Origin of the sequence: Galbibacter marinus (assembly GCF_000300875.1) — a bacterium.
Lineage (GTDB): Bacteria > Bacteroidota > Bacteroidia > Flavobacteriales > Flavobacteriaceae > Galbibacter > Galbibacter marinus.
Map to the genome: position 1 here is coordinate 1 of NZ_AMSG01000003.1, position 57,671 is coordinate 57,671.

At 36.5% G+C, this 57,671-nt stretch carries 47 protein-coding genes and 1 pseudogene (1 of these 48 running past the window's edge); 19 read left to right on the plus strand and 29 right to left on the minus strand.

What is annotated here, in order from left to right; all coding sequences use genetic code 11:
• The 5 genes and pseudogenes from I215_RS03475 to I215_RS03495 all read right to left on the minus strand — a co-directional run.
• Nucleotides 1–229, minus strand: a pseudogene (locus tag I215_RS03475) (RHS repeat domain-containing protein); the annotation flags it as partial.
• 676 nt (nt 230–905) lie between these two features.
• Nucleotides 906–1,433 carry an RES family NAD+ phosphorylase gene (locus tag I215_RS03480; protein WP_162131552.1) on the minus strand — a complete coding sequence of 176 codons (528 nt, stop codon included), beginning with the start codon at nt 1,431–1,433 and terminating at the stop codon, nt 906–908.
• Complete coding sequence (locus I215_RS03485; protein ID WP_008990570.1) at nt 1,381–1,863, minus strand: antitoxin Xre/MbcA/ParS toxin-binding domain-containing protein; 483 nt, start codon at nt 1,861–1,863, stop codon at nt 1,381–1,383. The genes I215_RS03480 and I215_RS03485 overlap by 53 nt, the downstream gene beginning before the upstream one ends.
• A gap of 200 nt (nt 1,864–2,063) precedes the next feature.
• Nucleotides 2,064–3,803, minus strand: coding sequence for a leucine-rich repeat domain-containing protein (locus tag I215_RS03490; protein ID WP_008990571.1), 1,740 nt, complete (start codon nt 3,801–3,803; stop codon nt 2,064–2,066).
• 121 nt (nt 3,804–3,924) lie between these two features.
• A complete protein-coding gene (locus tag I215_RS03495; protein WP_008990572.1) occupies nt 3,925–4,581 on the minus strand; it encodes a hypothetical protein in 657 nt (218 codons plus the stop codon).
• 235 nt (nt 4,582–4,816) lie between these two features.
• Between I215_RS03495 and I215_RS03500 the strand changes: the two genes are divergently transcribed.
• The gene (locus I215_RS03500; protein ID WP_008990573.1) at nt 4,817–6,337 is read left to right on the plus strand and encodes a family 43 glycosylhydrolase; all 1,521 of its coding nucleotides are present in this window, start codon (nt 4,817–4,819) and stop codon (nt 6,335–6,337) included.
• Between the two features lie 132 nt (nt 6,338–6,469).
• Here the strand turns inward: I215_RS03500 and I215_RS03505 are convergent, their stop codons facing one another.
• The 5 genes from I215_RS03505 to I215_RS03525 all read right to left on the minus strand — a co-directional run bounded on the left by I215_RS03505 (nt 6,470) and on the right by I215_RS03525 (nt 13,543).
• A complete protein-coding gene (locus tag I215_RS03505; protein ID WP_008990574.1) occupies nt 6,470–7,813 on the minus strand; it encodes a Gfo/Idh/MocA family protein in 1,344 nt (447 codons plus the stop codon).
• 96 nt (nt 7,814–7,909) lie between these two features.
• Nucleotides 7,910–8,899: a formylglycine-generating enzyme family protein gene (locus I215_RS03510; RefSeq protein WP_008990575.1), complete on the minus strand. Its 990-nt coding sequence runs from the start codon at nt 8,897–8,899 to the stop codon at nt 7,910–7,912.
• A 279-nt stretch (nt 8,900–9,178) separates the two neighbouring features.
• Nucleotides 9,179–11,437, minus strand: coding sequence for a xanthine dehydrogenase family protein molybdopterin-binding subunit (locus I215_RS03515; protein ID WP_040459803.1), 2,259 nt, complete (start codon nt 11,435–11,437; stop codon nt 9,179–9,181).
• A gap of 36 nt (nt 11,438–11,473) precedes the next feature.
• On the minus strand, nt 11,474–11,932 hold the full coding sequence (locus I215_RS03520) for a (2Fe-2S)-binding protein (RefSeq protein ID WP_008990577.1): 459 nt from the start codon (nt 11,930–11,932) through the stop codon (nt 11,474–11,476).
• A 333-nt stretch (nt 11,933–12,265) separates the two neighbouring features.
• Complete coding sequence (locus I215_RS03525; RefSeq protein ID WP_008990578.1) at nt 12,266–13,543, minus strand: serine hydrolase domain-containing protein; 1,278 nt, start codon at nt 13,541–13,543, stop codon at nt 12,266–12,268.
• Between the two features lie 117 nt (nt 13,544–13,660).
• Between I215_RS03525 and I215_RS03530 the strand changes: the two genes are divergently transcribed.
• Nucleotides 13,661–14,266 (plus strand): pseudouridine synthase, encoded by a 606-nt coding sequence (locus I215_RS03530; RefSeq protein ID WP_051009163.1) that lies wholly within the window; start codon nt 13,661–13,663, stop codon nt 14,264–14,266.
• Here I215_RS03530 and I215_RS03535 read toward each other — a convergent pair.
• Nucleotides 14,223–16,178: a heavy metal translocating P-type ATPase gene (locus I215_RS03535; RefSeq protein WP_008990580.1), complete on the minus strand. Its 1,956-nt coding sequence runs from the start codon at nt 16,176–16,178 to the stop codon at nt 14,223–14,225. The genes I215_RS03530 and I215_RS03535 overlap by 44 nt on opposite strands.
• Before the next feature lie 338 nt (nt 16,179–16,516).
• Here I215_RS03535 and I215_RS03540 point away from each other — a divergent pair, with 338 nt between their 5' ends.
• The 3 genes from I215_RS03540 to trxA all read left to right on the plus strand — a co-directional run bounded on the left by I215_RS03540 (nt 16,517) and on the right by trxA (nt 18,198).
• Nucleotides 16,517–17,350, plus strand: coding sequence for an OmpA/MotB family protein (locus I215_RS03540; RefSeq protein WP_008990581.1), 834 nt, complete (start codon nt 16,517–16,519; stop codon nt 17,348–17,350).
• Nucleotides 17,351–17,490: 140 nt separating this feature from the next.
• A complete protein-coding gene (locus I215_RS03545; RefSeq protein WP_008990582.1) occupies nt 17,491–17,772 on the plus strand; it encodes a DUF3817 domain-containing protein in 282 nt (93 codons plus the stop codon).
• 126 nt (nt 17,773–17,898) lie between these two features.
• Nucleotides 17,899–18,198, plus strand: coding sequence for a thioredoxin (trxA, locus tag I215_RS03550; RefSeq protein WP_008990583.1), 300 nt, complete (start codon nt 17,899–17,901; stop codon nt 18,196–18,198).
• A gap of 162 nt (nt 18,199–18,360) precedes the next feature.
• On the opposite strand, the gene I215_RS03555 is transcribed toward trxA, so the two are convergent.
• The 6 genes from I215_RS03555 to ilvD form a co-directional block, all read right to left on the minus strand.
• Nucleotides 18,361–19,962 carry an NADP-dependent glyceraldehyde-3-phosphate dehydrogenase gene (locus I215_RS03555; protein WP_008990584.1) on the minus strand — a complete coding sequence of 534 codons (1,602 nt, stop codon included), beginning with the start codon at nt 19,960–19,962 and terminating at the stop codon, nt 18,361–18,363.
• 128 nt (nt 19,963–20,090) lie between these two features.
• On the minus strand, nt 20,091–21,353 hold the full coding sequence (gene ilvA, locus I215_RS03560) for a threonine ammonia-lyase IlvA (RefSeq protein ID WP_040459823.1): 1,263 nt from the start codon (nt 21,351–21,353) through the stop codon (nt 20,091–20,093).
• Between the two features lie 69 nt (nt 21,354–21,422).
• A complete protein-coding gene (ilvC, locus tag I215_RS03565) occupies nt 21,423–22,892 on the minus strand; it encodes a ketol-acid reductoisomerase (RefSeq protein ID WP_008990586.1) in 1,470 nt (489 codons plus the stop codon).
• Between the two features lie 37 nt (nt 22,893–22,929).
• Nucleotides 22,930–23,457 carry an acetolactate synthase small subunit gene (gene ilvN, locus I215_RS03570; protein WP_008990587.1) on the minus strand — a complete coding sequence of 176 codons (528 nt, stop codon included), beginning with the start codon at nt 23,455–23,457 and terminating at the stop codon, nt 22,930–22,932.
• 13 nt (nt 23,458–23,470) lie between these two features.
• Complete coding sequence (gene ilvB, locus I215_RS03575; RefSeq protein ID WP_008990588.1) at nt 23,471–25,204, minus strand: biosynthetic-type acetolactate synthase large subunit; 1,734 nt, start codon at nt 25,202–25,204, stop codon at nt 23,471–23,473.
• A 54-nt stretch (nt 25,205–25,258) separates the two neighbouring features.
• Complete coding sequence (ilvD, locus tag I215_RS03580; RefSeq protein ID WP_008990589.1) at nt 25,259–26,941, minus strand: dihydroxy-acid dehydratase; 1,683 nt, start codon at nt 26,939–26,941, stop codon at nt 25,259–25,261.
• Between the two features lie 527 nt (nt 26,942–27,468).
• On the opposite strand from ilvD, the gene I215_RS03585 reads away from it, so the two are divergent.
• Nucleotides 27,469–28,836, plus strand: a complete 1,368-nt coding sequence (locus I215_RS03585) for an aldehyde dehydrogenase (protein ID WP_008990590.1) — start codon at nt 27,469–27,471, stop codon at nt 28,834–28,836.
• Nucleotides 28,837–28,899: 63 nt separating this feature from the next.
• Here the strand turns inward: I215_RS03585 and I215_RS03590 are convergent, their stop codons facing one another.
• The gene (locus tag I215_RS03590; RefSeq protein WP_008990591.1) at nt 28,900–29,859 is read right to left on the minus strand and encodes a bifunctional helix-turn-helix transcriptional regulator/GNAT family N-acetyltransferase; all 960 of its coding nucleotides are present in this window, start codon (nt 29,857–29,859) and stop codon (nt 28,900–28,902) included.
• 318 nt (nt 29,860–30,177) lie between these two features.
• On the opposite strand from I215_RS03590, the gene uvrA reads away from it, so the two are divergent.
• Both uvrA and I215_RS03600 read left to right on the plus strand, forming a co-directional pair.
• The gene (gene uvrA, locus I215_RS03595) at nt 30,178–33,018 is read left to right on the plus strand and encodes an excinuclease ABC subunit UvrA (protein ID WP_008990592.1); all 2,841 of its coding nucleotides are present in this window, start codon (nt 30,178–30,180) and stop codon (nt 33,016–33,018) included.
• Between the two features lie 55 nt (nt 33,019–33,073).
• A complete protein-coding gene (locus I215_RS03600) occupies nt 33,074–33,763 on the plus strand; it encodes an LOG family protein (protein ID WP_008990593.1) in 690 nt (229 codons plus the stop codon).
• Between the two features lie 75 nt (nt 33,764–33,838).
• Here I215_RS03600 and I215_RS03605 read toward each other — a convergent pair whose 3' ends face one another.
• The 4 genes from I215_RS03605 to I215_RS03620 all read right to left on the minus strand — a co-directional run bounded on the left by I215_RS03605 (nt 33,839) and on the right by I215_RS03620 (nt 38,812).
• Nucleotides 33,839–34,228 (minus strand): hypothetical protein, encoded by a 390-nt coding sequence (locus tag I215_RS03605; protein ID WP_008990594.1) that lies wholly within the window; start codon nt 34,226–34,228, stop codon nt 33,839–33,841.
• A gap of 191 nt (nt 34,229–34,419) precedes the next feature.
• Entirely contained in the window at nt 34,420–37,008 is a 2,589-nt protein-coding gene (locus I215_RS03610) for a phosphoenolpyruvate carboxylase (RefSeq protein WP_008990595.1), read from the minus strand.
• Nucleotides 37,009–37,096: 88 nt separating this feature from the next.
• Nucleotides 37,097–37,576: an Lrp/AsnC family transcriptional regulator gene (locus I215_RS03615; protein WP_008990596.1), complete on the minus strand. Its 480-nt coding sequence runs from the start codon at nt 37,574–37,576 to the stop codon at nt 37,097–37,099.
• Between the two features lie 102 nt (nt 37,577–37,678).
• The gene (locus I215_RS03620; protein WP_008990597.1) at nt 37,679–38,812 is read right to left on the minus strand and encodes a M14 family metallopeptidase; all 1,134 of its coding nucleotides are present in this window, start codon (nt 38,810–38,812) and stop codon (nt 37,679–37,681) included.
• Between the two features lie 300 nt (nt 38,813–39,112).
• Between I215_RS03620 and I215_RS03625 the strand changes: the two genes are divergently transcribed.
• Genes I215_RS03625 through I215_RS03635 form a run of 3 tightly spaced genes read left to right on the plus strand, consistent with a single transcriptional unit; the run spans nt 39,113 to nt 40,411 of the window.
• The gene (locus tag I215_RS03625) at nt 39,113–39,526 is read left to right on the plus strand and encodes a helix-turn-helix transcriptional regulator (RefSeq protein ID WP_008990598.1); all 414 of its coding nucleotides are present in this window, start codon (nt 39,113–39,115) and stop codon (nt 39,524–39,526) included.
• Nucleotides 39,523–39,909, plus strand: a complete 387-nt coding sequence (locus tag I215_RS03630) for a hypothetical protein (protein ID WP_008990599.1) — start codon at nt 39,523–39,525, stop codon at nt 39,907–39,909. Before I215_RS03625 ends, I215_RS03630 begins: the two co-directional genes overlap by 4 nt.
• Before the next feature lie 58 nt (nt 39,910–39,967).
• Nucleotides 39,968–40,411, plus strand: a complete 444-nt coding sequence (locus I215_RS03635) for an MgtC/SapB family protein (RefSeq protein ID WP_008990600.1) — start codon at nt 39,968–39,970, stop codon at nt 40,409–40,411.
• A gap of 79 nt (nt 40,412–40,490) precedes the next feature.
• Here I215_RS03635 and I215_RS03640 read toward each other — a convergent pair whose 3' ends face one another.
• The 3 genes from I215_RS03640 to ychF form a co-directional block, all read right to left on the minus strand.
• The gene (locus I215_RS03640; RefSeq protein WP_008990601.1) at nt 40,491–43,088 is read right to left on the minus strand and encodes a DNA gyrase/topoisomerase IV subunit A; all 2,598 of its coding nucleotides are present in this window, start codon (nt 43,086–43,088) and stop codon (nt 40,491–40,493) included.
• A gap of 92 nt (nt 43,089–43,180) precedes the next feature.
• Nucleotides 43,181–45,034 (minus strand): DNA topoisomerase IV subunit B, encoded by a 1,854-nt coding sequence (locus I215_RS03645; protein ID WP_008990602.1) that lies wholly within the window; start codon nt 45,032–45,034, stop codon nt 43,181–43,183.
• Between the two features lie 248 nt (nt 45,035–45,282).
• A complete protein-coding gene (gene ychF, locus I215_RS03650) occupies nt 45,283–46,374 on the minus strand; it encodes a redox-regulated ATPase YchF (protein WP_008990603.1) in 1,092 nt (363 codons plus the stop codon).
• A gap of 191 nt (nt 46,375–46,565) precedes the next feature.
• Here ychF and I215_RS03655 point away from each other — a divergent pair, with 191 nt between their 5' ends.
• Nucleotides 46,566–47,096 carry a hypothetical protein gene (locus I215_RS03655; RefSeq protein ID WP_040459827.1) on the plus strand — a complete coding sequence of 177 codons (531 nt, stop codon included), beginning with the start codon at nt 46,566–46,568 and terminating at the stop codon, nt 47,094–47,096.
• 130 nt (nt 47,097–47,226) lie between these two features.
• On the opposite strand, the gene I215_RS03660 is transcribed toward I215_RS03655, so the two are convergent.
• Nucleotides 47,227–47,577: a 4Fe-4S binding protein gene (locus tag I215_RS03660; RefSeq protein WP_008990605.1), complete on the minus strand. Its 351-nt coding sequence runs from the start codon at nt 47,575–47,577 to the stop codon at nt 47,227–47,229.
• A 190-nt stretch (nt 47,578–47,767) separates the two neighbouring features.
• Between I215_RS03660 and I215_RS03665 the strand changes: the two genes are divergently transcribed.
• From I215_RS03665 to I215_RS03695, 7 genes are all read left to right on the plus strand, one after another.
• Nucleotides 47,768–48,820: an acyl-CoA reductase gene (locus I215_RS03665; RefSeq protein ID WP_008990606.1), complete on the plus strand. Its 1,053-nt coding sequence runs from the start codon at nt 47,768–47,770 to the stop codon at nt 48,818–48,820.
• 154 nt (nt 48,821–48,974) lie between these two features.
• On the plus strand, nt 48,975–50,039 hold the full coding sequence (gene serC, locus I215_RS03670; RefSeq protein ID WP_008990607.1) for a 3-phosphoserine/phosphohydroxythreonine transaminase: 1,065 nt from the start codon (nt 48,975–48,977) through the stop codon (nt 50,037–50,039).
• Between the two features lie 43 nt (nt 50,040–50,082).
• Nucleotides 50,083–51,033 carry a D-2-hydroxyacid dehydrogenase gene (locus I215_RS03675; RefSeq protein ID WP_008990608.1) on the plus strand — a complete coding sequence of 317 codons (951 nt, stop codon included), beginning with the start codon at nt 50,083–50,085 and terminating at the stop codon, nt 51,031–51,033.
• 89 nt (nt 51,034–51,122) lie between these two features.
• The gene (locus I215_RS03680; protein ID WP_008990609.1) at nt 51,123–51,752 is read left to right on the plus strand and encodes a DUF937 domain-containing protein; all 630 of its coding nucleotides are present in this window, start codon (nt 51,123–51,125) and stop codon (nt 51,750–51,752) included.
• Nucleotides 51,753–51,863: 111 nt separating this feature from the next.
• Complete coding sequence (locus I215_RS03685) at nt 51,864–52,349, plus strand: DUF6146 family protein (protein ID WP_193362582.1); 486 nt, start codon at nt 51,864–51,866, stop codon at nt 52,347–52,349.
• A 167-nt stretch (nt 52,350–52,516) separates the two neighbouring features.
• On the plus strand, nt 52,517–53,281 hold the full coding sequence (locus I215_RS03690; RefSeq protein WP_008990611.1) for a membrane protein: 765 nt from the start codon (nt 52,517–52,519) through the stop codon (nt 53,279–53,281).
• A gap of 256 nt (nt 53,282–53,537) precedes the next feature.
• A complete protein-coding gene (locus I215_RS03695; RefSeq protein ID WP_008990612.1) occupies nt 53,538–54,107 on the plus strand; it encodes a hypothetical protein in 570 nt (189 codons plus the stop codon).
• 5 nt (nt 54,108–54,112) lie between these two features.
• On the opposite strand, the gene I215_RS03700 is transcribed toward I215_RS03695, so the two are convergent.
• The 3 genes from I215_RS03700 to fabG form a co-directional block, all read right to left on the minus strand.
• Nucleotides 54,113–54,928: a prohibitin family protein gene (locus I215_RS03700; protein WP_008990613.1), complete on the minus strand. Its 816-nt coding sequence runs from the start codon at nt 54,926–54,928 to the stop codon at nt 54,113–54,115.
• Nucleotides 54,929–54,949: 21 nt separating this feature from the next.
• Nucleotides 54,950–56,986 carry a vWA domain-containing protein gene (locus tag I215_RS03705; protein WP_008990614.1) on the minus strand — a complete coding sequence of 679 codons (2,037 nt, stop codon included), beginning with the start codon at nt 56,984–56,986 and terminating at the stop codon, nt 54,950–54,952.
• Between the two features lie 109 nt (nt 56,987–57,095).
• A protein-coding gene (fabG, locus tag I215_RS03710; protein ID WP_008990615.1) for a 3-oxoacyl-[acyl-carrier-protein] reductase crosses the window boundary here: on the minus strand, nt 57,096–57,671 show its 3' portion. 171 nt of this gene lie beyond the right edge of the window; the window shows 576 of its 747 coding nt (coding positions 172–747); the start codon falls outside the window, past its right edge — the gene reads right to left on this strand; the stop codon is at nt 57,096–57,098.

The window sequence follows — 57,671 nt, forward strand, 5'->3', positions numbered from 1 at the left end:
AATTCCTAGCACCAAAATCATAGGTGTTGATGTCTAAACTTTCATCATGCTCCTTGCCATTGTACTTCCAACGTTGGGCTACACTGTTCCCTAATGATGAAGTTCCATGATTATATCCTTTGTGCTTCAAACCAAAAGGATAGTAGTTTTTCTCGTCCAAGATTTCAGTACCGGGGTCGATTGCTCCATTATCATCGGTGTCAGAGCAGTACAACCGAACGTTCCCCAAGTGGTCTCTATTTAAGCCAAAAATAAATTTTGCGGTCGCCTTTTTTCAGTGGACGACCTCCAAAAATGAAAAATTTTGATATGTGATTTTCTTGCAACCCATTCGGACGATAAAGATAACATTATAATTTAATCAGGTAATTCCCACGCAGGTAAAATCCAGTTTTCTCGCTTACTCAAAAGCCTCTGTATTTTCCCTGCTTCCTTTCCACGCTTGGGCTACAACCCTCAAAATGCCCTGCAACACTTTTTTGATGTTTACCATTGATTTTAAGCGGTAAAAAAGCGTTGACAAAAAGGGCGAGGGCAGTAGCCCTTTCCAAAGCTATCTTTACATAATTGGGCATTGTGGTGCAAATATATGAAATACTTATGATGTCTAATTGAGTTAACATAACTTAGGATAAAGACCTTTCTATGAACATCATTGTTCTTTACTTTTTACAGACTTTCTAAGATTGTCTTCTCACTGTAAAGATGAAAATATATGCGGTAGATTTTTTTCAAAGTGTTATTTAATATTCTTTTCTTGCGCAGCGTTCACGGATCATGTTAATAGTTTGTTGCTTATCTAAATAAAATATTTGGTATGTGTGTTTTTCGTATTACAATAAAAACAACATATGAATAGTAAACATCTAAAAACCAATTTACGCTAGGTATACCATTTAATTAATCTAGTCAAATTGATTTAAATTAAATTTAAACCTATATTCTTTAATGGGTTTTACTTTTATATGGAAATTCGGATGAAAAGGATTTATAAGTACGTTGTATTCAATATTATAAACTTCCATTGGTAATCTAGCAGATGGAACTTTTAAAAATAATGATTCCAGATTGTTTAACCATTGGTTCCCGATACTTTGTGTTGTGTACTGTGATGGTATGGCATTCCAATTTGTTGGTAGTGTATTTGACTCTATATAAGGAAGATTTGGTTCATCTATTTGGATATTTAACATGGCAATAACAAAGTTCTTAGTTCCAATTCTTGGTCCATGAATTGAATAAAGCTCCATCATGCAAAGTGATGGTACTGACGAGGTATAAATTACAGGATAAATAGAGTCATTCCACCTCCCCTGAGCTCTTCCATAACTTTTAGCTGTTCTATTAGGTAAATCTTCGTAAATTCTATAAACTATCATCCTATAAATAATTCCCCCATGAAAGGCTATGTAATGCTTTAACCACGCTATCAACTCTATTATTTTTTATTAGTGTGATTGGTTTCTGGTTCCCTAATGCCACATTATCTGTAGATAACCAGTGTTTTAGATCTTCTAGATTACCAAAAATTCTTTTTCCAATTGAAAGTAAATTATCAATTTTATATATGTATTCAGATCTATATCTATCAAGCTTAGAATCTTTTTTTTTCCACCTTGTCACTGTAGAGTTGTCAATATCTAACAGATCTGCGACTTCAGATTGATTATATCCTAGATAAACCATCATTTTATCAATTTCACTGAAATCCAAATGGGAACTCTCATTATATCCGCCACGAGGATCCTTTAGAAATAGATTGCCTAGTTCTGGATCCAATATGTACTCCTTAGATAAGTTATCTTCTGGAATAGTAATGGATATGGCATTTTTATTGTGCTTTTGATCTTTTGTATGTACCATAATATTCTATATTAATTTGCATTTGCAATAATACAAATATGCAAATGCAATATACAAAACATATTCCATGTAAATCATTAATTTTTAGCTTATTGGATAAAATATATTGACTTGGACACATATAAGCCCAAGTTCTTAGCATAAGAAAAATATATTGAAAGAGCGGCAAATTATTCCGTAGAACTAATTGGCGTTTTCATTTAATTATTATTGTTAAAAAACCAATTATAATTAACAACTAGATCATTAATCTTCTGAAGTGTTGTATCATCTAATTCTTCGGTCCCAGGGTTATTTTTGAAATTTATGTAACCATCAAAAATCGAATTTGAAACTGTACGATCGTAAACAAGTGATATGATTTCATCTAGTTGTTTACCTGAAAATTGGTTGCCCCCTATTTCGAGATCGAAAATTTTTGGATTGTTTGCAATATCTAATGTGGTAAGATTATTTCCCTCGACAATTAATCTGTCAATTTCAACATTGTTAGATATATCAATTATTTCCAACAGGTTATTATTAATATAGAGATTCTTTAATTTGGTATTAAAAGATAGGTCAATATCAACTATCTTATTTCCGTATAAATCAATACGTTCAAGGTTGACATTCTTTGAGAAATCAATACCGGTAAGTAAATTTCTGCCTACGTTTATTTCTCCTAAACTTATATTATTCGAAGTTGATAGTTCACTCAATTTGTTATCAGATATGTCAATACGAACTAGGCTTATATTTTTTGAAAGATCCAGTTCCCTAAGCTGATTTTCTCGAAAGGATACCACTTTAAGTGCGGTATTATTTTGAATGTCTATTGATGAAATTTGATTTGTTGCCAACCATAAAAATTCTAGTTCTTTATTTTTTGAAATATCTAAATTCGCTAGCTGATTATCGTGTAGTGATAGATTTTTCAATTCAAGGTTATTTTTAAGATCTAACGTTTCAATTTCATTATATCCAAGTTCTAAACTTTCTAAAAGGGTGTTTTCCGAAGTGTTAAGAGTCGTTAGTTTGCCATAATATAGCTCTAAATTATTGAGTAACTTTAATTTACTCAAGTCAGCTGAAATTAAATTAGTTGAATATGCACCTCCCTCATATGTGCTGTAAAAACGTAATCCTTGAATAGTTTCTAATGGACCACTAATTTCTATAGTATAAAGCCCTGGTAGTTCATAGGTATGTTTAAGTTCATTTACTTCAAATACGTTACCTAGATCAGGATAATATTTCTCAATAGTCCCATCTCCCCAGTCCACTTGATAAACGGAATTTGTCATTGATTCAATAACGATAGATTTAGGTTTACCCCCAATTGTTTCGTCAACCACCAAGCTAAAGAAATCTGTTGAATTTGGAAAGTCTAGATCCAAGTTGTCATATCCGAAATCTTCCTTTGTATAGCCGTCTGTTCCAATATTTTCTGCTTTGGTGACTGTTAACTCCTCATCCTTAACAGTAAAAGATATTGGTAATGAATTTTCTGTTAACTTACCTAGAGAAGCTTTCGCCTGAGGAACCATTGCGATGGCAATTTCATTGACATCTATCAGAATAAACTCAGTCAGACTATATGTTCCTGCTTCGAGCTCCAATTCGCTCGTTACATAATTTTTATCAGTTAGAAGGACGTCGACTTTTTCCCTGTTAAAAACGAGTTCGCCAACGGAGTCTTTAATACTGATTAAAGCGAACCCAGATTTTGAATTATTTGGTCCTTCGTAAACGATTTCATATATTCTTTTAATTGATAAATCTTTTGAAGAGGTAGTTGAAAAATCAAGAGTGAAAGCCTGTCTCCCCTGCCCTTTCTCTTTTTGGATAATTTCAGGTTCAGCCTCTTCAACTGGTGTGGTAATTTCTTCGACGTCTTTATCTTTACTACAAGAAAGAATAATAATAAAAGCTAATAGTAGGTAATGTAATTTATTCATGGTTGGGTAGTATATATGGTTTAGAGGTTGTGAATATAATTGAATTATTCGAGAAATAAAATATCATTCGATGAGATAAGTCCAATATTCTGATAATAATAAATTTGGAATTCACGCTATTTTACTTCTTCTGTGTATCTATTTTGTAGTACCCATTTGCCCAATCGATACTTGGCTTAATCCATTGGTTCAGCGCTTTAAAAATAAAACCGTGTCCCTTTCCAGTGTTGAGTTGTAGTTCTTTGAAATTTACAATTGTACAACTGGAGATATTTTTCCGCTCTATTGCTGAAACCCCATATGGATCCGTTTTTTCATAAATCGTTAAGATGTTTCCACAAAAATTGATTTCTGGGATGTTTCGAATGTCAGATTCTCTAAAAGACGCAATGAAAACAAAATTCAAATCTTGATTTTTTGCCAAAGTGGAAACATATTGTGCAATATAACCACCTTTTGATGTTCCGATTACAGTAATATTATTGGGGTGAACACCTTGATTAATGAGGCTATCAATTTGTCCATTTATTTTAACAGCATAAGTCCTGGCATTTACATTTCCATTCCTTTTCTCACTTAAAACTATAAATCCAGCGTTTTCAAATTTATGGATAATTTCCCTGTACTCAGTTCGTCCAAATTCAAAATGACGATCATTTAAATGATGTGTTTCTAAAAATCGATTATGCAGGAAAAAAATATAACGGTCTTCCCTTGTATTAATACATGCAATAAATGTTGGAAATAATAGAATGCAAACAAGTAGAAATAGTTTCATTAATTTTTTGACTTTCTTCTTCTAAAGATATCAAAATGTTTTTAAAAAATAATATTCATTCACAATAGTTTAAAAGGTATATCATCGCTTCATTTATTTGGTATTTTTCCTCCTTTCAAGACGCAGGATTATTATAATATTTAACCCATGATAAATCTAACCACCTAAGCTTATATCTAAAATGACTATAAGTTGTCATTAATATGTATATTTGGATAAACTAACAAACTCAAAGATGAAAAAAAGCACATTGTTTTTTATTTTAGTCGTGTGTTTCTTGTGGTCAAATGCCCAGAAACAACGCCCCAACCTTAACATTCCGGCAACTCATTATCAAAATCCAATATTTTCTGGAGATTTTCCTGATCCTAGTATTTTAGTGGATGGTGAGGATTATTACATGATACATTCTTCATTTGATTATCATCCTGGACTCACTGTATGGCATTCAAAAGATCTAATTAATTGGTCTATACTCACCAATGCTTTAAAGAAACCTGTGGGTTCAGTATGGGCTCCTGATTTAATTAAACACAAGGATAAATATTATATCTACTTTCCTTCTAACAACACCAATTACGTGATATTTTCTGATAAAATGGAGGGGCCGTGGAGTGACCCTATAGATCTTAAAATTGGAAATATTGACCCTGGTCATGTAGCAGATGAAGATGGTAATCGCTATTTATATTTTCCAAACGGCGGTTATATCCGTTTAACGGATGATGGATTAGCTGTAAAAGGTGAAGAAATACACTCTTATGACGGTTGGCCTATTCCATCGGATTGGATTATTGAATGTTTCTGTATGGAAGGCCCAAAACTTTTTAAACATGGACAGTATTATTACCTTACCGTAGCTCAAGGTGGTACCGCAGGCCCTCCTACTGGGCATATGGTAATCTCTGCACGTTCCAAATCACCATTAGGCCCCTGGGAAAACTCACCTTACAACCCAATTATTAGAACTGAAAATCCAGAAGATCAGTGGGCATCAGTGGGACATGCCACGGTGTTTGAAACTGCCTCGGGCGAACCTTGGATGGTGTTTCACGGGTATGAAAAGGAGCATTATAATTTAGGAAGACAAACCCTACTTTCGCCACTAGAGTGGACCTCAGATGGTTGGTTTAAAATGCCCGAATCCATTTCTATTTCCAAACCAATTAAAAGGCCCACCTCTAAAATCTCTAAAAGCACCTATCAGCTCAGTGATGCATTTGACTCTTCCCAACTTAATCCTAAATGGCATTTTTACGGGGATTTTGACAAGGATCGTTATAAGATACAAAACAGCACCTTAGAATTAAAAGCTAAAGGAAATGGAATAGCCGACAGTTCCCCCCTATTAATCTCGCCAGCGGATCATTCCTATAGTGTTTCAGTAGAATTAGAAATAAAAGGAAATGCCATAGGTGGTTTAGTTTTATTTTATAATGAAAAGTCGGCATCGGGAATATTGGCTGATAAAGCGAATATTCTTGCCAATTTGAGAGGTTGGCAGTTTGAAACGGAAAAAGGTATTATAGATAAAAAAGTACATTTAAAACTGGTGAATAACAATAATATTGTAAATCAATTTTACAGTTTAGATGGAGAAAATTGGAATAAAATTGAAAGTTCCTTGGAGGTCTCAGCCATTCATCATAATGTTCTAAGTGGGTTTTTAAGCTTGCGGATAGGACTAGTATCCATAGGTGAAGGTGAAGTTCATTTTAAAAATTTCAAATATGAAGCATTACCAATGTTAGAGTAATTCTATATTAAAAATTAAGAATTAAAAAAGAGCTTCAAATTGTATATTAATTGAAGCTCTTTTTTAATTTGAATACTTAAAGAAGTAGTCGTGGTGGTTTATGCCACCTTATTTTTCGATAAGTGTTATTTTTTACATAACTTTCGTTTTTCCTGGCATTGGAATTGGGTAATTACCATCCTCTTTTGGTAATGTTGGAGGTGTTGTATCCCAGGTTACTTCTGCAGGCATAATTTGTAATTCAGATTTCAGTGCTTCATCCCAGTTTATAACCTGACCAGAATAAGTTGCCATTCGTCCCATTATAGCGGTCATTGTACTATATGCACCATTTTCTGTATCGCTAATAACGCCTTTGTTACGAATAGATTTGAAAAGATCATCATGTTCCTGTTGATAAGGGTTTGGATCGTTCCTACCTCTATAAGAGAAGATGTCTTCATTGTCATAACCTACAATTCTTGCAGCACCAGCATCATTGGTATCTACTATACCTTTTGTACCTTGAAAATCTTCACCAACTTTTGACCAAGTACCAGGTTGATGCCTACACTGACTAGAGATAATAGCACCGCTAGGATATTTGAATTCTACAAAATGATGATCAAAGATCTCTCCATGCTCAGGACCAGTTCTTACCAATCGTCCTCCCATTCCTTGGGCTGATACTGGATATTCACCGATGAACCAGTTTGCTACATCTATGTTGTGAATGTGTTGTTCTAAGATATGATCTCCACATAACCAGTTAAAGTAATACCAGTTTCTCATTTGGTAATCAAGTTCAGATTGGCCAGGTTTTCTAGGATTTACCCAAACCCCACTACTGTTCCAATATACTTGACCAGAGGTGATTCGTCCAACAGCTCCTTCACGGATTTGTTTTTCAATTTCAATGTAATTCTTTTGGTATCGACGTTGCAAACCAACAACCACATTTAATTTTTTAGCTTTAGCAACTTTAGCCATTTCCAGAACTTTACGTATTCCAGGAATATCTACCGCAACTGGCTTTTCCATGAAAACATGCTTTCCAGCATTTACAGCGTATTCAAAGTGATATGGTCTAAAACCTGGAGGCGTTGTAAGTATAACTACATCCGCTAAATCAATAGCTTTTTTGTAAGCATCAAATCCAACGAATTTATTTTTTTCTTTTACTTTAACCTTTTTAGTTCCTTCAAACTCCTTTTCAAGATGTTTTAAACTTCCATTAAGCCTGTCTTCAAAAGCATCAGCCATGGCGACAAGTTGAACGTTCTCATCTGCTTTAAGCGCTTGATTTGCTGCACCTGTACCTCTTCCGCCACAACCTACTAAGGCTATTTTTAAAGTTTTATCATTTAAAACATTAAACATAGCGTTCATTTCTGTTGCAGGAAGCATCATCCCGGCGGAAAAAAGCGCTGTGCTTTTGACGAAACTCCTTCTAGAACCACTAATGTTTAGTAGTGGTTTTTTATCCGATTTTCTCATAATAAAATAATTAGTATAGTTTTTTTGTAATCGCTAAAACGATATTAGCAATTTAAGGTTAATAATTTATTTTGCTATATAATAGTATCTTAAGTACTATTTGGTAGGGTTACTTTCTCCCCAATATTTTTCATAGTCATCTTTTGAAGGTGGTGTGGGATCCCTAACAATTCTAAATCCAACAAATGGCGCATCTGTATTCCACCATAAACTTTTTGGAAATTGTGGATCTCTCATCCTCCAATTTTCTGTTGATCCATAACGAGAAGCACTTCTCAAATATTCTGCCTGATCGTAGTAAGACCCACCTCTTAATGACCAAGGATATGGATCAGTTGCAACTTCATGTGGATTTTCAGTAACTTTCTTACGCTTACTATAAGCATTTGGAAGGTATTGATCTAAGGTCCATTCTGCAACATTACCATACATATCATATAGTCCCCAAGGATTTGGTTTCTTTTGTCCTATTTTGTGGTAGTGATCATCACTATTATCCATAAACCATGCATACTCTCCTAGTTCAGACGGATCATCTCCAAAATGATAAGCTGTTTGCGATCCTGCTCTAGCGGCATATTCCCATTCTGCTTCGGTTGGAAGTCTGTAGAAATGTCCAGTTTTAGCAGATAACCATTCACAAAATTTAGAAGCGGCTAAAGGTGTTACATTTCCAATAGGAAGACTGTCCCCTTTTCCCATCCCAAGACTCATGTCTACATAAGGTATAGTTGCACCAGCAACAGCGTCAATGTCATGATCAACATCACTGGGTTTATTTGGATTATCCACATTATCTAAAGAGCGTTGCAAGTATAAGTCGTAAAGCTTCCAGGTAATCTCATGAGATGACATCCAAAAAGCATCGAGTTTAACCTTGTGTTGTGGTCCTTCGTCTTCTAATCTTTTGTCTTCTGTCTCTGGGCTCCCCATTAGAAATTCTCCTGCTGGAATTCCTACCATATCTATTGTTAATTCACTTCCGGCAATATTCTGAGTGTAATTTTCTGGTTTTTGTTCTTGTGAGTAGCTATTTAAAGAGTATAGCGCAAGCGATGATAATAATAATCTGAAGGTAATTTTCATTCGTTGAAATGTATGTTATTTACGTTTTGTTAGTTTTTAGAGTTTTTCATGGCTTACTTTTCCATTTGATCTAAAAAATAACAAGGTAACAAAAATTTGATTCTACCCATATTAAAAACAGGAAGTTTCTATGTTAACTTTTTACAAAAAACAATTTAGAACCATTTTGTTATAGTTACAATGTAAGTCCATAAAAAAAGTGTCAAAAGGTTTTATGTTTTGACACTCTTTTTATCGTGTTTATTTTTAAATATCAAAAAATAGAATGACACCATTATTTTACCCAATCACCTTTTTGTTAGTAATAAAAGGTTGATCGTAATGGCGCTGGCCTGTGGCTTTATACAAAGCATTGGCTAGTGCTCCCATTACAGGTGGAAAAGGGGGTTCACCCAGTCCCGTAGGGTGTTCGCTATTGTCAACAAAATGGACTTCTATTTCTTTAGGACTTTCCTTATGTCTAATTAATCGATAACGATCAAAATTGTTTTGAATTGGTGCTCCATCTTTAAAGACTAATCCGCCATACATAGCATTTCCGATTCCATCAACGGTCCCTCCTTCAACCATATTAATTGCTGCAATTGGGTTTACAACAATTCCACAATCGACTATAGCATATACCTTTTTAACTACAGGTTGATCGTTCTCAATGACCATGTCCAAAATATTAGCTACATAGGAATTATGACAATAATATGCGGAAACCCCTCTATAGACTCCTTCGGTAGATTCTCTACCCCAACCTGATTTCTCCCGGGCGAGCTCTAAAACTCCAGCATAACGATTGGGATCGTAATCATTGCTCTCTCCTACAGGGTTATTTTTTGCTCTTTCAAATAGTTCCAATCTAAAATCAATTGGATCTTTTCCAGCTTCTTCAGCAACTTCATCTAAAAATGCTTGTTCCACCCCTGCGATAAAGTTTGAACGTGGGGCTCTAAAGGCACCCACTGTAATATTAGAAGGAACATCCCAAGTTTCAGCTAAGTAATTATCAACTGCCCCTGCTGGAAATCTATTGGCAAATAGTGGACTTTCTGGTATTCCGCCTGCCCTTACGTGAAACCCAACTAAGTTATTGTCTTTATCAAGCGCTGCTCTATATCTTGCGTGATATGCAGGACGATAAGTTCCAAAGGTCATATCATCTTCACGGGTATAAATAAGCTTAATAGGTGATTTTGTCTTTTGAGAAATCACACCTGCCTCGACTACAAAATGGCCATAGAGACGTCGTCCGAAGCCTCCACCTTGCCTTGTCATGTTTAGTTCCACTTTATGCAATGGAAGCCCTAATCTTTCTGCAGCGGATTTCTCCATGAATTCTGGAGTTTGTACGGGTCCACTTAGAATCGCTTTATCAGAAGTTACATCGGCAAAGAAATTCATAGGTTCCATGGTGCTGTGGGATAAGAACGGCGCTGTATAACTACGTTCTATAATCTTTGCTGCATCTTTAAACGCAGTTTCTGGATCACCGTCTTTTCGCGCAATTTTTGAAGCCTTTAGAGACATCGCCTCCATTATTTTATAATGATCTTCACTATTTTCTCTTCCAGCCGGAACATTTTGGGATATGATGTTTTGGCCTGAAAATCCAGTAAAGTTTTCTTGGTAATCTTCAAAAGGCTCCCACTGAGCTTCTATTGCTTTTTTGGCTTGCATTACCTCCCAAGTTGTATTCCCTACAACAACTATTAGTTCTGGAAAAGCATCAACATCAAACATGCTTTTGCCTTTTACACTTTCATAGGTGTTGATAGTGAAAATATCTTTAACCCCAGGCATTGATCGCGCCTTAGCGTCGTCATATGATTTAAGTTTTAATCCAAAGGCTGGTGGAGCGACGATCATCGCAATTAGCATTCCTTCTTGATATTGATCAATTCCAAATAAAGGCTTACCAGTTACTAATTTTAAACCATCAACATTTCTTGTGGAGTTTCCAATTATTTTAAATTCATCGTAGCTTTTGAGTTCTACTTCTTTTGGTACAGGTAGACTTGCAGCTAAAGAAGCCACTTCTCCGTACCCCATAGTTCTGTTTGTTGCCTTATGACTAATAATTCCTCTATCAGTAGTTACTTCGCTAATAGGGACTTCCCACTGTTGGGCTGCTGCTTGCTTTAGCATTTCTCTGGCAGTAGCTCCAGCCATTCGAAGTCCATCCCACCCGTGCATAATTGATTCGCTTCCACCTGCAAGTTGCCGAGTAAATATCGCTGTATTTAGTGGAGCTTGCTCAACAATAACATGGTCCCAGTCGATGTCGAGTTCCTCTGCAACTATCATGGGCATCGATGTTTTTACGTTTTGTCCAATTTCAGGGTTTGGAGACATTATTGTTGCTAGACCATTGTCACCAATCTTGAGATAACCATTTATTTCAAACCATTCTTTTGGCATCTTTGCAACATCCTTCGTGGATGGGTTACACGATGCTAACCAACTAAATCCTACAACGAGCCCACCACTTGCCAAGGCGGATGTTTTAAGGAATGATCTTCTTCCGTATGATGTTTTTATTAAAGTCACAGTTCTTGTTTTTTAAGATTAAGTAGTACAGCTGGTTCAAATTGTAGAGGACGCTGTCTTTATCGCTTTCTTGATTCTAAGGTAAGTACCACAACGACAAATATTGCCATCCATGGCCTGATCAATTTCCTCATCACTTGGATTGGGATTTGCTTTCAAAAGTGCTGAAGCTGACATTATTTGCCCTGCTTGACAGTAACCACATTGAGGAACGTCTTGTTCAAGCCAAGCTTTTTGCACGGGATGATCTCCGTTTTCAGACAGCCCTTCAATGGTAGTGATTTCTTGTTCACCTACTGCTGATACCGGTAACTGGCACGATCGAACTGCGACATCAGAAATATGAATCGTACATGCACCACATTGGGCAATTCCGCATCCAAATTTTGTTCCTACAAGTTTAAAGTGATCTCTGAGTACCCAAAGCATAGGTGTGGAAGGATCCACGTCTACTTGTCGTGACTCCCCGTTGATAGTTAGATTAAATGTAGCCATAATGTTATTTTGGTAAAAGGTACTAAGTTTGAATTAATTACAGAAATTAAATAAAAAATTTTAGCATATTTTTTGCATTTTAATCAACAATTTTATACTAAAAATGGAGGGTGGCTATGTTCGGTGCTTTTTAGTGAATGATAATGCTTATCAATTCTCTTTGATGGCTTTGTGTATTCCTACTTCCGTCAAAAGGAGGCCTGCTAACCTTTGAATTAAGCTAATTAATTGAATTAAAATTTCAAGTAGGATATCTGTTTTGACAATATCCTACTAAATATTAGCTAAATCCTAACTATAATGCAATCAATGCTTGATTTGGAATACTAGCGATTAATCTACTATAGCCTGATAAATTAAAACAGGTAACTTCTGATGATCCTCAGATATTTTAGTTGGGATGACTTGTGTCAAATAGACGACTAACATATCCTCTGAAGGATCAACCCAGTAGCTAGAGTGGTATGCTCCTCCCCATCCATATTCACCAACAGAACCCATTGTTCCACGCGTACCTAATTCCTTTACAATAGAAAAGCCTAATCCAAAACCAGTTCCATTTTCCCATGGGAATTTAATATTAGCAATGTGATCCACTGTCATTAGCTCCACAGACTTACGCGAGAGGATTCTTGTGCCATCCAATTCTCCTTTATTAAGCATCATTTGAAGAAAACGACCATAATCATATACGGTACTTAAAAGTCCAGCACCACCAGAATAACTTACTCGTGGACCTTTTAGATATGCTCCTTGCCCGATCATTGTTCCTGGGTTTGGTGCTTTTTCAATCCCAGTTTCTGTTGCAGAATACACTACCGTAAGTCTATCTTTTTTATCCTTGGGCAGGTAAAAATGTGTATCCTTCATTCCCAAAGGTTGAAATAAGTTTTCACTTAAAAATTCATTAAGATCTTCCCCTGAGACCACCTCAATAAGAGCTCCTAGAATATCAGTAGAATAGCCATAAACGAACCTTTCTCCTGGCTGCGCATCAAAAGGAAGTTTAGCCATTCTTTTTACAGTTTCTAAAATAGGCTCTTTTCTATCAGCAAAGTACCACCCTTGGATCCCAGCTTCCTTCCATTTATCAGCTGCAACCCCATTTCCGTATCCAACACCAGCGGTATGCGTAAGTAAATCTCTAACTGTAATTGCACGATTAGCCGGCTCAATAGTATATCCACCATCCTGATCTGCTACAGCTACAGTTGTTTTATTAAATTCAGGAATATATTTTCCAACTGGTTCAGAAATGGTAAGTAACCCTCTTTCCTGTAAAATCATTATACCAACACTAACAGTAGCTTTGGTTTGCGAGGCAATTCGAAATATATCCGATTTCTCCATTTGATCATTCTGTTCTATATCCCTTTTTCCGAATGCTTTATAATACGCAATTTCACCTTTTCTAGCCACTAGTATAACGGAGCCCGGAAGTGCGTCATCTTCGACGAATCCTTCAAAGGTTTTGGTTAAATAATCAAGTCTTTCGCTGGAGAAGCCAAGTTTTTCAGGTTGTGTTTCAGTAAAAGACTGGGCATAAATATTACTTTGTGATAAGATAGCTAATAGTAATACTAGGGCGTAAAGTTTCTTTTGCAGCTTCATTTTTAATTTAAGTTAATAGTTAGTACCTACAAATTAAACAGTTTTCCCAATTCTATTAAAGTGAATGCACTTATTTATATTGTAAAGACCACTTTTAATTTTAATATTTTTGCCACAATGAGCCATTCACATAAACATTTTAAACTTTTTAAGCCATACGGCTATATAAGCCAATTGTCCAGTAATGATACTAGGCAATTGAAAAAAAAACGATTTTTAAATGAGTTGTATGATTTTGAGTCTGGAATGATGCCAATTGGCCGTCTTGATGAAAAATCAGAAGGACTTTTGTTAATGACTACCGATGGTAAACTAAGCGATCAAATCAATCGTAGCGGAATAGAAAAACAATATTACGCTTTGCTAGATGGTCAAATTACTGATAAATCCATAGATGCTCTATCCAAAGGAGTTCACATTGGTTTAAATGGTGAAAAATATCTTACACAACCCTGTGAAGTTGTATCCATTGACACTCCAAATCTACCAGAAAGGGAAAAGAAAATTCGAGACCAGAGGCATGGCCCGACCTCTTGGATTAGCATCACTATTACGGAGGGTAAATTCAGGCAAGTCCGTAAAATGACTGCTGCAGTAGGACATCCTACTTTACGACTAATAAGAGTGCGGATAGGGGATGTTTATTTAGATTCAATGCAGCCTGGCCAAGTACTCGAGCTTACTTCCACTGCTTTTGCTGCAATCGAACAGCGTTTAAAATAGCTAGAAAAGCCACTCCTACATCTGCAAATACTGCTTCCCACATACTAGCCACACCCCAAGCACCCATAAGAAGAACCATGAGCTTCACTCCAAAGGCTAATGCTATATTTTGCCACACAATATTTCGGGTAGATTTACCGATCTCAATGGCAGTTGCTATTTTTGAAATTTGGTCGGTTTGTATCACAATATCCGCGGTTTCAATAGCAACATCGCTGCCCAAGCCCCCCATGGCAATCCCAACATCACTCATTGCTAATACTGGGGCATCATTGATACCATCTCCAACAAAAGCAACAAAACTTTCAGGATCTTCCTTTAGTTTTTCTACCTCTTTAAGTTTATCCTCTGGAAATAAATCTCCTTTGACCTTTGAGACGTCTAAAGTATTTCCAAGCTCTGAGGTTATGCTTTGTTTATCCCCAGAGAGTATCATCAAATTTGTTATCCCAGTGGCTTTAATTCTTTCAATTCCTGTTTTAGCATCATCCTTCAGCTGATCAGCAATAATGATATGACCAGAATAAACGCCTTCTAATGCCATAAAAACGACGGTTTCAACAATATTTTTCGTCTTTTCAGGAACCCTAACTTGGTGAGTCATCATAAGTTCAAGATTACCTACTAAGGCTTTGTGACCATTCACATAACCACTTAATCCCTGACCCGGAATTTCTTTTACATCCCTAGCCTGGTGAGTCAATTCCACCCTTGGATTGTAATTCAGTATTGCTTTAGCAATTGGATGTGAGGACTGACTCTCTATACTTTTTATGTAGTTTAAAAATTGCGTTTGCTCCATTGTTGGACTAACAACGGATTGAATTTTAAAATTCCCTTTTGTTAAGGTGCCTGTTTTATCCATAGCCAAAGTGTTGACTTTGGTAATAGCATCAAGAAAAGATGCTCCTTTAAAGAGTAGTCCATTTCTAGAAGCAGCCCCAAGCCCTCCAAAATATCCTAAAGGAATCGATACCACCAGGGCACATGGACAAGAAAGCACCAAGAAGATAAGTCCTTTATATAACCAATCTTCAAAAACATAATTATCCACAAACAGGTATGGTAATAGCGTAATGGCCAAGGCAGCAAAAAATACAATTGGTGTATAGATTTTGGCAAATCTTCGAATAAACAGTTCTGTTTTAGACTTTCTAGCACTAGCCTGTTCGACCATTTCTAATATCCGAGCGATTGAACTATCCTGATATTTTTTTGTAGATTCCATTTCGATCACTTGGTCAGTGTTAATATAACCTGCGTATACCTTCTCCCCTCTTCTAATAGTCTTAGGTACGCTTTCCCCAGTGATTGCAGATGTGTTCATGCTAGCCATTTCTGAGTTTAATACTCCGTCTAAGGCTAGCTTCTCTCCTACCTTAATCTGAATTCTAGATCCAACATTCACGTGTTCAGGTTTCATAGCCACGAATTTTAAGCCATCATATACCATAACCGTAGATGAACGTTGGTTTAGTAAGGACCTTATATTTCCTTTAGCCTTTCTAACAGCTGCACCTTGAAATAATTCACCTATGGAGTAAAATAACATAACAGCAACGCCTTCAGGATATTCGCCAATAGCAAAAGCCCCAATGGTAGCCACTGCCATTAAGGTAAATTCGGAAAAGAAGTTTCCTTTTAACAAAAGTAAATATCCTTGTTTTATCACTGGATACCCTACAGGTAGATAGGCAGCTACATACCATAACACCCGTATCCAACCACTGAAAAAACTAGCATTCGTATAATCCAATCCTAGTCCTACCATTAGAAGAATAAAACTAAAAATGGCCGGGAGGTATAATTTATAATTATTTGTAGTATTACTAAGGCTGGGTGATTGATTTTGGGACTCGGATGAAGTTTCACAGCAGGAGCAATCAGTACTATATTGGTTTTTATTTTCCATAATATTCGGTCTTTAAATCTTTCTACAAGGCAAAAATACCCTATATAGACATGCAATGGAATTGCATAATAACTCCTATAATTAAGGTCCAAACTCACTTAAAGGAAACAAATTTAGTCATTGTAAAGGCCATCAGTTGTAAGAGAAAGTGAAAAAATATGTAAAAAGATGTGTGAAATCAGTAATTTAAAATAATTGTTGAAAATCAATAATTTACACTTACAAACGATCGTCCATCAGCTCCTAATGTTCGTTGAAATTCCAATTTTTAACACATCACAATAATCTATTTCAAGAAATTAAGCGTACGTATTACAGAAAACTTATAATAGACGATTATGAAAAAAACAGCTTTAACTTTATTAACCGTTGCACTTTTGGCTTCGTGTGTTTCTAAGAAAAAATATGTAGCATTAGAAAATCAAAACGGTGAACTAAAGAGCCAGCTTCAGAAAACTCAAGTAGAGAATGAGGAGTTGGAAGGTAAATTTGCTGCTATTCAAGAAAGAGTAGATGAATACAATAATAAAATAAGCAGCTTAACGGATGAGAATAATAGCAAAATGGTCACTGTAGGTGATGCAGCTGTTATTTCTGAGAATACCAAGGCAGAGATGAGAAAGACTCTAGCCAATGTAGATCCAGCCCTAGTAAGCCAAGCCACTACATTAAAGGATTCAATGAACTTAGCCATTACACACAATCTTCAAACATCAATGAGCAATACTGATTTGAACGAAGATGAGGATATTGCAATTAACATTGACGAAACTGTGGTAATGATCTCCATTTCTGATAAATTGTTATTCAATACAGCGAGTTACAGAATTAGCAATAAGGCAGATGACATTTTACAAAAATTAGCCGATGTAATTAATTCAGAGCCAAGTATTGAAGTTATGGTTGAGGGTCATACTGATTCAAGAAGCATCCACAATGCTAAAGTTCAAGATAACTGGGATCTTAGTGTATTAAGAGCGACTTCAGTTGTTAGAAAACTTCAGAATGAATTCAATGTTGCACCTGAGAAAATGATTGCGTCAGGGCGTGGTGAGTTCCAACCACTAGTTGGGAATGAAACTCAAGAGGATAGAAGTAAAAATCGAAGAACTCGAATTGTACTTCTTCCAAACATAAACAAGTTCTTTGCCCTAATGGCATCGAATGAGTAAATTTGATTAGCACACACTTTAATCAAAAAGCGTCTGGTCTCAAATGATCAGGCGTTTTTTAATTTAAACATCACTTTAACAATTTTAAAGCGAGCTTAATCCCTGTAGAATACTATTTTTGCATTAAAATTGTTCACATGATGAATATCAAGAATTTTAGAATAGTCAGTATCCTTGAAGGAATTTCTTATTTGTTGCTTTTTGGCGTGACCATGCCTTTGAAATATATGGCAGATATGCCTGAGCCAAATCAAGTTATTGGAATGCTTCACGGTATTCTATTTGTGTTGTATGTTCTTATGGCCGTTGTTCTTCAAAGAAAACACGGTTGGACCTATTCCACCCTAGGGATCATGTTATTTTGTTCTATAGTTCCTTTTGGAACCTTCTGGATGGAAAGAAAATATCTGCGAACCGCTTAAGGTCTAGATTTCTTTTTTGGAAGGTTTTTCTAAACCATAAGAAGTACCTACCCCACTTGCTCAGGCCTTGGCTAAACTTGTGATGGTTGTGGTACTTGTTATTTCAAAAATTTAATATTAAAATTCATGCAAAGTAATTTTAAAGATATTATCAATGTCGATAAACCTGTTCTTATTGATTTTTTCGCAGACTGGTGTGGGCCCTGTCAAACGATGGCACCGATCTTAAAACAGGTGAAAGATCATATGGGAGATCGCATACAAATTATTAAAATTAATGTAGATCAAAATAAAGAATTAGCAGCTCGATTTCAAATCCGAGGAGTGCCTACATTTATGATCTTTAAAAATGGAGCTCATCTTTGGCGTCAATCTGGATTACTGAGTAAGAAGGATCTCATTGATCTATTAGACTCTTATGCTTAGCTTTATTACTTTAAAATATAATAATTTAATTAAAAAATAATAGGCTTTTAAATGCTTTCTCAATCAAATTAGATTGGGGACCACATTTAAAAGCCTTTTTGCCTTTTTATTATGGAGTTCTTTATCTTATCGCATATATAAGCCAAAGACCATAAAAAACACTTACAGGATATAATCAGTACTTACAAAATTAGAAGCCTTACTTCCTAATAGGTCATTTAAAATTCTGTTGTTGTGTTCATTATCTTTTGAAGCGACAAATGTTCTGATGGAGAATGATCTCAAGGCATCGTGTACACTTAAAGTTCCAACAGCAGAATCTTTTCTTCCTGTAAAGGGATACATATCTGGTCCTCTTTGACATGAGCTATTTAAGTTCACGCGACACACCAAATTGACAAGATTGTCAATAAGCGGCGCAAGAGTACTGATATCAGTCCCAAACAGACTCACCTGTTGTCCGTAATTAGAATCTGCCATATCGTTGATTGGCTCATCTATATCATGGAAAGGAACGATTGGAATAACAGGTCCAAATTGTTCTTCTTGGAATACACGCATCTCTTTGGTTACTGGATACAATACCGCAGGGAATATGTAATTGTCCGTGGTTTGTCCACCTTTTTCATTAATTACTTTAGCACCCTTTGCTGTAGCATCATCTATAAGTCCTTGTATGTATGCAGGTTTATCTGGCTCAGGTAGTGGGGTTAAGGTCGCACCTTCCTCCCATGGATTTGCGAATTTTAATTCATCCACTCTTTTTGCAAAACGTGCATTAAATTCCTCTAATACATCTTGATGTACATAAAGTACTTTCAATGCCGTGCAACGTTGACCATTAAATGATAAGGTTCCAGCAATACACTCGTTTATGGCCAAATCTAAATCTGCATTAGGCAAGATTATTCCTGGATTCTTAGCCTCTAGGCCTAATACAAGTCTTAGACGGTTTTTGTGAGGGTGTTGATCTTGAAGTGCAACAGCAGATTTACTATTTCCAATAAGAGCTAAGACATCAACTCTACCTGATCTCATAATTGGTGCAGCAACTTCTCTACCTCTTCCAAAAACAATATTTACCACACCTTTTGGAAAACTAGATCTAAAAGCCTCCATTAAAGGAGTAAGAAGTAATACCCCGTGTTTAGCTGGTTTGAAAATTACAGTATTACCCATCATAATAGCAGGGATCAACAAAGCAAAGGTTTCGTTTAACGGGTAGTTATATGGCCCTAGACAAAGTACGATTCCTAGTGGTCCTCTACGAATATGAGCGTAGATACCATCTCGCTTTTTAAAGTTTGCAGAATCGCGATCCAATTGTTTATAATCCTCAATGGTGTCATAGATGTACTCAACAGTTCTATCAAACTCCTTTTGTGAATCCGCCAAGTTCTTACCGATCTCCCACATGAGTAATTTTACAACTTCGTCTCGTTTTGTAACCATTTGTTTGGCGAATTTCTCCATACAAGCCACGCGTTGTGAGACTTTCATAGTGGGCCAAATTCCTTTACCCTTATCATAGGCTTTTGCTGCAGACTCTAACACTTCGTTAGCTTCTGTCTCACCCATATAAGGTATACTTCCTAAAAGAGTTGGCTGGTACTCCTTAGTAGATGATATGGTGGAATATACTGGAGTTGTTTTTCCAGTCCAGGGTTTAAGGACTCCGTTTGATAAATAGGTTCTATGGTCTATGGGCTGTTTGACCTGAAATTGGTCAGGAATTTTTTGAAATGTTTTGGTTTTGGTTTCCATAGTTTCTTTTTTGTAAATTTTTTCTTTTATGTTAAGTGAAATAGACAATTTAGCCCTAAAGTTCGTAAATACGACGTTAAGATTCAATTATTAATAAAAAAAAGCACTTTAAATCACAAATTTGTAATTTATACAAGATACTGAAACAAATCTGGTTTGTTGTTTAAGTACTCTCCGAAAAAGTTTCTGCTTTTCATTCGAGCGATAAGAGGTTCTAAATCCTGTTCAGATTTGAGCTCGATGCCTACCACCGCAGGCGCATTTTCTTTCGCATTCTTTTTTGTGTACTGAAAATGGGTAATATCATCATTAGGCCCTAAGATTTCGGCAACAAATTCCTTTAAAGCTCCAGCTCTTTGCGGGAATCTAATAATAAAATAATGTTTTAAATTAGCATAAAGTAAAGCACGTTCTTTAATTTCTGCAGTACGTGTGATATCGTTGTTACTTCCACTGATAACGCAGACCACATTTTTGCCTTTGATTTGATCTTTGAACTGATCTAAGGCGGCTAGGGTTAAAGCGCCAGCTGGTTCAACAACAATGGCGTCCTTATTGTATAAATCCAGAATTTCTTGACACACTCTTCCTTCTGCTACTTGTACCATTTGATCTAAATGTTGCTGACAGATGGCAAAGGTCATATCCCCTACTCTTTGAACCGCTGCACCATCGACAAATTTGTCAATTTTACCCAGCTCTGTATTTTTACCTTTGGCAAGTGAAGTGGACATCGATGGAGCACCCTGTGGCTCAACACCGATAATTTTAGTTTGTGGGGAAAGCTGATTAAAAACTCCTATGACTCCAGATGCCAAGCCACCTCCACCTATAGGAACAAAAAGGTAATCTATTGGAAGATCTGTAGACTCAAGTATTTCAAGTCCTACTGTGCCTTGACCCTCCATAACTTTAGGATCATCAAAAGGATGAACAAAAGTTTTACCTAGTTCTTCACATTGGGCCATTGCAGCTTTATTTGCATCATCAAAGGTATCGCCATGTAAGACAATATCAATATAGTCCTCCCCGAACATCGCTACCTGCTCTATCTTTTGTTTAGGTGTAGGAGCAGGCATAAAAATGGTTCCTTTAATCTTAAGGGCTTTACAGCTGTATGCAACTCCTTGAGAATGATTCCCAGCTGAGGCACATACAATACCATTGTCTCTTTGCTGTTGCGTTAAAGAACTTATTTTATTGTAAGCCCCTCTTATTTTATAGGAACGTACCATTTGTAAATCTTCACGTTTGAGCATGATTTTAGCACCGTATTGTTTTGAATAACGATGACTTAGGTTTAAAGGAGTAACTGCCGCAACCCCTTTAAGAGTTGCAGCAGCTTCTTTTATGTGTTCTAATTTAGGTATGTATACCGTTTGTATTTGCATAAAATTATTATTTTGCAATTTTTCTTTCACGGATCTTCCGCAAAAGGACAAGTCAGAACGATTGTTAACTTATACGATTTTTTTCATTGCAGTCATTGAGGTACGTAGCCACGCTCCTACTTCTTCAACTGGATGATTACGTAATTGATCATTAATCTCAATTAATTCTTTATTGTCTACACCATTGCTGTTAGAAAATGGTTTTCCGATAACATTGGTATCAATTTTCTTCATAAAGTCTTTAAGAAGTGGCTTACAAGCATGATCGAATAAATAACAACCATATTCCGCTGTATCAGAAATCACTCTATTCATTTCAAAGAGTTTCTTTCTAGCAATGGTATTGGCAATAAGCGGTGTTTCGTGTAAGGACTCATAGTATGCTGATTCCTCAATAATACCGGCCTCTACCATAGTTTCAAATGCCAATTCAACCCCACTTTTCACAAAGGCAACCATTAGTACTGCATTGTCAAAATATTCTTGTTCCGAAATAGCATCCGATCCAGCTGCTGTCTTTTCAAAAGCAGTTTCACCAGTTTCAGCACGCCATGAAAGAAGGTTTTTATCATCATTAGCCCAATCCTCCATCATTGTTTTGGAAAAATGACCACTCATGATATCATCCATATGTTTTTGGAACAATGGTCTCATAATATCCTTTAATTCTTCTGCAAGTTTGAAAGCTTCAATTTTTGCAGGATTGGAAAGACGGTCCATCATATTAGTGATACCACCATATTTCAAAGCCTCGGTAATCGTTTCCCAGCCGTACTGAATTAATTTAGAAGCATATCCTGGTTCAATACCTTTTTCAACCATTTTGTCAAAACAAAGGATGGATCCAGTTTGTAATAAACCACATAGTATAGTTTGTTCTCCCATAAGGTCCGATTTTACCTCTGCTACAAATGAAGAACGCAATACTCCAGCGCGATGACCTCCAGTAGCTGCTGCATAGGCTTTAGCTTGATCCAATCCTTTTGCTTCAGGATCATTCTCTGGGTGCACAGCTATAAGAGTTGGTACACCAAATCCTCTTTTGTATTCTTCGCGAACCTCAGATCCAGGACATTTAGGCGCCACCATAATTACGGTAATATCCTCTCTTACCTGCATTCCTTCTTCAACGATGTTGAATCCGTGTGAATACGAAAGTGTTGCCCCTTTTTTCATAAGTGGCATAATGGTGTTTACAACATTGGTGTGTTGCTTATCTGGAGTTAGGTTACTAACTAAGTCAGCAGTTGGAATTAGTTCCTCATATGTTCCAACTTTAAATCCATTCTCGGTTGCATTGACATAGGATTGACGCTTTTCTTTTATAGCACTTTCTCTAAGGGCATAAGAAATATCAAGACCAGAATCTCTCATATTTAACCCTTGGTTAAGTCCTTGAGCTCCACATCCTACGATAACTACTTTTTTTCCTTTTAGTTTTTCTACACCATCCGCAAATTCTGAGATATCCATAAATTCACAAACCCCCAATTGTTCCAATTGCTGTCTAAGTGATAGTGTATTAAAATAATTTGCCATTTTTTTTGTATTAAATTTTTAGGTTTATTAATTGAATTTAAACTTGAAATTCTTTTAAAATTGATGAAATCTGCATCGTTGTTTTTGTAACAGCAACACGTCCCGAACGGACAAACTGCATAATGCCATAGGGTTTTAACTCCTGGTACATGGTTTCTATCTCTTCTCTTCTTCCTGATTTTGAGATCACGAAGAATTCTGGAGAAACCGTTACAATAGTGGAATGATTATCCTTTATGATGTTTTGAATTTGACGCTCGTCAAATAAAAGATTTGAAGCGATCTTAAACAAGGCAGTTTCTTGAAATATCGTTTCTTCATCCGTGTGATAGTAGGCCTTTATCACCTCTATTTGCTTCTCTATTTGACCGACGATTTTACGTGCCCAGTCTTCAGTAGTATACACAACTATTGTGAATTTAGAAACTTCATCAATCTCTGATTTAGAAACATTTAAACTCTCTATATTGATGTGTCTCTTTAAGAAAATACCTGAAATCCTATTCAACAATCCTATGTTGTTTTCAGAATAAACTGAAATTGTAAAGTTCTTTTTATCTTCCATTTTTATTGCTCTTTTAGCTTAAACGAATATCTGAAACTGAAGCACCTGTAGGGATCATTGGGAACACATTGTCTTCCTTCTCAACACTTACTTCTAAAAAGAATGCATCTTCAGAGGCGATCATTGCCTCTACTGCTTCCTTAAGATCTTCACGTTTAGTTACCTTTTTTGCCTCAATATGATAACCCTTAGCGATGGTGATAAAGTCTGGATTGGTCATCTCTGTCGAAGCGTAACGCTTGTCGAAGAACAATTGTTGCCACTGACGAACCATTCCAAGGAAATCATTGTTTAACACCACTATTTTAACTGGTACATTAGTCTGAAAAATGGTACCTAATTCTTGGATAGTCATTTGATATCCACCATCTCCAATTACAGCTACCACCTGTCTTTCAGGTGCACCCATTTTAGCACCAATTGCTGCTGGTAATGCAAACCCCATGGTTCCTAACCCACCTGAGGTAATATTGCTTTTAGAGTTTTCAAATTTTGCATAACGACATGCAATCATTTGGTGTTGCCCCACATCGGTCACAACCACTGCCTGATGTTTGGAAGCTATGTTTATTTGTTCAATCACCTCGCCCATAGTAAGGCCTGGTTTCTCTGGTTGAATATCATCTTTAATAACCTTTTCGAATTCAATGGCGTATTTTTCTTTAAATACATCATGCCAGTTCTGGTGAGAGTTTTGATTGATTTGGGGTAAAATAGCAGCAAGTGTCTCCTTTACATTACCTAAAACGGCGACATCTGCATGGACGTTTTTGTTAATCTCAGACGGGTCGATTTCAAAATGAATAACTTTAGCCTGCTTAGCATAGGTATCAAGATCTCCTGTAACCCTATCGTCAAATCGCATCCCTAACGCAATCAGGACATCACATTCATTGGTTAGTATGTTAGGTGCATAGTTACCATGCATACCAACCATACCAACATTAAGTGGATGACTAGAAGATATTGCCGAAGCACCTAAAATGGTCCAAGCAGCCGGAATACCAGATTTCTCAATAAAGGCTTTCAATTCTTGTTCTGCTTTTCCAAGAATAATACCTTGTCCCCAAACAATCATTGGTTTTTTAGCACCATTGATAAGTTCAGCAGCTTCACTTACTTTGGTTTGGTCAACTTTTGGAAAAGGGTTGTAGCTACGAATAGCCGTACATTTTTGATAATCAAAATCAAATTCCTCGAATTGTGCATTTTTAGTAATATCGATTAATACAGGTCCTGGTCTTCCAGAACGTGCAATAAAAAATGCCTTTGCTATAATCTCAGGAATTTCAGAGGCTTGAGTGATCTGATAATTCCATTTGGTTACTGGAGTTGAAATCCCTACGATATCTGTTTCTTGAAACGCGTCAGATCCCAATAAATGACGGGCAACCTGTCCAGTGATACACACCATTGGTGTAGAATCAATCTGAGCATCTGCGATCCCTGTAATTAAATTTGTTGCTCCAGGACCAGAGGTAGCCATTGCAACACCGACTTTTCCTGAAACCCTCGCATATCCTTGAGCAGCATGCGCTGCACCTTGCTCATGTCTTGTTAAAACGTGATGAAGCTTTCCTCTAAACTTATAAAGTTCATCATAAATGGGCATAATGGCACCACCAGGGTAACCATAAACTGTATCAATGCCTTCAGCCAATAAGCAGTGAATTACTGCTTCAGCACCCGAAATTCTGATTTTCTTTCCGGTTTTGCTATCTTCTTTTTTTAATGTTTTTACTTCCATAAGTAATAAACTTTTAGCTACGGTATCTACCGTAATTAGCAAATTGATGTTAAGTTAAAATTCATCAGTAACACACCCTTTGGAGGCAGAGGATACTGATTTAGCATATTTGTAGAGGGATCCTCTTTTTATTTTTAATTCTGGTTCTTTCCACGCAGCACGTCGTTTAGCCAATTCATCATCAGATATTTCAATGTCGATGGTATTGTTCACTGCATCGATGGATATAATATCACCATTCTCCACAAGAGCAATATTACCACCCACCTGTGCCTCTGGCGAAACATGTCCAACCACAAAACCGTGGGATCCACCTGAGAAACGTCCATCTGTAATTAATGCGACATCCTTTCCGAGTCCTGCTCCCATAATGGAAGAAGTTGGCTTAAGCATCTCTGGCATTCCAGGGGCTCCTTTAGGACCTTCATAGCGGATTATAACGACATCTCCTTTTTGAACCTCACCGTTTTTAATACTTTTATTAACTTCGATCTCACTGTTATATACTTTAGCTGGGCCCTTAAATGCCAAACCTTCCTTACCAGTGATCTTTGCAACAGCTCCTTCTGTAGCAAGGTTTCCAAATAGAATTCTAATGTGCCCTGTTTCTTTTATTGGATTGTCTAAAGTGTGAACGATATCTTGATCTTCAAGTAAATTGGGCACATCCTTAAGGTTCTCTGCTAGTGTTTTTCCTGTTACTGTCAAACAATCACCGTGTAACATATCGTTGTCCAACATGTATTTTAAAACTCCAGGTATTCCTCCAACACCGTGTAGGTCTTCCATGGAATATTTACCGCTTGGTTTTAAATCAGCCAGCAAAGGTGTGTTGTCACTAATACGTTTAAAGTCCTCTAGTGTAAATTCTACTTGAGCCGCTTTAGCAATGGCTAAGAAGTGAAGTACTGCATTGGTAGATCCACCTAAAACAGTTACTAATCTAAAGGCATTCTCTAGTGATTTTCTACTGACTATATCAGAAGGCTTAATATCATTTTCTAATAAATATCTTACGGCCTCTCCGGCTTTTACACATTCTTCCTCTTTTAAACTCCCATTACTTACTGCCGGAGTAGAAGAGTTAAATGGAAGTGACATCCCTAATGCCTCGATGGCTGAAGCCATTGTGTTAGCGGTATACATACCTCCACAAGCACCAGGACCTGGACAAGCCTTGTGAATTACTTGGTTAAATTCACTGTCATCTATTGTTCCAGCCACCTTCTGACCATAGGCCTCAAAGGCAGATATAATATCTAATTTTCTTCCATTATGACATCCTGAAGCAATCGTTCCTCCATAGACTAAGATAGAAGGACGATTAAGCCTTAACATGGCCATTAGTGCACCAGGCATATTTTTATCACAGCCCACAACCGTGACAAGACCATCATAGGACATTGCTTCTACGACCGTTTCTACAGAATCCGCAATAATATCTCTTGAAGGAAGAGAATAACGCATTCCTGGTGTGCCGTTAGAAATTCCGTCACTGACTCCGATGGTATTGAAGATCAAACCCACCATGTCTGCATTTGCCGTTCCCTTTTTAATATGGGTCGCCAAACCGTTTAAATGCATATTACATGGATTCCCTTCATATCCTGTACTAGCAATACCGATAAAAGGTTTTTGTAAATCTTCATCCGTTAAACCCAAGGCGTGTAGCATCGCTTGCGCAGCTGGAAGCGTTGGATCCTGTGTTACCTGTTGACTAAACTTTTTTAAATTCACTTTATTTGTTAAATTTTCGAGTATTATTTAATTATATTCAAAATTATACTAATGCATTTGTAAAAGATGCCATACTATTGATCAGACTTTAAATCCAATTGCATTATAAAATAGTTAACTTACTGTTTATTAGTAATTTAATTGAATTAAATTAGGACACTCAAACCTAATTAATTCTTTGAATTATTTTAAAAACATCCTTCTTTTGGCGAATTAACACCCAGATGTCAGATAAAAAAAAGGTCTGTATCAAAACTGATACAGACCCTATAATTTCGAGCACTCGAAACTGTATCAACTCAACCCAGAGTTCATAATTCGAATGACTATGTTAATTATGTATTTCATATAAATAAAAAACCTTCCACATTTTGGAAGGTCACAAATTTAAATTGCATTAATTCCCTTCCTTGCTCAGTGAATAATCACTAAGTTTTGAATCAGAGGAATAAGAATTATTTGATTTTTCATAGCAGCAATATTATATATATTTTCTAAATTGAAAAAACTTTTGAGCCATTTTAACAATGCAAACAGATATATCAAATTTGATTAAAGGTCAGGATGTATTTTTTAAAGGCGGAGGTACATTGGCTATTTCCACTAGAAAACAATTACTAAAAGCCCTTAAAGACACTATAGTAAACCGAGAGGAGGTTATCCTTAAAGCCATCTATAAGGATCTAAAGAAACCAACCTTTGAAGCTTTGGCTACAGAAATCAATATAGTAATTGGAGAAATCAATAACACCCTAAAGCACATCGATAAATGGACCCGACCTAAAAGGGTTGCTTCTAGTATCCTAAATTTCCCTTCCACCTCTAGGATACACCAAGAACCCTATGGAAGAATACTGATTATTTCTCCTTGGAATTACCCTTTCGCTCTTGCTATAATCCCACTAATCGGTGCGCTCGCAGCAGGCAATACCATTGTACTTAAACCCTCGGAAATGAGTCCAAATACCACGGCTATTATCCAAGAAATCATTCAGGATATTTTTGACCAAGACCATGTTAGCGTTGTGGTTGGCGATAAGAAAATCTCTCAAAGGCTCTTGGAATTTCGATGGGATTATATCTTTTTTACAGGCAGTACCGAAGTTGGGAAATATGTGTATAGCAAAGCTGCCGAACACCTGACCCCTGTCACCTTAGAACTCGGTGGAAAAAGTCCTTGTATTGTCGATTCTACAGCTTCTTTTAAGCACCTTGCCAAACGTATTGTATGGGGGAAGTTCTTAAATGCTGGGCAAAGCTGTATTGCACCAGATTACTTATTGGTGCATTACAAGGTGAAAGATCGATTAATTAATGAGCTTAAGGAAGAAATCAACAAAGCCTATCCTGATTTATGCAATTCCACAAGTGATTATGCTAATATCATAAATACAGATCATAGTCAGCGACTCTTGAAGCTCATTCAGGATCAAGAGGTGCTTTTTGGAGGGACGGTTGATGGTCAACTTTTTGTACCAACCCTAGTAAATGAGCCTCATATTGATAGCCCACTTATGCAACAAGAGATTTTTGGGCCCATCCTCCCCATTATTGGGTTTCAGTCATTTGAACAAATCCAGCAAATTATTGATCGGTTTGAAAAGCCTCTGGCACTTTATGTTTTTAGTAGCGAAAATTCATTTACTGACAAGGTAATACAAAGTTTTTCTTTCGGAGGAGGGGTGATCAATGACACCATGGTGCACTATGCTGACAAAAACCTTCCTTTTGGCGGTGTGGGACATAGCGGGATAGGTGCATATCATGGAGATTGTACATTTAAAACCTTTTCTCATCAAAAGGCAATTGTCCAAAGAAGTTCTTGGCTTGATATACCCCTGCGCTACCCTCCTTACAAGGGAAAATTGAAGTGGCTTAAGTTCTTTCAAAGGTAAGTGTATAACACTCCTTCAATGGCCTTTAATAAAAGTCATTTAAAGCTATGCGCTTACCTTTAATTATAATGCTAATTCCATTTGAATATCTGCCCTTTTATATGGGCTAGGACGCGTAGAAATTTCCGTGAATCCTAATTTGTGATAAAGATTCACGGCAGGTTTTAAAACGCGATTACTTTCCAAAAATAGTTTTGAAGCCCCTAATTCTTTGGCGACCTTAATGATTTCTTTACCCAATAAATAACCAATGTTTTTACCTTGAGCCTCAGGTGATACGGCCATCTTAATTAGTTCAAAATCGTATTCAGGGTCCTCCGTTTTTATAAGGGCACACACCCCCATCGGCTGGTCTTTATAAAGCGCTACTAGAATTTTACCACCCTTTTCAATAATATTTTTTTCTGGATGATCTAGGTATTTATAATCCGATTCTTCCATCTCAAAATAAGTAGAAACCCACTGTTCATTTAAACTCTTAAAGGCTGATTTATACTCAGCTTGGTATGAAACAATTTTGATGTACTTGCTTTCTCGTTGCTTTTTTTGTTCCTGTATCCTTTTATGTAAGGATTTTTGCTCTAGTAATTTCTCCCATTCTTTGATAGCTTCCCATAGATTATGCTGTGCTTGTGCAATCATAAGATCTACTACATTGTTGGCATCACTGGAGAGTTCATTTAGGATCTTCTGTGAGATGATCATCCCTTTGTCAGTCAGACCAACGACATTTTTACGTTTGTCCTTAGATTTAAGATTGTCCTTAACCAGACCGACCTTAGCCATTTCCTTTATACTCCTTGTTACCGAGGGTTGTGAATGACCTATGTGCTCAGCAATTCGTGTAATTGTTTGTTCTCCATCTTGATGGAGAATAAAAAAGACTGGAAACCATTTGGGTAGAAACCCTTCTATTCCGTATAATTGGTAAATCTTGCTTGAATCATCGGTAAGTTGTTGACTTAAAAGACGTAATCTTCTACCGATTGCTATCTTTCCCGTTCGTTCAAAGATGTCTACCATTGCCTAGTATTGTTAAAAGTTATATAACTGGTTATGCAAAAGTATCTCAAAAATAGATAGCCGCAAATAATAAGAGGAAATTCTAGCTATTTTAATTAAAAACATTTTGGATAATTTGTTACTACAAAAATAGCGTATTTAAGCCAAAATAACCGTGTTTACACGCCTACTTTCCTATCAGAAAATAAAACTAAGATTAACCCTTTTAGTCTCATTGGTTGATCAGTAAGGACTACTTTGATAATTTAGTAAGGATCAAGATCCTTGCAACTTCTTATTTAGCTTGGAATATTGTAATTTTGTTGTTTTGCGTATCATATGACAAACCATGAAGATAATATTGAGGTAAAGGGCGCAAGAGTCCATAACCTTAAAAATATAGATGTTACAATACCCCGAGAGAAATTAGTGGTGATCACAGGCTTATCAGGGAGCGGTAAATCATCTCTTGCCTTTGATACTATATATGCTGAAGGACAAAGACGATATATAGAAACTTTTTCTGCCTATGCCCGGCAATTTTTGGGTGGTTTGGAAAGGCCCGATGTTGATAAGATAGACGGATTATCCCCAGTGATCGCCATTGAGCAAAAGACCACTTCAAAATCTCCACGTTCCACAGTTGGGACCATCACAGAAATATATGATTTCCTAAGACTTCTCTATGCAAGAGCATCAGATGCATATAGTTATAAAACGGGAGAGAAAATGGTGAGCTATAGTGATGCTCAAATTCAGGAATTAATTTTAACAGAATTTCAAGGAAGACGCATTAATATACTCTCCCCTGTTATTAGAAGTCGAAAGGGGCATTATCGCGAACTTTTTGAGCATATTTCAAAACAGGGATTTGCAAAAGTAAGGATTGATGGTGAACTACTCGATTTAGAAAAGGGAATGAAAGTGGATCGTTATAAGACCCACGATATTGAGATTGTGATTGACCGTCTGGTTGTAGAGCGCGCTGAGCAGACAACCAAACGTTTAACTGAGTCCATCCAAACAGCGATGTATCATGGGGATGATGTATTAATTGTTTTAGATCAGGATAATGGAGAACTCCGCTTTTTTAGTCGAAATCTCATGTGTCCAACAACTGGAATTTCCTACCCTAATCCAGAACCAAATACTTTTTCTTTCAATTCTCCTAAGGGAATGTGCCCGAACTGTTCTGGGCTAGGAAGTCTATATCAGGTAAATCTAAAGAAAGTCATTGCAGATGACACTAAAAGCATTAAGACTGGTGGGATTTTACCTATTGGACCTTATAAAAACACCTGGATTTTCAAGCAACTGGAAACCATCGCTCAGCGTTTTGATTTTAAACTAACAGATCCTATAAAGGATATTCCAAAACCGGCCATGGATATTATCCTAAATGGGGGGAATGAAAAGTTTCAAGTCACCTCTAAAACCTTGGGTATTACTCGGGATTATAAGATTGAATTTGAAGGAATTGTCCATTTTATTACGAATCAATTTAATGATAGTAATTCCAGTAGCATAAAAAGATGGGCAAAGGAATACATGGATAAGGTTGCCTGTGAGCAGTGTGGAGGAAGCCGTCTAAAGGAATCCTCGCTTCATTTTAAAATTGATCAAAAAAATATCGCTGAGCTTGCTGCCATGGATTTGGTGGATTTGGCTAAGTTCTTCGGCCACCTTAAAGATTCTCTATCTCATAAGCAATTCAAAATAGCTGAAGAGATTTTAAAAGAAATTAGTACCCGAATTCAATTCTTACTTGATGTAGGACTTACATACCTTGCTTTGGACCGTAGTTCAAAAACTCTTTCAGGTGGAGAAGCTCAACGAATACGCCTAGCCACACAAATAGGTTCGCAACTCGTGGGAGTACTTTATATCCTAGATGAACCGAGCATTGGATTGCATCAAAGGGATAACAATCGCCTGATAAGATCTTTAGAATCCTTAAGGGACATTGGTAACTCAGTTATTGTCGTTGAACACGATAAGGATATGATTCTTAGAGCTGATCATGTTATTGATATTGGACCTAAGGCTGGACGGCATGGTGGAGAAATTATCTCTCAAGGTCCACCAGAGAGCCTTGAAAATTTCAATACCCTTACAGCTGATTATATTTCGGGTGTAAAGAAAATAGAAGTTCCAAAAAAACGACGTAAAGGCAACGGAAAGAGTATTATTCTATCAGGGTGTACCGGAAACAACCTAAAGAACATTGACGTAGAATTTCCTCTTGGTAAAATGATTGGGGTTACAGGAGTTTCAGGAAGTGGGAAGTCTACTCTTATCAATGAAACCCTCTATCCTATTTTAAATGCACATTTTTTTAATGCGGTTAAAATACCCATGCCTTATACGAAAATTAATGGGTTGAAGAATATCGATAAGGTTATTGATATTAATCAATCTCCAATTGGCCGTACTCCAAGATCTAATCCGGCCACCTATACGGGAGTATTTAGTGAAATTCGCAGCTTATTTACACAAACGCCAGAGGCAATGATTAGAGGATATAAGCCAGGAAGGTTTAGTTTTAATGTCAAGGGCGGGCGTTGTGAGACCTGTCAAGGGGCTGGAATGCGGGTTATCGAAATGAACTTTTTACCAGATGTTACTGTAGCATGTGAGACCTGCCAAGGCAAACGTTTTAACAGGGAAACTCTGGAAATCAGATATAAAGGTAAATCCATATCGGATGTTTTAGAAATGACAATTAATGAATCAGTAGATTTTTTTGAAAACATTCCTAAAATTCATCGAAAACTTGCTACCTTACAAGACGTAGGCCTTGGCTACATTACTCTTGGACAGCAGTCCACTACCCTCTCCGGTGGTGAAGCGCAACGCGTCAAACTAGCCACTGAATTGTCCAAAAGAGATACAGGCAACACATTTTACATTTTAGATGAGCCAACAACTGGTTTGCATTTTGAGGATATTCGAGTCCTAATGGGTGTGTTGAATAAACTAACCGATAAAGGCAATACGGTGTTGATTATAGAGCATAATTTAGATGTCATTAAAATGGTAGATTACATTATTGATATTGGGCCCGAAGGTGGTAAATCAGGAGGGCAATTAATGGCCAGTGGAACACCGGAAGAAATCATCAAAAACACTAAGAGTTACACCGCGAAATACCTCAGAGAGGAGCTTGAAAATATTGTTTAAATAACATAAAATAAGTAGCTGTAATAAAATAAGATATACAACTAAAATTCATAGGATGAGAAAAGAACAACACACCAAAAGCTGGAATGAAATAAAGAGCAATGATTCTTGGGCTATTTTTAAAATTATGAGTGAATTCGTAAGCGGCTATGAACATCTTAGTCGTATCGGCCCATGTGTTTCAGTGTTTGGTTCGGCTAGAACAAAACCGAATACCAAATATTACGATCTTACCGAACGTATCTCCAGAAAGATCGTTGAGTCGGGATATGGCATTATAACTGGTGGTGGTCCTGGAATTATGGAAGCTGGAAATAAAGGAGCTCATCTAGGCGGAGGTACCTCCGTGGGACTAAACATCGACCTTCCATTTGAACAGCACGATAACCCATATATTGACGCGGATAAAAATCTGAATTTTGATTACTTTTTTGTTAGAAAGGTGATGTTTGTAAAGTATTCACAGGGGTTTGTGGTGATGCCAGGAGGATTTGGGACCTTGGATGAACTCTTTGAAGCCATTACTCTTATTCAAACCAAAAAAATTGCAAAATTTCCGATAATTCTTGTTGGTAGTGAATTTTGGGGTGGATTAATAGACTGGATACGCACTACTCTACTTGAGGCGAACAATAACATTGGTCCAAACGATCTTGATTTATTGCATCTGGTAGATAACGAAGATGAGGTAGTGGAAATTATTGACGCATTTTACAAAAAATACAATCTTAGCCCAAATTTTTAAACCGTCCTCTTATAAGAGAAGTAGTTATAAAATAAGTTCATTGGCATCGGGTTTTTAATAACTAGGTGCCAATTGTCATTTAATAGTGAACCGATTTAAAGAAACTTTAGTTACTCCTGCCACCATTGGAAGAGCATCTGTAGCATATTGGTGCACATCTGCGGAGACCCTAACTGTGGATCCTATGCTATCTTCATATACCCCCTGACAAATAACTCCGATAATTTCACAATCATAACTACCCTGAATTGAGAATCTCACATAATATCCAAGCTGCTCTGAATATCGCATCTGAGCTTCTTTGTCGGTTATGTGAATTAGAAACTCACCTTCACATTCCGTGGTAATTTCTGATTTAGGGGTATAGGTGCATAATTCATCAAAGGATAAAAGTTTGCTTTGATCATCGTCACTGCAACTTAAAAGTAGCACTAGAATTAAACCCGTCAGGTACTTTAAAAACATATTTATTTTAATGAGTTAGGTAATAGTTAAATAATCCTCGTTTAAATAGACGCATAAATTTTAACACTCTAGTATTAAGGCCTTTAGGTTGCTAAAATCGAATTTGAAATAAAAAAGCCATTAAGTGTCTTTTAAAAGGACTGCTTAACGGCTCTTTTTTTATATATAGCTAGATTATTAATAGCTTGCTTTTACGCAGAGTTTCGACTCGCGTTAATATTCCCAAACAAGGAGCGTGTCACCATGCGCTCAAAAACCTCTAAGCGTTTAGCATCAACATCTTTCCCTTCTTTTTTCAATTGCTGAATTTCCTTTAAAGCGTATTGCTGGATTGTCAATAAAGGCAATACTATTTTTTCGCGAACCTCTATTGATGCTTTCATAGAAAGCGTGTCTTGCATAAGCTCTTTATAGCCAGTCACTTTAAGAATCATGGCTTTACTGCGCTCATATTCCTTGTGAATTATCTGCCAAAATTCACCGTATTCATCATCGTTCTGCATGTATGCAGTGAGTTTGAAATAGGATTTAGAAAGACTCATCATACTGTTCTCAAGTAAGGTTCTAAAAAAGGTTGAGTTTTTATACAACGATGCGACCTTGTCGAACTCATTATTTTTCACAAAAGTATCAATAGCGATTCCTACGCCGTAGAATCCAGGAACGTTTTGTTTTAATTGACTCCAGCTTCCAACAAATGGAATAGCCCTTAGAGCTGAGAATACTAGTTCGTCTGACCCTCCTCTTTTTGAGGGACGGCTACCGATATTTGTTTTAGCGTAGTACTTTAAGGTACTCATGTTCTCTAAATATGGCAGGAACTTTGGATGCTTTTTAAAGTCAATATAAGACTGATAACTGATTGCTGCAAGTCGATTCATAGTATCGCGATCCTCCTCACTTAATCGGTCGTCTTCATCGTTAAAAACATTATTTACGATTCCAGAACTTATAAGTTGTTCCATATTGTATTGACATGAATCCAAGGTTCCAAAATTAGAACTAATGGTTTGTCCTTGAATAGTCAATTGCACTTCTTGATTTTCAATTGTCGGTCCTAGTGAGGCATAGAATTGGTGTGTTTTTCCACCCCCTCTAGCTGGTGGGCCACCACGTCCGTCGAAGAAAATAACTTTTATGCCGTATTGTCTCGAAATAGCAGTAAGAGTTTCTTTCGCTTTATAAATACTCCAATTAGCCATAAGGTAACCACCATCTTTGGTACCATCCGAGAATCCTAACATAATGGTTTGTTTGTTTCCTCTTCGTTTAAGGTGCTCTGCGTAAGCCTTATTAGAATAAAGCGTTTCCATGACCTTGTGGGCAATTTCTAAATCATCTACGGTTTCAAAAAGAGGAATAACATCTACAGTTGGCGTCTCCCAATCACACATTCTGATCATGGCAAAGGCTTGCATAACATTGAGCACACTTCCGTTATTACTGATAATATAACGGTTACAACCAAGCTCACCATTGTTCTTTTGAATGGTTTTCATGGCATAGATGGATTCCAAGGTTAATCGACTCATCTGGTCTTTAATCAAACTTGGATTCACCTTACCTACGACCTTACTCAGGGCATCTATTTGCTGCTCATCTGATAATTTAAGGTAATCCTTAGGGAAAATATCCAATCCCATGTCTAAGGACTCTTCGACAATAGTAGAGAGTACATTGTGATGGACTCTGGAATCCTGTCTGATATCCAAAGCAGCAAAATGAAAACCAAAGAGTTTTACCTTATTGATTAAGCTATTTACTTCTTCTACAAACAGTGATTGATGTTTCTCGATTAAGATTTCACGGATCTCCAACAAAGTTCCCATGGTATAATCCACGCTTGCTGTTGATTGAGAACTTTCTAAGAAAATATTTTCATAAAGATTATTCTCCAAATCCAAAATGAGCTTATCTACATATTTAAAGCTAATACGACGGCGAAGCCTTCTGACGTCTCTGTAGTAGTTTCTAAGGACGGTAGTTCGTAATCGATCTGCAACCTTTAAGGTAATATCCGTGGTCACAAATGGATTGCCATCCCGATCTCCTCCAGGCCAAAAACCTAAGTTGATAACCTGGTTGTCTAAGTCATTGTCAATGTATATATTGTCTTGAATGTAATTGTAGATCTGGCTTGCAGAATGATAAAATACATGTTCTAGATACCAAATCAGACTAACGGCCTCATCAAAAGGTGATGGTTTTTCTTTCTTAAAGAATGGTGTTTTACCTAATTGGGCAAGTAACTTTTTTATTAGATTTAAATCGTTTTTTCGGATAGCCTCCGCAAGGTCTGTAATAATGACAAGAACAGAACTTGGGTAGAATTGTGTGGGGTGTGCTGTGAGCACTGGTCGGATATTAAATTCTTCTAAACAAGCTTTTAATTCCGCAACTTTATTCTTAGCCTCAGCTTCCTCTCTCATGTTTCGGAGTGTTCCGATCCCATCCATGTTGTTCACTATAGGGAAGGTAGCATCTTCGATTGCATCAAACAATACAACCTGCCTTTCGATATACTGTATAAATCTAAAAAGAAGATCGAATCTTTCCTCCTCAGATGGCTTGTCATAATACTTCTTAAAAAAACGCTCAACTATTTGACTTGGATTTTGATTTTCCTCATATCCATTATCACATAATTCTGAAAATAATGGAAGCAGAACCCCTGTATTACTAATCTCGTCAAATGGTAGTGTGATAAATATGCTGTTGTATATTTGATATCGCGACAGCACATTTTCATTAAAGCGATCAATTTTCGGTTTTCTTAGCATAAATTTATTTCTATTTGACGTAAAAATACGAAAAACCCTCTCAACTTAAAGAATTGAGAGGGTTTAAAAAGTGATTTAAACATAAATCTTATAAATCGTTAAATATGGTATGCATTAATCTTCTCTTATCATTAATGCTCTCCTCGAGTGAGATCATTGTCTCAGTTCTTGATACCCCATCGATATCATCTATTTTAAAGATAATATCTTTAGCATGCTTGGTGTCTTTGGCCCTTATTTTACAGAAAATATTAAATTTTCCAGTAGTGATATGTGCTACCGTGATGTATGGGATTTGATTCAAACGCTCGAGAACAAATTTAGTTTGATGCGTTTTTTCTAAAAATATACCAACATATGCAATAAAGGAATACCCTAATTTTACATAGTCTAATGTTAATGATGATCCTCTTATAATACCAGCATCTTCCATTTTTTTCACCCTTACGTGTACAGTACCAGCAGAAATTAGTAATTTTTTCGCGATATCCGTAAATGGAGTTCGAGTATTTTCAATCAACATATCCAGAATCTGGTGATCAACTTCGTCTAATTTAAATTTTGCCATAGTTTTTTTTAATTATCTTTAAAGGATATGCAAAAAAAATAAAAAAAACTGAATCTATCACCATCTTTAAACAAGTAATTACATAAATAATTAAAATTTTTATTAAATATTTCCTAATAATTTCGTTAAAAAGACTTCATTTATTTCATATTTCTCAACACTAGTGGTGCCTAGAACATTCATATCGAATTTCTTATGAGCATAAAATTTCAAATTCTTTTCAATCCGCTCTACATTTGGTTTAAACTCAAGTTTACCTTCCCTTAGTGACTCTTTAAATAATATGGCTATATCAAGGTGTTGAACTTTTGAATCTTCTTTAATAGGAAAGTTATAAAGTATAACATCATAAAACAACTTTTCATTCTCTGGAATATCAAAATACTTCTTATACTGAAGGCCAAGGATGTCGTGGTCTCCTATATAATTAACCGCGCATACCATGGCAGATGCAATATACTTTCGAGTTTGTTCTCTTTGGTAATCCATTGGGAAATGCCCAGATTCAAATAATATGGTAGGAATTTGAGCCGATTGAAACGTATCCCCTACACAATTTATATTGAATCCATCATCGTACCTTCCTACTTGGCCAGGTATATGTTTTTGAAGGAATTCATTCATAACTCCAATAATCTCCATGCTTCGCTTACGCTCTTTGGTGATTGTGCGCTCCTTGTCCTCTGCGGGAGTTAAAAAAGAAACTGTAGCTGGCAACGGAGTCTTTCCAGCGCTAAATATAGTGCGTTGATCGTGTAAGTTAAAACAAAACTCAGGTTTAAATGAATCAAACACTCTTCTTAAAATAACGCTCTCGGGTTGAGTGCGATCTTGTGCATCACGATTAAGATCAACGGAATTACTATTAACTCTAGTATAGGCAACTGCGCCATCAGGATTAACCATCGGTAATATACATAGCGTAAAATTAGCCATAATGTATTGGTTGAAATCCTCGTCGATTGTGCTGTATTTTAGAAAATCAAATACAGCTTTTGTCGTTGTGGATTCATTGCCGTGCATTTGAGACCACATTAAGATTTTCTTTGGTCCATTCCCAAGTGTTATGCTATAGATAGGTTTTCCTTCAACAGATTCTCCGAGAACCTTAATCTTGAAAAAATTTTTGTAGCGTTCAATTAAAGGTTCAATTTGTTGTAAATGGATATAACGACCACTTAATAAAGGGTCTTTGTAATGCTGATAGGCATTAAAAAAAGTGTCGAGGTATTTCATAGTTAATTTTGAATTTACAAATGTAAAAGGAAATTCATTTACAAGTGTGAACTAGAGGAAATGACAAATGTAAACGCTTTTTAAGTCAGTTGTTTACTAATTGTAAACACAGAAGTTTACAATTATGTCTTATAAATAGACAAATTCTATATTTGAGTCATAGATCCCTGTAGTTTAGTCATATACATCGTTAAATAGAAGTTTTACTTTAATCTATTATGTTGTTGATTCACCTATTTTGATTTCTCCATTTTACTATTTACATTTGTAACACATTAATTTTTATAACACTAGTTTACAATGGTAAACAAAGATGAATTTATTAAACGTCTTGAAAAGGTTTTAGAATATTACGGTTTATCTGCCTCCGCATTTGCCGATTCTATTGGAGTCCAGCGCTCCTCGATTTCTCATTTACTCTCTGGTCGAAATAATCCAAGCTTGGATTTTGTGTTAAAAATATTGCATCAATATCCAGATGTTGAACTTTATTGGCTATTAAATGGCAAGGGAAATTTCCCAATTAAAAGCGCCCCTAATCCAAATTCTAAAATGGTTTTGGATCTTGGAGAAGAAGACCAATCTACCTATTCTGAAAAAACACCGTATGAAGTGCCAAATACTGCGGTTTCAGGGCAAAAAAAGCCAATCTCCCGCATTGTAATCTTTTATAAAGATGGTACCTTTGAGGAATTTAAAAATGATAGGGAATGATACATCTTAAAAAAATTTTGCTACTTTTTATCTTTAGTTTATTCATGGCTTCCTGCTACAATGTTCAACGCAATTGCAAGGATTTTAAAACAGGAACTTTTGAGTACACCTATACCTTAGATGGGGAAGAAAAAACGAGCACATTCTTTAGAAATGACACTCTTGAGGTAGACTACTACGAGAATGGAGTTGATTCTAGTAGCATCCGCTGGATTAATGATTGTGAGTTTATTGTAGAGAAGATCAATCCAACTTCTTTAAATGATGCCAAGGCAGTACACATGAAGATTTTATATACTGAAGGCGATACTTATACCTATGAATTTTCTCTTGTTGGTGATTCTGCGAACAAATACAAAGGAACGGTCACAAAAATTGAGTAATTTTAATGGCAATTAGCTATTAGAGGTTTTACAATCAACACCAAAGCTTTTTGAAAATATGAATACTATTAATTCCATATTTGAAATGCATATCCAAGATTTTATGTATAAAATTTTGGCTGCTAGCTTGGCGGGTTTACTAATTGGTTTAGAACGACAATATAAAGGTAAAAGCGCTGGATTAAAGACCAATACCATCGTAGCCATTGGCGCATCGATATTTATCATGCTTTCGTTAGAATTTGAAAACAGAGTTGGGGTCGATATTACTCGGGTGCTAGGTCAGATAGTTGTTGGTGTAGGTTTTTTGGGAGCTGGTGTAATTGTGCAACGCAAAGATAAAATCAAAGGTCTTACCACTGCTGCTACCATTTGGTGCAGTGCTGCTGCAGGTTGTTTAGCCGCTTATGGATTTTATGGAGAACTTGCCTTCGCCACTGTAGTCATTGTGGCTATTAATCTTGTTTTTGGCTGGGTAGATGTCCGATTTTTCAATAAGTAAATCGTGGTTATATTACGTTTATTTGAGCAACAGAACCACGATTGGCTTTTTCAGAGTAATTTCTAAATAATTATATGTATTAGTCAAATAAAGTTAGGTCTGATTTGTTTTCAGATGGATTTGACAGTTCTTCCTCTTCATTGACTTCCATATCCTCTGGCTCCACTTCTTCGGGCTCCTGGTAAGGATAAGGCTCTAGAAGATTAACCTGTTTTACCTTTTCTTTAGTGAGCTGATTCCCTAGGGCGTTTATTCCTTTTATAGCGATGAACTCTTCTAAGGCTAGTTCCTGATTTGGTTTGCGATCTTTTCCTCTTTCCTTTATAAATTCAATTTCAATTTTAGGGAGCCAATGCGTGGTGACAAGCTCAAGGAACGAATCTGGGTGATCAGAAATAAATGATTCTTCCTTCTCGGCTTGTTCGATGATAAATCTCTTGACGTAATATAATTCCTTCTCACCGTTGTAATAAATGGCAGAAATCGGTTTTTTAGGGTTCCACTTCTCAAGAACAATCATATTATCTTCAAAATGGGTAGTTAATTCAGGTGTAATTGTTCTAGCGATACCGTCCTGAGTGATTACCAGGAGCTTGTCTTCACCTTTGAAGGCTCCTAATAGGGCACCTCTTTCGTCCACATTTAATCTTCGAACAGTGTCATCAAACCAAATCTTACGCGGTTTAAGGGTTGAGACTCCTTTTTCTTTAAGTTCAATTCTTTTAACGGCATATTTGGTTACAATATTTCCTTTGGAATTTCTACCCTTGATAAGGATATCTGCAAAATCAATATCCCATTTGAGTTTTTTGACACTCCCTACTTGTCTTAGAAATATAGTTACAATTTCTGCTTCCCCATTTGGATTAGCTGAAAAATAATGAACTACAGAACCACTTTTACCGTTGGTAAGGTCATATTCCTTATCACGAGTTACACTAGAGACATAGAATCTTTTGATATAGGTAGATCCTCCAGTGCCGTCTTTGTAAATGAGGTTATAAATAGTTCGCTTATCTTTCTTTTTAAATACCGCCACGTGTATAATATCTTTACCGATAAAGGTTTTGGTATCTACCTTAGTCACCATCATTTTACCGGTTGCCGTAAAAACAATAATATCATCAATATCACTACAATCGCAAACATAAGTATCCTTTTTAAGGGAGGTACCAATGAATCCTTCTTTAGGATTGACGTATAACTTGGTGTTTCTAATAACAACCTTAGATGCTTCAATATCGTCAAAGATTCTTATTTCTGTTTTTCGCTCTCTACCTTCTCCATACTTTTTCTTAAGTGTGTTGAAGTAGTCTATAGCATACTCAATAAGGTGTTCTAAGTGATGGTTCACTTGAGCGATTTCATCTTCTAAAGCCTCGATTTTCTCTTGGGCTTTATCGATGTCAAATTTAGAAATTCTCTTAATTCTGATTTCAGTAAGTCGAGTGATATCCTCTTGGGTGATGGCTCTTTTTAAATGTTTGATATGAGGTTGTAACCCTTGATCAATAGCGTTAATTACACCTTCCCAGGTTTCCTCCTCTTCAATATCACGATAAATTCTATTTTCGATAAATATTCGTTCTAAGGAAGCAAAATGCCATTGCTCCTCCAGCTCGTTGAGTTGAATTTCTAATTCTTGCTTTAGCAGATCTACAGTATTATCTGTGGAACGTCTAAGCATTTCGTTAACACCAATAAATAATGGTTTATTATCCTCGATAATACAAGCTAGAGGCGATATGGAAGATTCACATGAGGTAAATGCATACAGGGCATCTATGGTTTTATCAGGAGACAGTCCAGAGGGTAGATGCACCAATATTTCTACATTTGCTGCAGTATTATCCTCAATCTTTTTGATTTTTATTTTCCCTTTTTCATTGGCCTTAAGGATTGAATCAATCAAACTTGATGTATTGGTGCCAAATGGAATTTCATTAATAACTAAGGTGTTCTTATCGTATTGCGAAATTTTAGCACGAACTCGTATTCTTCCACCTCTTTTACCATCGTTATAGTTACTAACATCCATAATTCCAGCAGTTGGAAAATCAGGATAAATGGTAAACCCTTTGCCTTTAAGGTGCTTTATAGATGCCTCAATAAGTTCAACGAAATTATGGGGTAATATTTTTGTGGAAAGTCCTACTGCAATACCTTCAGCACCCTGTGCTAATAGTAATGGAAATTTAACCGGTAAATTAATTGGCTCTTTCTTTCGTCCATCATAGCTAAGTTGCCAATCCGTTATTTTAGGACTAAAAACGACATCCAAGGCGAATTTAGATAAACGTGCCTCGATGTATCGGGAAGCAGCTGCACTATCCCCTGTGAGGATGTTACCCCAGTTCCCTTGTGTGTCGATCAATAAATCCTTCTGACCAATTTGAACCATAGCATCCCCTATACTAGCATCCCCATGTGGGTGATACTGCATGGTATGTCCAACGATGTTAGCTACTTTGTTGTAACGGCCATCATCTAATTCTTTTAAAGAGTGCATGATTCGGCGTTGTACAGGTTTAAAACCATCCTCGATAGCAGGCACTGCTCTTTCTAAAATCACATATGAAGCATAATCCAAAAACCAATCTTTATACATGCCACCGACCTTGGTAATGGTCTCTTGTTGGCCGTTATCTTCTGGATTTATATCTGTAATTTCTTCCATAAATGGCGATGTCAGTTTAGCAAATTAATATAAATATGATTCAACTACAATTTGAGCAGAAAAACGATAGTTAATCAATTGATTTTTAACTATTATTCTTCTACAGTGTCAAGTTCAACTCTAAGGTTATTTATGATGAATTTTTGACGATCAGGCGTGTTCTTTCCCATGTAAAACTCCAGTAAGCTTTCAATTGAAATTGCCTTATCGAGCATTACTGGCTCTAATCGGATGTCCTCTCCAATGAAGTTAGAGAATTCATCAGGAGAAATTTCACCCAATCCTTTGAATCGCGTTATTTCGGGCTTTCCGCTTAATTTTTTAATAGCGTCTTTTCTTTCTTCTTCACTGTAACAGTAGAAAGTTTGCTTTTTATTTCGCACTCTAAATAGCGGCGTTTGTAGTATATACAAGTGCCCTTCTTTTATGAGTTCAGGGAAGAATTGCAGAAAAAATGTAATTAATAATAAACGAATGTGCATACCGTCAACATCGGCATCTGTAGCGATGACGATATTATTGTAGCGCAAATCGCCTAATGACTCTTCTATATTTAAAGCCGATTGCAACAGGTTGAATTCTTCATTTTCATACACAATCTTTTTAGTCATACCGTAGGAGTTTAGTGGCTTCCCTCTTAAACTAAACACAGCTTGAGTATTGACATCCCTAGATTTTGTAATGGATCCTGATGCAGAATCCCCCTCGGTTATAAATAAAGTGCTCTCTAGTCTTCGATCATTTTTCATGTCTCCAAGATGCACTCTACAATCTCGAAGTTTTTTATTGTGAAGGCTTGCTTTTTTAGCTCTTTCTTTTGCTAGTTTACGAATTCCTGATAGTTCCTTACGCTCCCGCTCTGCTTGTAAAATTTTACGTTGCATGAGCTCAGCAACCTCAGAATTCTTATGTAAGAAGTTATCGAGCTGGGTTCCTAAGAAGTCATTGATATAGGTTCTTACAGTCGGTAATTTACCTCCCATATCAGTGGAGCCGAGCTTTGTTTTGGTCTGGCTCTCAAATACGGGCTCCATTACTTTAATTGAAATGGCACCGATAATTGATTTTCTTACATCGGAGGCTTCGTAGTTTTTACCGTAGAAATCTCTAATGGTTTTTACGATTCCTTCCCTAAAGGCAGCCAAATGCGTTCCACCTTGGGTAGTGTTTTGGCCATTGACAAAGGAATGGTATTCTTCACTATATTGTGTTTTACTATGTGTAATAGCAACTTCGATATCCTCTCCTCTAAGATGGATTATTGGATATAGCATATCTTCTTTGTTGGTGCTATCTTCTAATAAATCTTTTAATCCATTCTCTGAATAAAACTTCTCACCGTTAAATATAATAGCCAACCCTGGGTTGAGATACACGTAATTACGTATCATCTTCTCAATATACTCGTTGCGGAATTTGAAGTTCTTAAAAATGCCCTCATCTGGAATAAAGGTTACTTTGGTCCCCCTTCTTCTGCTACTTTGCTCTAGTTCTTCTTCATGAACTAAATTTCCTTGCTCAAATTCAGCAGCCTTGGATTGATTATCACGATTTGATTCAACTCTAAAATACGATGACAAAGCGTTGACGGCTTTTGTTCCTACTCCATTGAGCCCTACAGACTTTTTAAAAGCTCGAGTATCATACTTTCCTCCAGTATTCATCTTGGAAACCACATCTACTACTTTCCCTAGTGGGATTCCACGGCCGTAATCCCTTACAATTACTTTATTGCCTTGCACCGATACTTCAATTGTCTTACCAGCGCCCATGACAAACTCATCAATACAGTTGTCCAGCACTTCTTTTATTAAAATATAAATACCATCATCGGCAGAGGATCCATCACCTAATTTCCCGATATACATACCAGGACGCATACGGATGTGCTCCTTCCAATCTAGGGATCTAATATTATCTTCTGTATACTTAGTAGTTTCTGACATATTTATTTAGAGATGGGATTTGATGCTAATATAAGGCTTCAACCGTTAAAATGAAACCCCTTTAATCTAAAGTAATTAACATACTAAAACCCCAAATTGTTAAGAACCTGATTTTTTGTAAATTAATGTATGCCAGGGGAGAAAATTCAACAAGATCTTTCGCTAAAGGCATAGATTCAAAAAATGGTATCCTAAAACTCAAGTTAAGATACCATTCAAACACCAATAATATTGATCGATGTAATTGGTTACACATTAAATCTAAAATGCATAACGTCACCATCTTTCACGATGTATTCTTTACCTTCAACTCGCATTTTTCCAGCTTCCTTTACTTTGGCCTCACTGCCATGGCTTACATAATCTTGGTAACCTATAACTTCTGCTCGGATAAATCCTTTTTCAAAATCAGTGTGTATCACTCCTGCAGCTTGAGGTGCAGTGGCCCCCACATCAATGGTCCATGCACGGACTTCCTTAACTCCAGCTGTAAAATACGTCTGGAGGTTGAGGAGTTTATATGCCGCACGGATTAAAATGGAAACTCCTGGCTCTTTAAGTCCGATATCTTCTAAAAATAATTGACGCTCTTCATAGTCCTCCAATTCTGCAATATCTGCCTCCGTGCCTACTGCTAGGACAATAACTTCTGCATTTTCATCCTTAGTAAAATCAATGACCTTATCTACGTAAGCATTTCCAGTCTTAGCAGAAGCCTCATCTACATTACAAACGTATAGAATTGGTTTTGCGGTCAATAACTGAAATCCTTTCATGAATTCAGCTTCATCTTCATCTACCTCTACCGCTCTAGCGGAGATTCCGCTTTCCAAAGAAGTTTTAAAACGTTGTAATAAGCTTTGTTCTTTTTGAGCATCCTTGTCCCCTGTTTTTGCAGCACGATTAACTTTTTCTAACCGTTTGTCAACAGTCTCAAGATCTTTTAATTGCAACTCAATGTCGATTGTTTCTTTATCTCTAATTGGATCAACACTACCGTCAACGTGAACGATATTGTCATTATCAAAGCATCTTAAAACATGAATGATCGCGTTACACTCTCGGATATTGCCTAGAAATTGGTTTCCTAGCCCTTCACCTTTGCTCGCTCCTTTGACAAGACCAGCGATATCGACGATTTCAACAGTAGCTGGAAGGACCCGCTCTGGATTAACAAGAGTCTCTAATTTTTCTAAACGCTCATCTGGAACGTTTACCACTCCTAGGTTCGGTTCAATGGTGCAAAAAGGAAAGTTAGCACTCTGTGCCTTTGCATTGGACAAACAATTGAACAATGTTGACTTCCCAACATTTGGTAACCCTACAATTCCTGCTTTCATTCGATATTGATTGTTTTTTTCGAGTGCAAATATAATCAAATGATTCTATGGTATTGCATATAGTGATAGGGATTTAACGCGATACTACTTGGCTTGCTTTAACAGTACGTTAGCACAACTTATGAGACCATTAACATCGAAATTCGAATAATTTTCGTATCTATAATAGATAACCAAAAATGGAAATAAATATGAAAAAATTAGTTTTATCATCCGTATTGGTTTTGAGTATGACCTTTATGTTTGCTCAAAATAAAGATGTTTTAGAAGAAACAATAACTAAAACGAAAACTACAGTAGACAACAAGGGTGCTGAAAAAGTCAGTAAAAGCATGCTTGTAAGAAAAGAACAGAACGTTGAGCTTAGTCAGGAGGATCATAATAAAATTAACCAGACTAGGATTGATTCTCCAACAAAAGTGACCACACATCAAACCGTAGTTGAAGGTGATTCAAAGGTGATGCTTGATAAAAAAGCTACCTTTGTGTGTAATGGGTCAGAATGTGACTTTACTCCGCAGTCTGATGGTTTTACCATTGCCTCCAAAGACGATGCAGGGTTAAACGCTACAACGTATGTTTCATCCAATAAAAACTTTATTGTAGAAACTGAAAATGGGAACGGTATTGGATATTTTGATGCTAACGGGGATTTTGTCGTAGAGTATTATGACAAAAACACCAACGAATTAATCAAAAGAGTATATAGTTCTAAAAAGTAGTAAATGTCACAGGCATTGACCTTAGAAAAGGTAAGGTTTATATAATACATTTAAAGGGAAGCAGTTAGCTTCCCTTTATAATTTAATACGGTTATTTAGATAATGATTAATCTTTAAGTTAGGCACCTAGTTAATCAGGGTGCATAAAGCGTTGTTTTCCTAACAATTCTTCTTCTGTTTCCACATTATCTTCATCAGGAACACAACAATCTACTGGACAAACTGCAGCACACTGAGGCTCTTCATGAAATCCCATACACTCTGTACATTTATCAGCAACAATAAAGTAATATTCATCGCTGACAGGTTCTTGAGATTCATCAGCGTCTACTTGTGCTCCATTAGGCAAAACCACATCCCCTGTAAGTGAAGTGCCATCACTATAACGCCAGTCATCAGCGCCTTCGTAAATTGCATTATTTGGGCATTCTGGTTCACATGCCCCGCAATTTATACACTCATCTGTAATGATAATAGCCATGTTTTTCTTTTTCTAGTATTAATATAATTTTTTATGCAAAAATACATATAGTTGTCTCAAAAATTAAGATGAACCACAGAAAACTTTCTTTCCAATAACAAAATTATAATGATTATAAATATGCAATCAGTAGCTTATGTGTAAATTTGCATGTCAAAAATAAAGACAAACTATATCTTAAACAAATATAATGGGTGAGATTCACGATAGAATAGTTGCGTTTGTAAAACTTGGTAACTTGTTTAGGGAAATCGTACATCAAGATGAAGTACTAGAGACCAACGACCAGATTTACCTTCGTGACTTAATTGAGAAACTAAATATAGCAGAACAGCACAATGCTTGGTTTACACGAGAAAACCTCAATTTGGCATTAACTAATTGGGCAGATGCACTGACTTTGCCCAATATAGAGAAATGGTTATCCAACTATCAATTTGCTGAAAAAGAACCAAAAACTATTGCCGTTATTATGGCAGGGAATATTCCTTTAGTTGGATTTCATGACTTTATTTGTGTGTTAATTAGTGGACATCGAATTGCGGTTAAACAATCCTCTAATGATATGCACCTGCTCCCCTTTATTGCCAATTACCTTGAAGAAATCCAGCCCTGGTTTAAAGGGAAAATAACCTTTCACAAGGACAAATTGCCTCAGTATGATGCCGTTATTGCCACTGGAAGTAGCAATACCGCTCGTTATTTTGAATACTACTTTAAAGGCAAGCCAAACATTATCAGAAAAAATAGAAATTCTGTGGCAATTCTAACGGGAGAAGAAACTCCGGAAGAACTCTTTTTACTTGGAAAAGATATCTTCACTTATTACGGTCTAGGTTGTAGAAGTGTTTCTAAACTTTTTGTGCCGCAAGATTATAATTTTGATACTTTCTTTAAGGCCATTTATCCTTACGGTGAAATTATAAACCAAAATAAATACGCCAATAATTACGATTATAATAAGGCTGTTTATTTGATGAGCTTATATGATGTGCTGGAGAATGGATTTTTAATGTTAAAAGAGGATCAGGGGTATGGATCTCCAATTGCTACATTGTTTTATGAATACTACAGTGACCAAGATTCTTTGAAACAAAAATTAATTACTGATCGAGAACAATTACAATGTGTGGTCTCCAAGGGGTGGGTTGAAAATGAAATTCCTTTTGGAAAAACTCAGCAACCCGAACTTTGGGATTATGCAGATCATGTTGATACGTTAAAGTTTTTGATCGCCTTGTAACTAAAAATTCACGTTAGTACAACAGAATTTGCCACATTATAACAACTCCATAATATCTGTTAGCATTCTAACAAAATTATTATGCTTTTGATAACAGTTTTTAAGGGAGAAATTAGCAACTTTGTATCCATAAAAATCACAACTAACTATTTTTATGAAAAAGCATAATTTTAGCGCAGGACCATGCATTCTGCCTCAAGACGTATTTCAGAAAGCTTCTGAGGCTATTTTAAATTTTAACAATTTAGACCTTTCCTTAATAGAGATTTCTCACCGAAGCAAAGATTTTATTGCGGTAATGGAACAAGCTCAGCAATTAGCATTGGAGCATCTAGGACTAGAAGGGAAAGGGTATAAAATATTGTTTCTCCAAGGTGGAGCAAGTATGCAGTTTATCAATGTTCCCTTCAACCTAATGAAAAATAAGGCTGGATATCTTAACACAGGAACTTGGGCATCCAAAGCCATCAAGGAAGCAAAATTTGTAGGAGAGGTTGTAGAATTAGCATCTTCAAAGGATAGTAATTTTAATTACATCCCTAAAGGGTATGATGTTCCAACTGATTTGGATTATATCCACTTTACCACTAATAATACTATTTTTGGAACCCAGGTAAAAGAGTTCCCGGAGGCAAATTGTCCTTTAGTTTGTGATATGAGTTCTGATATATTCTCACGCCAAATGGATTTTTCAAAATTTGATATTATCTATGCAGGTGCTCAAAAGAATATGGGGCCAGCGGGTGCTACACTAGTGGCTGTTAAGGAGTCTGTTCTCGGGAAAACAGACCGTGCAATCCCATCTATGTTGGATTATCGCGTTCATGCTGAGAAGGATAGTATGTTTAATACTCCTCCAGTATTTGCAGTGTATGTATCTATGCTAACACTTCAATGGCTTAAAGATCTTGGAGGTGTAGCAGCCATTGAAAAGAAAAACCAAGCCAAGGCAGAACTTCTTTACAATGAAATTGATCGCAACCCTCTCTTTAAAGGCTTTGCTGTTAAAGAGGATAGATCATCTATGAACGCTACCTTTAATTTGGTAGATCAAGCTCATAAAGACAGCTTTGATGCTCTTGCTAAAGAAGCAGGCCTCAACGGAATTAATGGGCATAGAAGCGTAGGTGGTTACAGAGCTTCCCTGTATAATGCATTACCAATAGAAAGTGTACAAGCATTGGTAGATGCTATGCAAGAACTGGAAAGAAAAGCCTAATAGTTTAAAGAACACTGGAATAAAAATCAAAATAAAATTAGAAATGAAAATATTAGCAAATGACGGTATATCTCAAAGCGGAGTAGATGCACTGGAAAGTAAGGGATTTGAAGTCATTACAACTAAGGTAGCCCAAGAACAATTAGAAAATTATATCAACGAAAATCAGGTAGTTGGACTTTTAGTTAGAAGTGCAACCAAGGTTCGTAAAGATCTTATCGACGCTTGTCCTTCTCTTAAACTTATCGGTCGTGGTGGTGTTGGAATGGATAACATCGATGTTGACTATGCAAAAGAAAAAGGACTGCATGTGATTAATACCCCTGCAGCTTCTTCTGCTTCAGTTGCTGAATTAGTTTTCGCTCACCTTTATGGTGGTGTTCGTTTTCTTTATGATGCAAACCGAAATATGCCTTTGGAAGGTGAAACTAATTTTGCTAAACTTAAAAAAGCCTATGCTGGTGGCGTTGAGTTAAGAGGTAAAACATTAGGTATTATTGGAATTGGTAGAATTGGACAAGAAACTGCTAAGATTGGTCTTGCGGTTGGAATGAAGGTTGTTGCTTATGATCCATTTATTGAGAACGTTGATATTAAACTGTCTTTCTTTGACGGTCAAAGCGTAGATTTCAAGATTGAAACCATTTCTAAAGAAGAGGTATTAAAACAAGCTGATTTTATTTCACTTCACGTTCCAGCTCAAAAAGAATACGTTTTGGGCAAAAAGGAATTTGAACTTATGAAAGATGGTGTTGCGGTTGTGAATGCAGCTCGTGGTGGTGTTATTGATGAAGTCGCTTTAGTGGATGCACTTGATAGTGGGAAGCTAGCTTTTGCTGGTGTTGATGTATTTGAAAATGAACCTACTCCAGCAATTAAAGTTTTGATGCATTCAAAAGTGTCTTTGACTCCACACATTGGAGCAGCAACTGCCGAGGCCCAAGATAGAATTGGAGTTGAATTGGCTGATCAAATCGAAGCCTTATTAAAATAGTATAAAAAATCACTTTTTTTAAAGTCCTTCCTAACCGAGGGACTTTTTTTGTACCTTGTTGGGTACTAATTTAAATTAATATAAAAGTCATGGCAGGATTAGAATCATTATTGAACAGTGATTTAGGCCGTCAAATTATCGGCGGGATTAGCAATCAAACAGGAGCATCTGAAGGTATTACAGCAAACGTTTTAGGAATGGCTCTACCACTTCTAGCAGGGGCAATGAAAAAAAACGCTTCTACCCCACAGGGAGCTCAAGGTCTATTAGGGGCTATTAATAGTAAACACGATGGAAGTGTGCTAGATAACCTTGGAGGATTTTTTGGGGGAGGCGTTGACCAGAGCGCTATAAGTGACGGTGCTGGTATACTTGGTCATCTTCTGGGCGGAAAGCAAAGCAGTGTTGAAAATGCCTTAAGTAGTAAATCAGGGTTAGACGCTGGTACCATAAGTCAAATTCTAAAAATTGCTGCGCCACTTATTTTGGGCTATTTGGGTAAAGAAACCAAACAAAATAACGTTAGTGATCAAGGCGGGCTCAATAGTCTTTTAGGAAGTATGTTAGGTGGTCAACCCCAGGAGAACCAAAGCTTAATTACATCTTTAATTGACTCTGATGGTGATGGAAGTATTCTAGACGATGTTGCAGGTATGGTCATTGGTGCTAATAAGAAAAAAGGTGGTATCGGGGGACTCCTCGGGGGATTGTTTAAATAAGGTATTACTTTAAATAATACACGTTTTTGCATAAAGTTGGGTTATATTTATCTGACTTTTTGTATTTTAAGGGGTGCGAACTTCTTAAGTTCACCCGTAAAATGAAAAACGATGAGATGTTTTCTGGTCATATGCACGGCATTGCTAATGAATTGGTCCTGCTCTACTGTAAAATCTAGTGCGGCAAAAGAAACTGATTTTACAGCTGAAGAGCTGAATATTACAACCAATGAAGAAAATGCTTTTTCTGGTCGTAATGCCAAAGGGGATACTGTGACAATAAGTGATCAGGAGACTGAATATGGGATTATCATTATCGATCCTGGATATTACAGTTGGTTGCACAGTATTGCAATGCCAGAGGGTTACTATAGTCAAGAGTTTATGGAGGCTCGAAATCGTATTTATGTAATCAATTGGAACCAGCGCGCGCAAAACCCTTTTGCTTATGATCCTTCCCTTTACGAGATGCGGATTAATTACGATCCAAACATCGATTACGGTTACCAAGTAAATTATAAATTATACAATTACTTTTTATACTTCCAGAGAAAATATCGACAACGACTAGGGCCTTATTTGCCTAGGATACGGTGATTTTAAAGAGTTTAGTAATAAGAGCGTTTGAATTCTATCGCCCCTATTCTGGCAATTGTGTTGGGAAATTAAAATTTAACGTAATCTTTTGATTTCTTAGATGCCATATTCTGAAAAAATAATATCTTGTGCCTTCAAATTAAAATGAACGAATTGAATTTATTAAAATGAGAACTTTAACCACATCCTTACTTTTAGTATTCGCATTTTCAATGTCTACAACATTTGCTCAGAGCAAAAAAGAGTTAAGAGAACAAGTTAGTGCTTTGAATAATAAACTAAAGGTATTAGAACAGACGCAGGCGGATTTAGGTCAAGCAGAAAGAAAAGTAAGCAGCCTTGAGACCCAACTTGAACAACTTCAAACAACTAATGATGGTTTGATGGCCAATATGAATAAGTTCTTAGAAGCTTCAAATCAACAATCTAGCACCATCGGTAAAACATTAGAGGCCTTGCAACAGCGTGAGGCGCAAATCAAGGGTATTCGCGATGTTTTTGGAGCGCAGGATTCCATTGCAATTCTTGTTATTACGGACCTTAAACGAACCTTAGGAGAAAATGCCCAAATCGGTATGTCAAAGGGAGCAATAACCGTACAGATGGAACAGAGTTTTTTATATGGCGACAAAGACAAGAACTTAACGATTCAAGAAACGGCTAAAAGCTTTTTAAATAAAATCGCCGTTGTTGCAAATAAATACAACCAACTTTCATTATCTGTTGTAGGTGATGCAGGATTAGAGCCAGAAATTGGAGGACCTCGAGTGATTGGTATTACCTCGGCGTTTGAAAATGATTTTGAAGTTGCTCCTAATCGTCTAAGATCGATTGTAACCAATGGGTTCAGCAGTGTGGTTCGCGTGCAATTGCACCCAGATTTCAACGACTTCTATCTAGACATGAAAGACGATTTAAAAAGCGGCAACTAAAAAAAATAAACAATTCTATACATAACGCCTAACAGCCTTATAATTAAAGTCCCGATGTTTTACAATTGATGTAAGCATCGGGATTTTTTTGTTTTCTATTACGACTCTCACCTTTTAGTTTAAATTTATTGGGTGTGATAATCAGCAATTCGTTTTTTTAATTCTAAAAGGTTGAAACTAGATTTTTAATTTTATAACTTCGTGTTAAACTAAACAATTACCTGTTAACCCCTAAACCAAATTCTTTTACGTTGTAATGATAGAATCTATAGTACCCTCAAATCCAAATGATCTACTATTATTGATCTTTGTGCTAACCATGGTAGGTTTTATTCTTGGAATCGGCCTTGGTCGCAGTATGAAAAACAACAAGTACAAGGCAGAGCTTGATCGATGTCAACTTGAAAAGTTGCGACTCTCTAGTCATATAAATAATAATCCTATTTCTTTTAATGAAGACAATACCATTAAAGCGATTCAAACGCGTGGTAGAAGTGGTATTTCCTTGGAAGATAAGACCTTAACGCCAAGAAAGAGCAAAATAACGGGGTCCGCACCTTCCCTATTGGATTTCAATTACCTTGGTTATGGGGACGAAAAGACTAAGGACGATCTGAAGAAAATTGATGGTATCGGCCCCTTTATTGAAAATAAATTAAACAGTATAGGGATTTACACCTTTTCACAATTAAGTAAGCTCCGCGAAAGTGATATAAACACGATCACAGAGCTTATTGAATTTTTTCCTGGGAGAATCAAACGCGATCAGTGGAAACAAAAGGCGGAAAAACTCCTTGAACAGAAGTCAAAGTCACAAGAGGACTAAACTGTTTATTGATTTCCTAAAATCACTGGTAAGCCGTCTTCTCCACTACCAATGACAATTATTTTGGCATTAGGAGATTCTGATAATTTAATAGTAGCCTCGATGCCTTTGTCTCTTAATATTTTATCTGTAAGAGAGGCGCTTAGAATCTGGTTTGCATCAGCCTTACCTTTAGCTTCAATTCTTTGCCGTTCAGCTTCTTTTTGTGCTTTCTCAATTCTAAACTTGTATTCAAGAGATTCTTGTTCTTGTCCAAGTTTACGCTCTATCGCATCTTTTATAGTTGGTGGTAAGGTAATATCTCGGACTAACACTTCATTTAATGTAACGTATTGTTTGTCTAGAATTTCTTTGGTTTCATCAAAGATTTCTTCCTGAATCACATCTCTTTTTGAAGAATACAGCTGCTCAGGGGTGTATCGTCCAACGACACTTCTAGTTGCCGACCTAATGGCTGGCTGTAAAATTCTGGACACATAATTGATTCCTTTTTGCTGGTGTAACAGTCCAAGATTCTCATAGTCTGGTTGAAACCAAACCGAAGCATCTAGTCGTATTTCAAGTCCATTTTCAGAGAGTACCTGCATTTTCTCAGAAATTTCCTGTTGACGCACCTCATAGATAAATATCTTATTCCATGGCGCTACCAAATGAAAACCTTCAGACAAAGGCGGTTCATCGGTCACTACTCCATCACCTAAAGTTTCAAATAATACGCCAGCTTCACCCGAGGCAATGGTAACAGTAGATTTTGCGATAAAAATGATTAGAGCAATTCCAATAATTGCAATAGGTATTCCGAATTTAGGTAATTTTTCCATAAAAATTAATTAGATTTAAAATTAGATAAGCCCGTTATACTTGCGAAGAAACCATTCCCCGGACAAGAACAAAACAGCCAGGGCTAACAGCCATTTCCAATGGATCAAAGGTACAATATTTTGTGTTATTCTTTGTATTGGTAAATACAAATTGGAGGAGGATAATTCGAATTTTAGTTCTTGAATTTGATCAGCAAAATAAAGAGTTCCGTGGTGTTTTTCAGCTAGCTGGTTAAGCTTTTTAATATTAGGGTTTACAAATTGTTTTTCCACCTCAAATGGAAGAATTTGGATGTGACCACTCTGGGAGAGATCCTCTGTCGAAACATTTACCGTATAATCATAAATTGACGGCTCTAAGTTGCTCAAGTCCACTTCATAAAATCTACCTTTATTTAATAGTGGCAATTCGATATTTTGATTGGAATTGCGATCTTTTAAAATTATGGTTAATTGACCATTTGATTGTGGACGATAGTTCTTATCGTAATAATGTGCCTTTATGGTAGGTTTTGAATTTTCATAATAATATGGTTCGTGGGTGACTTCGAGACGTTTACGAGCTTTTGTATTAGAAAGGTATTGAATTATATTCCCAATATAGCTATCAAAGAGATTGTAACTACCGGTATCTATATAAGTCGAGGACCGCCATCTCCATACTCCTTCCCCATCTAATATGGCCCGTTTATATCTTGGATCTTCGAAAACCATCAGTAAAGGCTCTAGGGTTTCTACCCCAGCCACTTTTTGATGCAAAAGAACATCCGTTTTGTCTACTATAGCCAAGGTTCCCATTTGATGTGTTAATGGCGGCATATGTTCAAATGATAACTCTTCTGTTCCAAACAGCGTAAAAGCAGGGTTGTCAAGAGGCATTATTTCCTCTATCTGGTTTTGTGGGCGTTTAAGAAATCCGAGATCTTGACGGTTTAAAAAAGACCACTGGGTATCTTCGCCTGTGATTAGCCAGTAATTCCTTTGATCCCGTTTTAATTGAGAAATGATGGATTGAAACTTTTCATTGGGTTGATAGAGTATAAACATTTCAAACTCCTCTAATTTTATAGGATCCCCTGTTGGGTTTATTAACTTTACACTTCTATATTCATTTGATTCAATACTCTTTTTAAGAGCACCTAAATCTGGATGAACCACAGTACTAATAATGGCAATATTTGATTTCTGATCAATGACTTCAACAGCAAATGATTTTGAATTATTAAGCGTGTTTTTCTCCCTTGGATAAGATTCTACAACGGCCCTATAGCTATTTAATCCAGGTGTGTTTGCGTCTATTTCAAAGTTTAATAATTCGACCGCCGTTCCGCTATTAAATTTGACCCCTTCTCTTTGTAGAAGTCGATTACCTTGGAAAATTGAAACATTGGTTTGCAAGGGTTCCTCCCCTTGATAATGGACAAAAACTTCTACTGGAAATTTGTTGTTATGATACACATACTTATTGGTATTCAATCGTCCGATATTAAGGTCTAAAGCTATGGTGGAATCTCCCATTAAAACCGGATAAACAGCTGTTATAGAGTCTGTATCGAGTGCATAGGTGAAATCCTTGCCTATGGTTTGATTACCGTCACTCAATAATACGATCGCTGCAGGCTTTCGTTGATTTGGCTCCAAGGAAAGCTGCAAGGCTTTGTATATATTGGTCTGTCGGCCATTGTATTGCAGACTGTCTTGTGGTATAAAATGCTGGTCAAATACTAGGGTTTCTATTTCAAAGCGATCTTGAAGTGTCTTATCCTGAGAGAGTTCTTGTAGTATATGTTTGGATATAGAGTCATAGCCTAAATGTGCAATAGAACTAGAATTATCCACAAGCAGAGTTAATCTAGGTTTTTCACTGAAAGTTTGGTCACGCTGAATTTCAGGACCGATTAAAAGTAGAATTATACAGAAAAGACCCAAAAAACGAAAAAGAGCCATCCACAAATAAATTCCTGCTTTTCTTTTATATTTTGAATACTGGAAAAGGGTGATAAAAAAAGCTATCACTAAAGAAATTACTATAGAAATCGTAAGGTTGATCTCAAGCATAATGAGTCATCTACATTGAAAGAACAAAAAGATTAGTTTGCAAAAGCCGGAAATTAATAGATTAACTACCGGCTTTTACCATAACTTTTATAATTAATTTTTAAATTTCTTAAGTAAGCATACCACCGTCCACTTGTAATACTTGACCAGTTACATATAAAGACATGTCGGAGGCTAAGAACACACATGCATTGGCGATATCCTCAGGAGTACCTCCTCGTTTTAAAGGAATCGCATCACGCCATCCTTGAACAACCTTTTCATCCAAAGCTCCGGTCATTTCGGTTTCAATAAAACCAGGAGCGACAACATTACTTCTAATGTTTCTAGATCCTAACTCTAGTGCCACGGATTTTGAAAAACCAATAATACCAGCCTTTGATGCCGCATAATTGGTTTGCCCAGCATTCCCTTTAACACCCACAACAGAACTCATGTTTATAATAGATCCCTTGCGTTGTTTTAACATGGTTCGTTGAACTGCTTTGGTCATGTTAAAGATCGATTTAAGGTTGACTTCAATTACCTTATCAAAATCCTGCTCACTCATTCTCATAAGCAAGTTATCTTTGGTAATTCCAGCATTGTTAACCAAGATGTCAATGCTTCCAAATTCTTTTAGAACTTGATCAGCTAATTCTTGTGCAGCAGAAAAATCTGCAGCATCACTTTTGTACGCTTTAGC

Excerpts from the sequence above, each read along its gene's own strand:
- I215_RS03665 (WP_008990606.1), top strand. The coding sequence starts at position 47,768 with ATGGGTGAGATTCACGATAGAATAGTTGCGTTTGTAAAACTTGGTAAC.
- I215_RS03555 (WP_008990584.1), bottom strand. The coding sequence starts at position 19,962 with ATGGAAACCAAAACCAAAACATTTCAAAAAATTCCTGACCAATTTCAG.
- I215_RS03495 (WP_008990572.1), bottom strand. The coding sequence starts at position 4,581 with ATGAAACTATTTCTACTTGTTTGCATTCTATTATTTCCAACATTTATT.
- I215_RS03700 (WP_008990613.1), bottom strand. The coding sequence starts at position 54,928 with ATGGAAAAATTACCTAAATTCGGAATACCTATTGCAATTATTGGAATT.
- I215_RS03655 (WP_040459827.1), top strand. The coding sequence starts at position 46,566 with ATGAAAAAATTAGTTTTATCATCCGTATTGGTTTTGAGTATGACCTTT.
- I215_RS03695 (WP_008990612.1), top strand. The coding sequence starts at position 53,538 with ATGATAGAATCTATAGTACCCTCAAATCCAAATGATCTACTATTATTG.
- I215_RS03610 (WP_008990595.1), bottom strand. The coding sequence starts at position 37,008 with ATGCTAAGAAAACCGAAAATTGATCGCTTTAATGAAAATGTGCTGTCG.
- ychF (WP_008990603.1), bottom strand. The coding sequence starts at position 46,374 with ATGAAAGCAGGAATTGTAGGGTTACCAAATGTTGGGAAGTCAACATTG.
- I215_RS03585 (WP_008990590.1), top strand. The coding sequence starts at position 27,469 with ATGCAAACAGATATATCAAATTTGATTAAAGGTCAGGATGTATTTTTT.
- I215_RS03685 (WP_193362582.1), top strand. The coding sequence starts at position 51,864 with ATGAGATGTTTTCTGGTCATATGCACGGCATTGCTAATGAATTGGTCC.
- I215_RS03500 (WP_008990573.1), top strand. The coding sequence starts at position 4,817 with ATGAAAAAAAGCACATTGTTTTTTATTTTAGTCGTGTGTTTCTTGTGG.
- ilvB (WP_008990588.1), bottom strand. The coding sequence starts at position 25,204 with ATGGAAGTAAAAACATTAAAAAAAGAAGATAGCAAAACCGGAAAGAAA.
- I215_RS03635 (WP_008990600.1), top strand. The coding sequence starts at position 39,968 with ATGAATACTATTAATTCCATATTTGAAATGCATATCCAAGATTTTATG.
- I215_RS03530 (WP_051009163.1), top strand. The coding sequence starts at position 13,661 with ATGAGCCATTCACATAAACATTTTAAACTTTTTAAGCCATACGGCTAT.
- I215_RS03705 (WP_008990614.1), bottom strand. The coding sequence starts at position 56,986 with ATGCTTGAGATCAACCTTACGATTTCTATAGTAATTTCTTTAGTGATA.
- I215_RS03540 (WP_008990581.1), top strand. The coding sequence starts at position 16,517 with ATGAAAAAAACAGCTTTAACTTTATTAACCGTTGCACTTTTGGCTTCG.
- I215_RS03675 (WP_008990608.1), top strand. The coding sequence starts at position 50,083 with ATGAAAATATTAGCAAATGACGGTATATCTCAAAGCGGAGTAGATGCA.
- trxA (WP_008990583.1), top strand. The coding sequence starts at position 17,899 with ATGCAAAGTAATTTTAAAGATATTATCAATGTCGATAAACCTGTTCTT.
- ilvC (WP_008990586.1), bottom strand. The coding sequence starts at position 22,892 with ATGGCAAATTATTTTAATACACTATCACTTAGACAGCAATTGGAACAA.
- I215_RS03535 (WP_008990580.1), bottom strand. The coding sequence starts at position 16,178 with ATGGAAAATAAAAACCAATATAGTACTGATTGCTCCTGCTGTGAAACT.
- serC (WP_008990607.1), top strand. The coding sequence starts at position 48,975 with ATGAAAAAGCATAATTTTAGCGCAGGACCATGCATTCTGCCTCAAGAC.
- I215_RS03545 (WP_008990582.1), top strand. The coding sequence starts at position 17,491 with ATGAATATCAAGAATTTTAGAATAGTCAGTATCCTTGAAGGAATTTCT.
- I215_RS03620 (WP_008990597.1), bottom strand. The coding sequence starts at position 38,812 with ATGAAATACCTCGACACTTTTTTTAATGCCTATCAGCATTACAAAGAC.
- ilvN (WP_008990587.1), bottom strand. The coding sequence starts at position 23,457 with ATGGAAGATAAAAAGAACTTTACAATTTCAGTTTATTCTGAAAACAAC.
- I215_RS03645 (WP_008990602.1), bottom strand. The coding sequence starts at position 45,034 with ATGTCAGAAACTACTAAGTATACAGAAGATAATATTAGATCCCTAGAT.
- I215_RS03590 (WP_008990591.1), bottom strand. The coding sequence starts at position 29,859 with ATGGTAGACATCTTTGAACGAACGGGAAAGATAGCAATCGGTAGAAGA.
- I215_RS03485 (WP_008990570.1), bottom strand. The coding sequence starts at position 1,863 with ATGGTACATACAAAAGATCAAAAGCACAATAAAAATGCCATATCCATT.
- I215_RS03600 (WP_008990593.1), top strand. The coding sequence starts at position 33,074 with ATGAGAAAAGAACAACACACCAAAAGCTGGAATGAAATAAAGAGCAAT.
- I215_RS03680 (WP_008990609.1), top strand. The coding sequence starts at position 51,123 with ATGGCAGGATTAGAATCATTATTGAACAGTGATTTAGGCCGTCAAATT.
- I215_RS03605 (WP_008990594.1), bottom strand. The coding sequence starts at position 34,228 with ATGTTTTTAAAGTACCTGACGGGTTTAATTCTAGTGCTACTTTTAAGT.
- I215_RS03520 (WP_008990577.1), bottom strand. The coding sequence starts at position 11,932 with ATGGCTACATTTAATCTAACTATCAACGGGGAGTCACGACAAGTAGAC.
- I215_RS03525 (WP_008990578.1), bottom strand. The coding sequence starts at position 13,543 with ATGAAGCTGCAAAAGAAACTTTACGCCCTAGTATTACTATTAGCTATC.
- I215_RS03510 (WP_008990575.1), bottom strand. The coding sequence starts at position 8,899 with ATGAAAATTACCTTCAGATTATTATTATCATCGCTTGCGCTATACTCT.
- I215_RS03630 (WP_008990599.1), top strand. The coding sequence starts at position 39,523 with ATGATACATCTTAAAAAAATTTTGCTACTTTTTATCTTTAGTTTATTC.
- I215_RS03490 (WP_008990571.1), bottom strand. The coding sequence starts at position 3,803 with ATGAATAAATTACATTACCTACTATTAGCTTTTATTATTATTCTTTCT.
- I215_RS03660 (WP_008990605.1), bottom strand. The coding sequence starts at position 47,577 with ATGGCTATTATCATTACAGATGAGTGTATAAATTGCGGGGCATGTGAA.
- uvrA (WP_008990592.1), top strand. The coding sequence starts at position 30,178 with ATGACAAACCATGAAGATAATATTGAGGTAAAGGGCGCAAGAGTCCAT.
- I215_RS03625 (WP_008990598.1), top strand. The coding sequence starts at position 39,113 with ATGGTAAACAAAGATGAATTTATTAAACGTCTTGAAAAGGTTTTAGAA.
- I215_RS03615 (WP_008990596.1), bottom strand. The coding sequence starts at position 37,576 with ATGGCAAAATTTAAATTAGACGAAGTTGATCACCAGATTCTGGATATG.
- ilvA (WP_040459823.1), bottom strand. The coding sequence starts at position 21,353 with ATGCAAATACAAACGGTATACATACCTAAATTAGAACACATAAAAGAA.
- I215_RS03640 (WP_008990601.1), bottom strand. The coding sequence starts at position 43,088 with ATGGAAGAAATTACAGATATAAATCCAGAAGATAACGGCCAACAAGAG.
- I215_RS03690 (WP_008990611.1), top strand. The coding sequence starts at position 52,517 with ATGAGAACTTTAACCACATCCTTACTTTTAGTATTCGCATTTTCAATG.
- I215_RS03505 (WP_008990574.1), bottom strand. The coding sequence starts at position 7,813 with ATGAGAAAATCGGATAAAAAACCACTACTAAACATTAGTGGTTCTAGA.